This window comes from Lacticaseibacillus zhaodongensis, assembly GCF_009687905.1.
In the GTDB taxonomy this organism is placed as follows: Bacteria; Bacillota; Bacilli; order Lactobacillales; family Lactobacillaceae; genus Lacticaseibacillus; species Lacticaseibacillus zhaodongensis.
Window position 1 is genome coordinate 1 of record NZ_BLBG01000011.1, and the last position, 57,671, is coordinate 57,671.

At 52.6% G+C, this 57,671-nt stretch carries 51 protein-coding genes; 6 read left to right on the forward strand and 45 right to left on the reverse strand.

Annotated features, from left to right (window positions below):
• Positions 1 to 428 precede the first annotated feature (428 nt).
• From GN107_RS08100 to GN107_RS08125, 6 genes are all read right to left on the reverse strand, one after another.
• The gene (locus GN107_RS08100; RefSeq protein WP_155287305.1) at positions 429 to 1,979 is read right to left on the reverse strand and encodes an ABC-F family ATP-binding cassette domain-containing protein; all 1,551 of its coding nucleotides are present in this window, start codon (positions 1,977 to 1,979) and stop codon (positions 429 to 431) included.
• A gap of 175 nt (positions 1,980 to 2,154) precedes the next feature.
• Entirely contained in the window at positions 2,155 to 2,490 is a 336-nt protein-coding gene (locus GN107_RS08105; RefSeq protein ID WP_155287306.1) for a hypothetical protein, read from the reverse strand.
• A 398-nt stretch (positions 2,491 to 2,888) separates the two neighbouring features.
• Entirely contained in the window at positions 2,889 to 4,196 is a 1,308-nt protein-coding gene (gene dsdA, locus GN107_RS08110) for a D-serine ammonia-lyase (protein WP_155287307.1), read from the reverse strand.
• 127 nt (positions 4,197 to 4,323) lie between these two features.
• Positions 4,324 to 5,163, reverse strand: coding sequence for a DUF975 family protein (locus GN107_RS08115; protein WP_196246292.1), 840 nt, complete (start codon positions 5,161 to 5,163; stop codon positions 4,324 to 4,326).
• 16 nt (positions 5,164 to 5,179) lie between these two features.
• The gene (locus tag GN107_RS08120) at positions 5,180 to 5,902 is read right to left on the reverse strand and encodes a DUF975 family protein (RefSeq protein WP_155287309.1); all 723 of its coding nucleotides are present in this window, start codon (positions 5,900 to 5,902) and stop codon (positions 5,180 to 5,182) included.
• Between the two features lie 41 nt (positions 5,903 to 5,943).
• Positions 5,944 to 6,729: a glycosyltransferase family 2 protein gene (locus GN107_RS08125; RefSeq protein WP_196246293.1), complete on the reverse strand. Its 786-nt coding sequence runs from the start codon at positions 6,727 to 6,729 to the stop codon at positions 5,944 to 5,946.
• Positions 6,730 to 7,269: 540 nt separating this feature from the next.
• Here GN107_RS08125 and GN107_RS11385 point away from each other — a divergent pair.
• Positions 7,270 to 7,917: an RlpA-like double-psi beta-barrel domain-containing protein gene (locus GN107_RS11385; protein WP_371863484.1), complete on the forward strand. Its 648-nt coding sequence runs from the start codon at positions 7,270 to 7,272 to the stop codon at positions 7,915 to 7,917.
• Positions 7,918 to 8,831: 914 nt separating this feature from the next.
• Here GN107_RS11385 and GN107_RS08135 read toward each other — a convergent pair.
• A complete protein-coding gene (locus GN107_RS08135) occupies positions 8,832 to 9,791 on the reverse strand; it encodes an LCP family protein (protein ID WP_230678588.1) in 960 nt (319 codons plus the stop codon).
• Between the two features lie 418 nt (positions 9,792 to 10,209).
• On the opposite strand from GN107_RS08135, the gene pepF reads away from it, so the two are divergent.
• Positions 10,210 to 12,018: an oligoendopeptidase F gene (pepF, locus tag GN107_RS08140; RefSeq protein WP_155287312.1), complete on the forward strand. Its 1,809-nt coding sequence runs from the start codon at positions 10,210 to 10,212 to the stop codon at positions 12,016 to 12,018.
• A gap of 92 nt (positions 12,019 to 12,110) precedes the next feature.
• Positions 12,111 to 12,992: an NAD(P)-dependent oxidoreductase gene (locus GN107_RS08145; protein ID WP_155287313.1), complete on the forward strand. Its 882-nt coding sequence runs from the start codon at positions 12,111 to 12,113 to the stop codon at positions 12,990 to 12,992.
• 124 nt (positions 12,993 to 13,116) lie between these two features.
• On the opposite strand, the gene GN107_RS08150 is transcribed toward GN107_RS08145, so the two are convergent.
• The 6 genes from GN107_RS08150 to GN107_RS08175 form a co-directional block, all read right to left on the reverse strand.
• Positions 13,117 to 15,138, reverse strand: a complete 2,022-nt coding sequence (locus GN107_RS08150; RefSeq protein ID WP_155287314.1) for a hypothetical protein — start codon at positions 15,136 to 15,138, stop codon at positions 13,117 to 13,119.
• 167 nt (positions 15,139 to 15,305) lie between these two features.
• Complete coding sequence (locus GN107_RS08155) at positions 15,306 to 16,100, reverse strand: metal ABC transporter permease (protein ID WP_155287315.1); 795 nt, start codon at positions 16,098 to 16,100, stop codon at positions 15,306 to 15,308.
• On the reverse strand, positions 16,100 to 16,816 hold the full coding sequence (locus tag GN107_RS08160; RefSeq protein ID WP_155287316.1) for a metal ABC transporter ATP-binding protein: 717 nt from the start codon (positions 16,814 to 16,816) through the stop codon (positions 16,100 to 16,102). Before GN107_RS08160 ends, GN107_RS08155 begins: the two co-directional genes overlap by 1 nt.
• Positions 16,817 to 16,883: 67 nt before the next feature.
• Positions 16,884 to 17,231 (reverse strand): hypothetical protein, encoded by a 348-nt coding sequence (locus GN107_RS08165; RefSeq protein ID WP_155287317.1) that lies wholly within the window; start codon positions 17,229 to 17,231, stop codon positions 16,884 to 16,886.
• 705 nt (positions 17,232 to 17,936) lie between these two features.
• Positions 17,937 to 18,797: an aldo/keto reductase gene (locus tag GN107_RS08170; RefSeq protein ID WP_155287318.1), complete on the reverse strand. Its 861-nt coding sequence runs from the start codon at positions 18,795 to 18,797 to the stop codon at positions 17,937 to 17,939.
• 268 nt (positions 18,798 to 19,065) lie between these two features.
• The gene (locus tag GN107_RS08175) at positions 19,066 to 19,572 is read right to left on the reverse strand and encodes a transcription repressor NadR (RefSeq protein WP_155287367.1); all 507 of its coding nucleotides are present in this window, start codon (positions 19,570 to 19,572) and stop codon (positions 19,066 to 19,068) included.
• A 152-nt stretch (positions 19,573 to 19,724) separates the two neighbouring features.
• On the opposite strand from GN107_RS08175, the gene GN107_RS08180 reads away from it, so the two are divergent.
• The gene (locus GN107_RS08180; RefSeq protein WP_155287319.1) at positions 19,725 to 21,152 is read left to right on the forward strand and encodes a nicotinate phosphoribosyltransferase; all 1,428 of its coding nucleotides are present in this window, start codon (positions 19,725 to 19,727) and stop codon (positions 21,150 to 21,152) included.
• A gap of 110 nt (positions 21,153 to 21,262) precedes the next feature.
• On the opposite strand, the gene nagA is transcribed toward GN107_RS08180, so the two are convergent.
• From nagA to GN107_RS08235, 11 genes are all read right to left on the reverse strand, one after another.
• Positions 21,263 to 22,420 carry an N-acetylglucosamine-6-phosphate deacetylase gene (gene nagA / locus GN107_RS08185; RefSeq protein WP_155287320.1) on the reverse strand — a complete coding sequence of 386 codons (1,158 nt, stop codon included), beginning with the start codon at positions 22,418 to 22,420 and terminating at the stop codon, positions 21,263 to 21,265.
• A gap of 366 nt (positions 22,421 to 22,786) precedes the next feature.
• Positions 22,787 to 23,170 carry a PTS sugar transporter subunit IIA gene (locus GN107_RS08190; protein WP_155287321.1) on the reverse strand — a complete coding sequence of 128 codons (384 nt, stop codon included), beginning with the start codon at positions 23,168 to 23,170 and terminating at the stop codon, positions 22,787 to 22,789.
• Between the two features lie 262 nt (positions 23,171 to 23,432).
• Positions 23,433 to 24,257 carry a PTS system mannose/fructose/sorbose family transporter subunit IID gene (locus GN107_RS08195; protein WP_155287322.1) on the reverse strand — a complete coding sequence of 275 codons (825 nt, stop codon included), beginning with the start codon at positions 24,255 to 24,257 and terminating at the stop codon, positions 23,433 to 23,435.
• Positions 24,244 to 25,143, reverse strand: a complete 900-nt coding sequence (locus tag GN107_RS08200; protein ID WP_155287323.1) for a PTS mannose/fructose/sorbose/N-acetylgalactosamine transporter subunit IIC — start codon at positions 25,141 to 25,143, stop codon at positions 24,244 to 24,246. The genes GN107_RS08195 and GN107_RS08200 overlap by 14 nt, the downstream gene beginning before the upstream one ends.
• 20 nt (positions 25,144 to 25,163) lie before the next feature.
• Complete coding sequence (locus tag GN107_RS08205; protein WP_155287324.1) at positions 25,164 to 25,646, reverse strand: PTS sugar transporter subunit IIB; 483 nt, start codon at positions 25,644 to 25,646, stop codon at positions 25,164 to 25,166.
• Positions 25,647 to 25,808: 162 nt separating this feature from the next.
• Positions 25,809 to 26,984, reverse strand: a complete 1,176-nt coding sequence (locus tag GN107_RS08210; protein WP_155287325.1) for an SIS domain-containing protein — start codon at positions 26,982 to 26,984, stop codon at positions 25,809 to 25,811.
• Between the two features lie 74 nt (positions 26,985 to 27,058).
• Positions 27,059 to 27,799, reverse strand: coding sequence for a GntR family transcriptional regulator (locus tag GN107_RS08215; RefSeq protein ID WP_155287326.1), 741 nt, complete (start codon positions 27,797 to 27,799; stop codon positions 27,059 to 27,061).
• Positions 27,800 to 28,499: 700 nt separating this feature from the next.
• Positions 28,500 to 29,258, reverse strand: a complete 759-nt coding sequence (locus tag GN107_RS08220; RefSeq protein WP_155287327.1) for an aspartate/glutamate racemase family protein — start codon at positions 29,256 to 29,258, stop codon at positions 28,500 to 28,502.
• Between the two features lie 122 nt (positions 29,259 to 29,380).
• Positions 29,381 to 30,940, reverse strand: a complete 1,560-nt coding sequence (locus GN107_RS08225; protein WP_155287328.1) for a UDP-N-acetylmuramoyl-L-alanyl-D-glutamate--2,6-diaminopimelate ligase — start codon at positions 30,938 to 30,940, stop codon at positions 29,381 to 29,383.
• 76 nt (positions 30,941 to 31,016) lie between these two features.
• Positions 31,017 to 31,493, reverse strand: a complete 477-nt coding sequence (locus GN107_RS08230; RefSeq protein WP_196246296.1) for a GreA/GreB family elongation factor — start codon at positions 31,491 to 31,493, stop codon at positions 31,017 to 31,019.
• Between the two features lie 170 nt (positions 31,494 to 31,663).
• The gene (locus tag GN107_RS08235) at positions 31,664 to 32,050 is read right to left on the reverse strand and encodes a winged helix-turn-helix transcriptional regulator (RefSeq protein ID WP_155287330.1); all 387 of its coding nucleotides are present in this window, start codon (positions 32,048 to 32,050) and stop codon (positions 31,664 to 31,666) included.
• 259 nt (positions 32,051 to 32,309) lie between these two features.
• Between GN107_RS08235 and GN107_RS08240 the strand changes: the two genes are divergently transcribed.
• Positions 32,310 to 32,816, forward strand: a complete 507-nt coding sequence (locus GN107_RS08240; RefSeq protein ID WP_155287331.1) for a type 1 glutamine amidotransferase domain-containing protein — start codon at positions 32,310 to 32,312, stop codon at positions 32,814 to 32,816.
• Between the two features lie 91 nt (positions 32,817 to 32,907).
• Here GN107_RS08240 and GN107_RS08245 read toward each other — a convergent pair whose 3' ends face one another.
• On the reverse strand, positions 32,908 to 34,218 hold the full coding sequence (locus GN107_RS08245) for a serine hydrolase (protein ID WP_155287332.1): 1,311 nt from the start codon (positions 34,216 to 34,218) through the stop codon (positions 32,908 to 32,910).
• Here GN107_RS08245 and GN107_RS08250 point away from each other — a divergent pair.
• Positions 34,217 to 34,429, forward strand: a complete 213-nt coding sequence (locus tag GN107_RS08250; protein WP_155287333.1) for a hypothetical protein — start codon at positions 34,217 to 34,219, stop codon at positions 34,427 to 34,429. The genes GN107_RS08245 and GN107_RS08250 overlap by 2 nt on opposite strands.
• Here the strand turns inward: GN107_RS08250 and GN107_RS08255 are convergent, their stop codons facing one another.
• From GN107_RS08255 to GN107_RS08350, 20 genes are all read right to left on the reverse strand, one after another.
• Entirely contained in the window at positions 34,430 to 35,383 is a 954-nt protein-coding gene (locus GN107_RS08255; protein ID WP_155287334.1) for an alcohol dehydrogenase catalytic domain-containing protein, read from the reverse strand.
• Positions 35,384 to 35,627: 244 nt separating this feature from the next.
• Entirely contained in the window at positions 35,628 to 36,791 is a 1,164-nt protein-coding gene (locus GN107_RS08260; RefSeq protein ID WP_503826423.1) for a sensor histidine kinase, read from the reverse strand.
• Between the two features lie 18 nt (positions 36,792 to 36,809).
• Positions 36,810 to 37,496: a response regulator transcription factor CroR gene (croR, locus tag GN107_RS08265; RefSeq protein ID WP_155287336.1), complete on the reverse strand. Its 687-nt coding sequence runs from the start codon at positions 37,494 to 37,496 to the stop codon at positions 36,810 to 36,812.
• Positions 37,497 to 38,503: 1,007 nt separating this feature from the next.
• On the reverse strand, positions 38,504 to 39,112 hold the full coding sequence (locus GN107_RS08270) for a TetR/AcrR family transcriptional regulator (RefSeq protein ID WP_155287337.1): 609 nt from the start codon (positions 39,110 to 39,112) through the stop codon (positions 38,504 to 38,506).
• Between the two features lie 110 nt (positions 39,113 to 39,222).
• Positions 39,223 to 40,590, reverse strand: a complete 1,368-nt coding sequence (locus GN107_RS08275; protein WP_155287338.1) for an Nramp family divalent metal transporter — start codon at positions 40,588 to 40,590, stop codon at positions 39,223 to 39,225.
• 536 nt (positions 40,591 to 41,126) lie between these two features.
• Positions 41,127 to 42,611, reverse strand: a complete 1,485-nt coding sequence (gene guaB / locus GN107_RS08280; protein WP_155287339.1) for an IMP dehydrogenase — start codon at positions 42,609 to 42,611, stop codon at positions 41,127 to 41,129.
• A gap of 215 nt (positions 42,612 to 42,826) precedes the next feature.
• On the reverse strand, positions 42,827 to 44,632 hold the full coding sequence (locus GN107_RS08285; protein ID WP_155287340.1) for an oligopeptide ABC transporter substrate-binding protein: 1,806 nt from the start codon (positions 44,630 to 44,632) through the stop codon (positions 42,827 to 42,829).
• Positions 44,633 to 44,744: 112 nt separating this feature from the next.
• On the reverse strand, positions 44,745 to 45,698 hold the full coding sequence (locus GN107_RS08290) for an ABC transporter permease (protein WP_155287341.1): 954 nt from the start codon (positions 45,696 to 45,698) through the stop codon (positions 44,745 to 44,747).
• A 14-nt stretch (positions 45,699 to 45,712) separates the two neighbouring features.
• A complete protein-coding gene (locus GN107_RS08295) occupies positions 45,713 to 46,672 on the reverse strand; it encodes an ABC transporter permease (protein ID WP_155287342.1) in 960 nt (319 codons plus the stop codon).
• 5 nt (positions 46,673 to 46,677) lie between these two features.
• Positions 46,678 to 47,637 carry an ABC transporter ATP-binding protein gene (locus GN107_RS08300; protein WP_155287343.1) on the reverse strand — a complete coding sequence of 320 codons (960 nt, stop codon included), beginning with the start codon at positions 47,635 to 47,637 and terminating at the stop codon, positions 46,678 to 46,680.
• Positions 47,634 to 48,647: an ABC transporter ATP-binding protein gene (locus tag GN107_RS08305; protein ID WP_155287344.1), complete on the reverse strand. Its 1,014-nt coding sequence runs from the start codon at positions 48,645 to 48,647 to the stop codon at positions 47,634 to 47,636. Before GN107_RS08305 ends, GN107_RS08300 begins: the two co-directional genes overlap by 4 nt.
• A gap of 858 nt (positions 48,648 to 49,505) precedes the next feature.
• Positions 49,506 to 50,204 carry a DUF1129 domain-containing protein gene (locus tag GN107_RS08310; protein ID WP_155287345.1) on the reverse strand — a complete coding sequence of 233 codons (699 nt, stop codon included), beginning with the start codon at positions 50,202 to 50,204 and terminating at the stop codon, positions 49,506 to 49,508.
• A gap of 75 nt (positions 50,205 to 50,279) precedes the next feature.
• Positions 50,280 to 51,380 carry a redox-regulated ATPase YchF gene (gene ychF / locus GN107_RS08315; RefSeq protein WP_155287346.1) on the reverse strand — a complete coding sequence of 367 codons (1,101 nt, stop codon included), beginning with the start codon at positions 51,378 to 51,380 and terminating at the stop codon, positions 50,280 to 50,282.
• A 65-nt stretch (positions 51,381 to 51,445) separates the two neighbouring features.
• Positions 51,446 to 51,655 carry a DUF951 domain-containing protein gene (locus tag GN107_RS08320; protein WP_155287347.1) on the reverse strand — a complete coding sequence of 70 codons (210 nt, stop codon included), beginning with the start codon at positions 51,653 to 51,655 and terminating at the stop codon, positions 51,446 to 51,448.
• A gap of 24 nt (positions 51,656 to 51,679) precedes the next feature.
• Complete coding sequence (locus GN107_RS08325; protein ID WP_155287348.1) at positions 51,680 to 52,552, reverse strand: ParB/RepB/Spo0J family partition protein; 873 nt, start codon at positions 52,550 to 52,552, stop codon at positions 51,680 to 51,682.
• On the reverse strand, positions 52,542 to 53,309 hold the full coding sequence (locus GN107_RS08330; protein ID WP_155287349.1) for a ParA family protein: 768 nt from the start codon (positions 53,307 to 53,309) through the stop codon (positions 52,542 to 52,544). The genes GN107_RS08325 and GN107_RS08330 overlap by 11 nt, the downstream gene beginning before the upstream one ends.
• Before the next feature lie 38 nt (positions 53,310 to 53,347).
• Positions 53,348 to 54,265 (reverse strand): ParB/RepB/Spo0J family partition protein, encoded by a 918-nt coding sequence (locus tag GN107_RS08335; protein ID WP_155287350.1) that lies wholly within the window; start codon positions 54,263 to 54,265, stop codon positions 53,348 to 53,350.
• Positions 54,266 to 54,268: 3 nt separating this feature from the next.
• Positions 54,269 to 54,997, reverse strand: coding sequence for a 16S rRNA (guanine(527)-N(7))-methyltransferase RsmG (gene rsmG, locus GN107_RS08340; RefSeq protein WP_155287351.1), 729 nt, complete (start codon positions 54,995 to 54,997; stop codon positions 54,269 to 54,271).
• 1,380 nt (positions 54,998 to 56,377) lie between these two features.
• Entirely contained in the window at positions 56,378 to 57,055 is a 678-nt protein-coding gene (locus GN107_RS08345) for a type 1 glutamine amidotransferase (RefSeq protein ID WP_155287352.1), read from the reverse strand.
• A gap of 51 nt (positions 57,056 to 57,106) precedes the next feature.
• Positions 57,107 to 57,508 (reverse strand): pyridoxamine 5'-phosphate oxidase family protein, encoded by a 402-nt coding sequence (locus GN107_RS08350; RefSeq protein ID WP_155287353.1) that lies wholly within the window; start codon positions 57,506 to 57,508, stop codon positions 57,107 to 57,109.
• Positions 57,509 to 57,671 lie beyond the last annotated feature (163 nt).

Sequence of the window (57,671 nt, forward strand, 5' to 3'; positions counted from 1 at the left end):
GTTTAATGTTTTAATTCTTCCTTCAGCAAAATGCTGAAGAACCTACATTTATACGAAACTTTGTTCAGTTTTCAAAGGACTACTTTGTCGCTTGTCATTGCCTCGCGACAACAATATATACTATACATTGTTGTGTGCCGCTTGTCAACAACTTTTTTTAATTAATTATCAGTGAGCGCCGGTCCAACGGGCTTTTCAAGAACTCGTGAACGCCTTGCTCAATTGACAACTTTAGTATCTTACCAGCTAAAGCAAGCTGCTGTCAAACGCTATTTTCAAAAACATTATGGCTTTTCTGAAAAAGGTGACTGCATAAACCTGCACATCGTAAAACTTGCGCATCGGCACGTTAATAAGCTGGCCGTATATACAAAAACCGGTCCCCACATGAATGTGCAGACCGGTTTAGAAGTGTATTTGCTGAAATTTTAGTCCTTATCGCTACGTAGATCGGCGACGTTAATGTAAGTGTCGACCCAACTGTCATCGTAGAAACCCTCTTCATGGGAAACGAGAACTACGGCGCCAGGGAAGTCCTGGAGTGATTTACGCAGGGCGTTCTTGGTGTCATCATCCAAATGGTTCGTCGGTTCATCCATGATCAGGATGTTCGATGGGTGCATCATGAGATCGGCCAACTTGACCTTACTCTGCTCACCACCAGAAAGCAGGCTTAACGGTTTGTCAGCCTCTTCCTTGGTCAGTGCGGTCCGGCTAAGTACCTGGCGCAAGGTACGCTGGGTGCTGCCAGGGTATTCTTCCATCATGTACTGCAGTGGGGTCTGCTTAGGGACACGCCACTGCAGTTCTTGTTCGAAGTAACCAAAGACCACGTTCTGGGCGATTTCAATGGTGCCGCCCAGTGCGGGCTGCAGGCCAAGAAGTGTCTTCAGCAAGGTGGACTTCCCCACCCCGTTGAAGCCTTCAAGGACCATGACCTCATCTTCACTAATAGTAAAGTTAAGGGGGCTAAGCAGTGGCTTGTCATAACCAACTAAGAGGTCATTAACGTCCACGAGCACGTGACTGTTTTGTTCAATGAATGGGAACGCAATGTGTGCGTGCGCCCGGTTACCAGGTGGCGTGAGGCGATCAACCCGCGCAAGCTGCTTCTCCCGACTTTTGGCGGACTTACTACGGGTCCCGGCCTTGAACTTTCTGATATAGGCTTCGGTCTTCTTGATGGTCTCCTGCTGTTTATGGAAGGCCTTGAGGTAAGTCTCGGCGTTAGCTTCCTTCTGGCGCATGGCCTGTTTCAAGTTCCCGGTGTACTTCGTGATGGTCGCAAACTCAACGTCAAGAATGGCGTTGGTCACCAGCTGCAGGAAGTCATAGTCATGAGAAATAACGATGAAGGCACCCTCAAAATCCTGGAGCCAATCAGCCAGCCAGTCGATATGCGCCTTATCCAGATAGTTGGTTGGTTCATCCAGTAACAACATGTCTGGTTCTTGCAAAAGGAGTTTGGCCAAAATGATTTTGGACCGCTGCCCACCAGAAAGCTGATCAACTGGGTGGTCGAGGCCAATCTGCAGGAGCCCGAGCCCACTCGCAACGGTTTCAATGCGGGTGTCGAGGTCATAGAAGTCCTTGGCTTCGAGTTCTTGCTGGAGTTCGCCAGCCTTTTCAAGCAGCTCGTCGTCCGCGTTAGTGGCGTAATCTTCATATATCTTGTTGATCTTCGCTTCCTTAGCGTACAAGTCCGCAAAGGCGGTCTTCAGGAAGTCGCCAATCGTTTGGCCCGCTTCAAGCTTAGCGTACTGGTCGAGGTAGCCAACGTGCAGGTGCTTCTGCCACACAATTTTGCCTTCGTCGGGCGTGAGCTGACCGGTCAGAATCTTGATCAGGGTACTTTTACCAGCACCATTTTGGCCGACCACGCCCAGGTGGTCTTCCTTATTAACTTGAAAGCTGGCGTCTTGGTAAAGCTGTTTATCAACAAAACGCTGGCTAAGACCCGTAACGGTCAGAATACTCATTGCTATCTCCTCATATAATCCCAACGCACGCAAAAGCCGCACGACATTTTCTGCAAACTCCTCAACAACGCTATCACAGCCCATGCCCGCTTGCAAATAATGTCAGCATTATTAACGATGTAAGAAGGGCCCCAATCCCGGAAACAGGATTCGAGCCCCAGCTTAATGGCACGCCTTAAAACTTAATCTTACCGTTATCGATCTGGTCGCGAATGGCAAGCTCGATTCCGTGCACAACTGCCGCGCCGTCCTTCTTGAAGGCAGCAACATAGCTGGTATCAGGCACGCTCAGGGTTGTGACTTCCTTACCCATAACGTCGGTGATGTGAATCTGGTTCCCGTCAACCTTAGGCGTGAAGTAGCTGCCTTCAAAGCCTTCATCAAGTAACTCCTTAGCCCAATCCTGCAAGCTAGATACAATCACCTGGTCCGTCGTGTAATCGTGGCCGTTCTTCTTGGCCGTCTCAACCAACTTTTCAATGTCTGCCATGCTCGTTGCTATACCGTTCATCTTACTGCCTCCGTATTCCTGTTCGCGTATTATTACTTACGGGTTCATCTTACTATTAGTAAGCTGGAAAGTCACTAGTTTTAGCTGCAAAAATGCAGATGTGCGGCGATATTTTGCCTGTTACCGCGTGGGCAAAACAATTACTGCAAAACAAGGTCCCGGGATTTGTCTTCCGGGACCTTGCTTTGGTTAAAGATTAACACGTGCAGTTATTAATATACCGTGTCTAGTCGAGCTGCGCGGGGAGCCTCTAGAACTTTTGCAGCTTGCTGCCATTAGTTCCAAGGACAACGAAGTGAAGCTTGCGCTTAACCTGCTCCTGAATAAATGCCTAAAAACCAGGCATTTCTTCAGGAGCCTGTTAATGCTCAGCTTCTAAACGCCTCACTCCGCTCTGTTTACTTTTGCTGATCGAGCAACTGCTTACCAATCTTGTAGTTCCGCTGGTGCTCACTTTCAGGAACCAGCATGCCGCCAGTTGCCCAAACGATGTGCGTTGCGTTTTGCACGTTGTACTGCTTGGCAAGGTATGGCTGCGCCTGCCGCAATGCGGCGAAGCCAGCAGTCGCGGATGGTTCGAGCTTGATGTCCTGCGTATCCATCATCTCGGCCGTGTACTCCATCACGCGACTATCATCGAAGGTCCCGATTCCGAAGAGCAGGGTCTTCATGACCTTACCGGCAAGTCTAGATGGGCGGCCAACCGCCAGGCCATCAGCTTCGGTCAAGCCGTCCAGACCAATGTCGTAAACGGAAATCTTGGCGTTAAGCCCGGTCGCCATCCCCAAAACAACGGATGGGACGTGGGTTGGTTCGGCAAAGACGGCGTGGACATTGTCGCCAAAAATAGTCTTCAGACCGAAAGTCGTGCCACCCGGTGAGCCGCCGACACCAGCCGGCAGGTAAACAAACAGTGGGTGATCTTCATCTACAGGAATGTTCATGTCGCGCAGCTGCTTTTGCAGGCGAATCGCGGCGACCCCATAGCCTAAGAACAGGTCCTTACTGCCTTCATCATCAATGAAGAAAACGGATGGGTCTTGGGCCGCAAGCTTGCGGCCGGTCGTGATGGCTTCGGTGAAACTGCCGTCATACTCAACGACGTTCACGCCCTTACTGCGGAGCGTGTCCTTCTTCCACTGCTTAGCGTCCATTGACATGTGGACGGTCGTGTTGAAGCCGAGCTTAGCGGCAACGATCCCAATCGACAGACCCAAGTTACCGGTTGAGCCGACCGCGATGCCATAGTGACTGAACAAGTCGTGGAATTCAGGCTCGTTCAGTTTGCTGTAATCGTCGCGGTAAACCAGCATGTGCTTGTCGATCGCAATCTTTTCAGCAATTTTGAGCACTTCGTAAATGCCACCCCGGGACTTGATGGAACCCGAAATCGGCAATTCATTATCCGCCTTCAGGTAGAGGTCCCCAGGAAAATCATAGTGTTCCCGTCCCGTGATCTCGGCCTTCATTGCGTCGAGTTTGTGCAGTGGGGACTCAAGGATACCCTTACTAGCCGCAGTTTCCGGAAAGGCCGCAACCATGTATGGTGCGAAGCGGTCGAACCGGGCGGAGGCGTCAAAAAGATCTGCCTGGGTCAGGCCGACGTCTTCCTTCTTCCCGTAATCTGGGTTAAGCCAGAAGGTTTCCTTCTCAGCGGCAAGATCTTTGACAATTGGGTACTTTGCGCTAAATTCCGCAAGGTCCATAATAGCTGTTCCTCCTAGTGTTTAATCAATCGGTTTTTATGATAGCCCAATTACTTAACGACCGCCACTAGCCATGAGAATTGCAGTCAAAAAAAGCGTTGGGACCGCTCCCAGCGCTCAATTACTTCTAATTTAGCTCACCTTGTTGCGTGACCTGACTACGCACCTGATCATATTGCAGCAGATTTTCATAAAAAGCCGCACACAACAGCTTTACGTACGGGCTGATAAACAGCGCCGCAATTCCCAGGGAAAGAAGCTCCAGAAGAATCCAGCCGCACAGCGACCAATATAGTAGAAACAGGTCGGTGCAAAAACCCCGCATCAATTTATGGGAATCTCTGAACAGACCCGTCACGGTCCAGCTGCTGCCAGACTCAATGGCGTCCTTCATGATGAAGCGGGTTTGTGACCAGAGCAGGCCAACGAAAATCGTGAAAGTAGTGGCGACAATCACGATGAGCAAAATGGTCAGTGCTACCAGCGGATTACGTGCAAAAAGCAGCAGGCTGATAATCGCAAAAATGATTTCAACAACCGTCAATAACCCGAGCACAACGTTCTTCAAGACATCCGTGGCTAAGAACCCCAAAACGTAACGCCAGCTGAGGTAGTGCTGCAAGCTTTCGCCAACCGTGAAGTGCGCCTTTTTGTTCCGAATCAAATCCAATGCTACATAATCAACGATCACGGCCACCAGACTGCTAACCAGACTGTTCACCACGATCCACAAGAAACGGTCGCTAAAGGCCTGTCCCAACTTGTAGGTTTGCTCTAAGTGGTGCTGACTAAAACCGAGTGCAAGGCCACTGACCGCAGTCAAAATCCCAAAAATCACGTTAACCGCCATTGGCAACAGGTCGAGCACGATCATTTTGCCGTAAACGCCCTTAACGTGCAGCCGGGCCCACGCGGTCTTCTTGAGTTCCCGCCTAGTTTTGAAGGTGCCGTCGGTTACGTCGCTCATCGCCTTGCCTCCGTGCTTATTCCTGTGTCTGTTGCGCCTGGTAACGCAGCCGCACCTGTTCATAGAACGCTGCATAAGTCAGTTGCATGTAGGGCATGACCCAAATGTTCGCGAGTCCAGCCGTCATGTAAATCAACAGGTTCCAGCCGATAAAACTCAGGTCGAGGACAAAGAGGTCAAACTTGTGACCCCGCATCATCCGGTAAGAATCAGCCATGATGTGGAAGAGGTCCCGGTTGTCACCGTGTTCACGCGCATCATACAGCACAAAGTTGACCTGCCGCATACCGTAAGAAATGAAAAAGTAAGGAACAATCAGCAAAATCATCCCCACACTGCTGGCCAACTCCACCATAATGGCCAAAAACAGCACCGACCAGAAATAACGGCCGTTAAAAAGCCGCAGCAGCGTGCCACCAGTTGTGAATTCCGTATCCGGATTACGAATCAAGTCCAAGGCGGTAAATGACAAACCGGTGATGAAGTAAATCGTCAGAAAGTTCTGCAGTTCAGCACGCATGCTACTTTCTTGCAGCTCTCTGGTCAAGTCGGCCACTGACGCACCAGTCGCTCCTGGCTGCATGTAATTATAGAAGGTGAACACCATCATGATCACCGCCGGTACCAACGCAACAAGCATGAGCTTGCTGCGAACACTGGATTGGCGCAAGCGATTCTTGGCCACCTGTTTCAATTCGGGGCGACTCATATAGAACAAATCATCTTCGTGCTTTTGCATTGACTTCTCCTTCTGTGCTTTGCAGTTCCGCCGCGATCAGTTTAGGCTTCCGTTTCACCCTCAGCCTCGGATTCACCGTGATCGATTGCGGCAATGATCCGGTTGACCCGGTGCAGCGACAACAACTGCTGCGGCAACATCTTCACCGGTGACTCCGTGGTCGCGGAACCTGCGTGGGTAACGTAGTGGTAATCTGCGCAGCCACCATAATAGAAGCTTTGCACGCGCACGGCGTATTCAACCGTGAACAGTTCGTCTTCCATCATGCTGACTTCAGTGTCGAAGCGCAGGCGGTAACTGTTGATGATGTCCATCCGGTAAATTTTGTTCCATAGATATCCCCGTACCTGCCCGATGGGACTGCGCACTCCGTCCAAAAATTGGCGGCGGGTCAGCTCTCGTGGCGCCAGCTTCCGGTCACTCGGCACGCGGGCATTATCCTTGTCACTAAATATACGGGAACTATCCCGCTCAGTAATGTAGGGATTGACGACTAAATCGTAGCCCCCATCAATCATGGCGGTCACAAAATGCTCAACGTAACTGTCTTCGAGCCAATCATCCCCGTCCACAAACAGGGCGTACTTCCCCCGCGCCACAGCGAGCGCGGTGTTGCGCGCGGCCGAGACCCCGCGATTGCGGTCGTGACTAATAGCGTGGAACCGCCTGTCGATGCGTTCAAAGGCATCCATCGCGATCTGGGACTCATCACTGGACCCGTCATTAACCATGATCACTTCGATATTCCGATAAGTCTGCCGGGCAACACTGGCCAGACAACGTGGTAAGTATTCCATCTGATTGTAAATTGGAATAATTACACTCACGAGCGCTTGCATAGCCTCCACCTTTCCACAAAACCGTCCATCCCAATTTTAGCATAGCCGGCAGGATTAGCGAGCGGGCCTAACTATCCCAGCATATTTAATTGAAACAAACGGTGGGCAAAATCCGCCCTTTGCGAGTCATTATAGCGACTATTGACTCATAATACAGGGCACTTTAGACCGATTATCGCCGAATTAGGTCAAAACAATTTGAGAATGAGACCCATTTTCATCGTTTTTTTTCGTAATTTGTGGGGGATATGGCAAAGTTAACCCCCTTTTTTCACCGTCCGTCCCAAAGAAAGCGCATTTTTATGTAATATATTGAAATATACAGTGTAAATATTACGCGAGCATTACAACGTGACGAAACACCACTTTTTTGTAATCACGCTGCTATTGCGGTGACATAAGTCGCCGTTATACTTCTTCTTGTTGCAAAACGACTTACAAAAATTCACTTGGGAGTGAAACATTATCAAAGTAGCGCATATAAAATGGATGATTGCTTTGCTGTTCGGGATTATCCCTTCAGCAATGATGTCAAACAACCTCACTGTTAACGCAAAAGATGTTGCCAAGAGCAGCACCAACCAAGTCCAGGCCGCAGAAGAAGTAAACAAAGATGCTGCGCCCCTCGAGCAGACCGCAAAGAAACACCACATCAAATTACACAAACTAGTTCTCGCCAGTGGTAACACCCTTGAAAAGAAACAAACCGTCAAGATCACCCCTGGCACTAACGAATACAATCAGGCTCAGCACCAGCTCGATGCTGAAGCCAAAGCTAAGGCTGAAGCAGCTGCTAAAGCTGAAGCAGACGCGGCTGCAAAGGCTAAGGCCGCTGCAGCTGCAAAAGCCAAGGCAGCAGCCGCTGCTAAAGCCAGCACAACCACCAGCTCTAGCACCACGACTAGCGGTAAGAGCTACGGTACCTTCAAGCTGACGTTCTACGACCCAGCCGTTCTCGGCTCCAACATGGGTTACAGCGGTGTCGCCGCCAACCTCTCCGTCTTTCCTAAGGGGACGCACCTGAAGATCACCCTTTCCGATGGGACGGTTTGGTACCGCGTGGTTAACGATACTGGTACCTTCGCTGCCTCAAACAGCCAACAGCTCGATGTTGCAATGCCAAACAGCCAGGTTCCTTCAGCTGGGGTATTGTCCGCAACGGTCGAAGTTGTTTAAAAACTGAATATGAATCGCCGCTGCCCCGTGATTGGCTATTGCTGATCATGGGGCAGTTTTTGGCTTCCACTGCTGAGAAGTTAACTGCCGGGCGGGGCCCGCATCTTCCCCTCCGCAGCGTTGCTGCTCCGGTGTCGATTGTACTAATGGCGGCAGAGCCGCAAAAGTACAGTCGCTCCATTGCGCCGCCGGGAGTGACAGCAGGCATGCTGGGGCCGGGTTCAAGCCTCGCAAAAGGGGCGAGTCTTGAACCTGAACTAAGAGCCCGCTGTGTTGTCGTACATAGCCACGATAATCTTTTAGTTTCAGCTTTTATCATATTGGCGGTCTCTGCGTTCTCCCCGATAATCAGCAGCCAAACCCAGGCTACTGATTATCGTTTCAGCATGGTCACTCCCGGCGGCTTGTTCCGGAAGAGGCGGCCCCCACCCTACGTTATAGATGTTAGTCACTAGATACCTATAGGCTCACAGCCCACAGATGGTACATGCATCTGAACTAATGCCTAACTAACAGGACGTTACAAAAACAGTTGTGGCGCCCTCTTCATGAAGTGAAATTTACCGCTATTTTGTACGAATCGAAGCCGGTGGAGGGCGGTGGAGCCAGATACGGAGCGGAGGCACGGGGCTGCTCCATGCCATCGCAATAATCGTCTGCTAGACTGCGGGTTGTGCAGGCTTGCCGACGATTATTGGGGGAAGCGCACGGACAACAATGCGACCGCAGGGAGCGTTGGCCGCAGCTTAGCGTCAAGACTTGACACGGTTTTCGTCAAGGCTTGAACGCGACCCTGCGCATGGAGCAGCCCCGTGACGCAGCGGGAGTAGCTGACTCCACCGCCCGGCAGTACCCGCCCCAACCAGATACAAAAAGGCCGGGCAGCCTTTGCGGGCCGTCCGGTCAGTGTGCACTTACTGCACCACGTTGTTGTTATAGTCGTAGATATTGAAGGTGGGGTTATTCCCCGAACCCCAATCAAAGTTAGGATTGAGGTTGTTTTGCCGCACGTTCTCATTGTTTAGTGGTTTCTTTGCCTCGCCCATCTCGCCGCGAATAATATCGCTGATCCGCTGCAATTCCTTGGTTGACGGAATCTGGTAGGAAGCCTGGCCGATCCACGCACCCGTTTCCTTGATTTGCAAACGCCGAACATCCTTTGCTGAGCTCCGGTAGCTGTCGGCGATTGCGACTAGGTCATCGAAGGTCAGGTTCATCTCCAAGTTACCTTTAAGTGACTTGAGAACAGATTCGTAGTTCATCAGGGACTTGGTCGACAGAATCGACTTCACAATTGCCATGATGACTTCTTGCTGCCGCCGCTGACGGCCATTGTCACCATCCGGATCTTGATAGCGCATGCGGGCAAACTGCAGCGCGCGGGTCCCGTTCAGGTGGGTTTTACCCTTCTTGAAGGTCCCCCCATCGTGACTCGGATCGCTCCAGGAGAAGGGTACTTTGACGTCTACCCCACCGACCGCATCAACAATTTTGGCTAAACCACCCATGTTGACGGTTACGTAATAATCAAGCTTGATGCCGAGCAGCTTCTCAACCGTTTTGACCGTACAGTCGGAACCGCCAGCAAGGAAGGAGGAGTTGATTTTCTGGATGTCATTCTTGTTGCCGTCCTGAATCTGGGCCATCGTGTCCCGCGGAATGCTGACGATAGTGGTCCGCTTCTTCTTCGGATTAATGGTGACCACCATCATGGTGTCGGAATTACCAAGCTTTTCCTTCCGGCCGAGCGCCCCCGTGTCGGTCCCAATCAGCAGGAAGGACAGGGGCTTGGTTGCCTTGATTTTGGTTGATGCTTTGCGCCCCTTGATTTGAACAAAACTATTGTTGACCGTTGTCCGCGTGTCGCTATACATCCGGAACCCGTATGCAAGGACAATAAATAAAGCTGCGCATAACCCCAGCAATGACATTACTAACGCCGGATGCTTTAATTTATTCCGTTCCGGTTTTCTTTTTCGTGAACCTACGTGCATTTCTCTACCCTCGTCCTCAAGCCGGCTTTTGCCCGCATCATAATTAAGGCGCAACATGCCACCCCTAACTCTACGTCTGAGTTTAGCAAAAAGTCGGGTGTTTAGTGTATGTTATTTTCGTAAAGTTTACCGCTTATGCTATTATTAATCCAAAATGTAAGTGCTAACCTACATTAATTAAGGGCCACAACGTCCATGTTCCAAAACAATCTGCACTGATGCTGCAGCATAATCGCATGCATCCGGCAATGTTGCTGCAATGACGTGATCCGGCTCATCCCCTAAAGGAGGAGAAAACATGGCAGAAGAATTACCAACTCGGGCCGAGGTGCCAACTGAACTCACTTGGGACCTCAGCAGTATTTTCGCAGACGATGCCGCCTGGGAAAAGGCTTATGAAGCAAGTACGCAGGCCATCGCCGCGTTAACATCACTGCAGGGGCAACTGGGCAAAAGTGCCGGCGGCCTGCTTAACGTCTTGAAGAGCGCCTTGGCAGCGCAGCGCCAGTTGGAGAAGCTCTACGTGTACTCCAGCATGCGGGCCAATCAGGATACCGCCAACAGCCACTACCAGGGCCTGTTCGCCCGCGCCAGCAAGCTCGCCACGGATTTTGCAACGAACACCGCGTACGTGCAGCCAGAGCTGTTAGCAATTCCGGAAGCAACACTGAACGAGTGGTACGCCGCAAACACCGAACTGCGCGCATACCAGCATTACATTGATGACCTGACCAGCAGCCGCGGCCACGTGCTGACAGCAGAGAAGGAAGAACTGATCTCCGCAGCCAGTGACGCCATGGACGCCAGTGCGCAGACCTTCAACGTGCTCAACAACTCGGACATCGAGTTCGGGATGATCGAGGATGAGGATGGCAATTTCGTCCAGCTGAGCAGCGGGATTTACGGCGAACTCATTCGCAGCGCCGACCCCGAAGTCCGGCAAAATGCCTTCGAAACGCTCTACGCGGCGTACGGTCAGCTGGAAAATACTTTTGCCAGCACCCTCGCCGGGAACGTGAAGGCACACAACTTCACGGCCAAGGCCCACAAGTACGCGTCTGCGCGCGAAGCCGCGATGGCGGCCCACCACATCCCCGAAACGGTCTACACGACCCTCGTCGACAGCGTGAACGCCCACTTGCCGCTGCTGCACCGTTACGTGGCCCTGCGCAAAAAGTTGCTCGGGCTGGACGAACTGCACAGCTACGACCTCTACACCCCAATCACCGGGGCCGCACCACTCAGCTACACGATCGACGAAGCCAAGGTAGAGGGCAAAAAGGCGCTGGCAATCCTCGGCGACGACTATCTCAGTCACGTTGACCACATCTTCAACGACCGGGTCATCGATTTTGTCGAGAACAAAAACAAGCGCAGTGGTGCCTACTCCGGTGGCTCCTACGACACCGAGCCCTTCATTTTGCACAACTGGCACGACTCGCTCGAGGCGCTGTACACCCTCGTCCACGAAACCGGCCATTCCGTTCACTCCTGGTACACCCGGCACAACCAGCCTTACCAGTACGGTGACTATTCCATTTTCGTCGCCGAAATCGCGTCCACAAGCAATGAAGCGCTGCTGACGGACTACCTGCTCAAAACACAGACCGACCCCAAAGTACGCGCGTTCGTGCTCAACCACTACCTGGACGGCTTCAAGGGGACCGTCTTCCGCCAGACCCAGTTTGCTGAATTCGAAGACTGGCTGCACAAACAGGACCAGGCCGGCCAGCCGCTCACCGCAGCAACCAACTCTGCCTTCTACGGCGACCTGAACGCCCGCTACTACGGCCCCGCCCTAGAACCGGACGAGGACATCAGCCTCGAGTGGGCCCGGATCCCACACTTCTACTACAACTATTACGTTTACCAGTACGCGACCGGCTTCGCGGCGGCCAACGCCCTCACCAGCCACATTATTGCTGGCGAACCCGGTGCCCGCGACAAGTACATCAACTACCTCAAGACCGGTAGTTCCAAGTTCCCAATCGACACCATGAAGGCTGCTGGCGTCGACATGACCAAAGGCGACTACCTCGAGACCGCGTTCAACGTTTTCGAAACGCGACTCGATGAATTTGAGCAGTTAGCAGATCAATTGAAGTAAAGCTTTTTGGGGGCCGGCAAAATGCTCCATCATTTTGCCGGCCCCCTTTTGATGTACAATTAGAGCAATTGGAACAGGAAAGGTGAACGCACATGCAAAGAATTGGATTCGTCGGTACCGGGGTCATGGGTACAGGCATGATCAAGAACCTGCTCAAGGCCGGATACGAGGTCACGGTGTTCAACCGCACCCGGGCCCACGCACAGCCCGTCATTGACGCCGGTGCACGCTGGGCAAGCAGCCCGGCCAAAGTTGCCGCTGACGCCCCCATCACTTTATCCATGGTCGGCTTCCCGCAGGATGTCCACGACATCTACTTCGGTGATGACGGCATTCTCGCCGGCGCCGAACCCGGTAGCCTCGTTGTCGACATGACGACCAGCACCCCAACGCTCGCCCGGGAAATTACCCAGGCCGCAGCTGAAAAAGGTATCGTAGCCTTAGACGCGCCTGTTTCTGGTGGCGATATCGGCGCCAAGAAGGGCACCCTGACCATTATGGTTGGCGGCGAACAAGCGGCAATGCCGCAGCTACAACCACTTTTTGACGTCATGGGCAGTGCTACCCACCGCTTCGGCGATGCCGGCAGTGGCCAGCACGCTAAGATGGCAAACCAGATCATGATTGCCGGCACGATGACCGGCCTCAGCGAAATGTTGGTTTACGCCCAGGCGGCCGGTTTGGACCTGAACGACATTCTTGCCACTGTCGGTGCGGGTTCAGCCGCTAACTGGTCTTTGACCAACTATGGCCCCCGCGTCCTCGCGGGTGATTACACCCCGGGCTTCTTCGCCAAGCACTTCCTGAAGGATTTACGGATTGCCCTGGACGAAGCTGATAAAATGCAGCTCGACCTCCCCGCGACCAAGACGGCCAAGCAGCTCTACGAACAGCTGGTTGCTGCCGGGCACGGTAACGACGGCACTCAGGCACTGGTCAAGCTGTACAAGAGTTGGACTGATTTGGCAAAATAAGAGATTAGTTGTTTTATGCAACTAGTTATTTAGCTTCAAACAGACTGTAGCCGGCGGATTTGTCTTTTACACAAATCGGCCGGCTACTTTTTTACATATTTTTGTTGCAAGTCTTGCTTGGCCTTTAATCCAGCACGATTTGCATGACTGCCATGCCGCACAATTCAACTGGAATCAGCAAGTAGTTGTCATTTTCAATTAATTCGATATCTTGCTGCCTGCAGGCGTCACCACGCCGGGTGTAAACCCGCGCCCGCAATGACTGTGGCTGTTTAGCCGGGTGCCAACGCAATTGCGGGTAATCGTCCAAGGTGAAATTGGCAATGGTCAGGACCGTCTCGGCGTGTGTATCTACGACCAATTTCACATTTGGTGTGCCAATTAAATAATCCAGTGGTGCGTCCGCCAACATCTGTTGATACAGACTCTGCCTGAAGCCGATGTACTGTGATTCCCAACCGTACTTCGGATCAGTTCCCATCGGCATCACGATGATGTGGCCATCAATTCGCACCAGATTATTTCCCAGGCAATCATGCTGCGCACTGTAGGCATGACTCCACACGTCAACGTTACTGTCCACGGCGTATTCCAACTGCAGGTAATCACCCGTGTGCTGCAGCATCGTGATGCGCGGCGCCAGCACGCCCTCGGCACTATGGCCATCTGCGGCTTCGTACGACTGGTAGCCGGTCCGCACCCCATGCCATTGACTAGCGGTAATGTGGATCAGGTCGCCCAGCCCCTGGTCTAGCAGCACCTGCACCGCCTGCCCGTCTAGGAAAACAGTGTTGTTCTTAATTAGCTCGGTAATACTGGTAGTAGCCAAGTTACGCAAAAGCTGCCCACTAATGGCAATAAATTCGCCAGTCAGCGCGGTAGACACCGGCCAAGGCGTGATGGTCGTGCTGAAGCCAAACGTACTCAGCAACTCGGCCCAATTCGTCTCCTGCGGCAGCAACTCAACTGGATCCTGACCATGAGCTGTATGCAGCGTGTAGCTGGAATCCTGATCAACCAGTACCTTGATTCCTCGTGTCTGGGCCATGCGCACCCGATGTGTGCTGATTTGCTGCAAGAAAGGTTTACTGCCCGCAAGCATCTGCACGTAGCCGTAACTTTCGTCGATCCCGTTGCCGGCCATATCAAAGAGGTTGAGCAAAATTCCCCGCGCTCCCACCAAACTAGCGGTCTCCAGTTGAAACTGCGTGAAACGCTTGGACTTCACAAAGGGTGAATACATATAACTTTCCAGTTCCGGCATTAGTTCCGCGTTGTCACCAAGATACGCGGCCGTGGTCCGCGTGTAGCGTTCAAACACCCGCGCATACTTCAGCGGTGCAATCTCGTTATAAGCTGGTAGGTGCGGGCGGGCAACCCACGTCTGTTGACTACCGCTCAGGGCGGTAAACAGACCCGGCCAGTCGCGCCCCTCAACGGCGTGCCAATCTGGAAATGAAGTCATTAACGCAAGGTGCGTTTGCGGCGCAACGGCGTGGACGGCACGTTCAATTTGCGCGGCGACCCGCTTCATTTCTGCTCGCGCAACGTCCAAGTAAACCTTGCGTGCCGCTGTGGGTGTCCCCGGAGCAAGTAGCTCCTGCACAAACTCTGCGCGGCTCACTTCTCGGCCCAATTTTGCGCAATACTGGGCCATGTGCCGCGGACAAAAGCAGCCCAGCTTCAGGGGCGTGTGGTTATAGTGGCGGAAGTCATCCTCGAGCCAGAGTTCTTCCGGCTGCAGGCTGGCGTACTGTGCATACCGGGCGGCGATGTAATCCTGCCACCCCGGGTCACCCGGACAAGCAATAGTTTCGGCTTGGCGCCCATTAATATCGACCATGGTGCTGAAGCCCAGCGCCGGATTCAGCTTTTGCCCGCGATCCGAATGCATGACGGTCGTCCAGGGGTTTAAACTTGTTGTAACGCCAATTGACCGCAACTGTTCCTGCACCGGCTTGATGGCGTCCAGCCACACCTGCGTCTGGGCCGCGTCCAGGTGCCCGCAGTTCAGCTCTTCCGGATTGATGAAGAAAGTCACGTTATCGATCTGGGCCCGCTGGCAAAAGTGGAGCAGGCGGGTATTTTGCTCAGCAGTGTTGGTCTGGGGGTCTAACGTGTAACGCAGTGAATATTGAAAGCTCATCGTCGCGTCTCCTTAATGGGCGGTGCACCGCCCTTTTCCGACTGATCAGGTTTGATGTTACCGCTTCCAGAATAGCATACTTTTTTGCCGCTTAGTGCGCCCTAAGCCGAACAAAAAGCTAACCATCCGCAGATAGTTAGCTTCAATAATGATCATATTAATTTGGTCTAGCTGCGTTCCCGTTGATGGTAAAACAGTGCACCGAGGTAGAACGCACATTCCAGCACGGCGATGAAGAAGGTCACTGGCCAGTTGGTATAATACGCAAGCACCAAGCCGAGCCAAACGCCGATTAACGCGGCCCCAACCGAGATGGCCAGCATCTGCGGCAAGGTCCGACCCAAATACTTAGCGGCGGCACTCGGCAGCGTCAGCAGAATGAATACCAGCAAACTCCCCACGATTTGCGCCCCAGTTGAGACGGCGATGGCCAGGATCACTAGGAAGTAAATCGAGATGAGGTTGGTCTTCAAACCGTGTGCCCGCGCCCCGATTGCGTCGAAGCTGTCAAAAGCGAGCCAGCGGTAGCTGAGCAGGACCGTCAGCAGGACGAAGCCAGCCAGAATGACTAGCTGCCAGACCTCAGCCCGCGAGATGCCCACGATACTGCCGAACAAAATCGAAGTAGCGTAACTCGAACTGGCACTGGACAGCGACAGAAACAGAATCCCGGCCCCAACGAACAGGCTGGAAACTGCAGACGTCGAAGCCTCCCGCCGCGACGCCTTGCCGGACATCCGGCCCACGGTCACCGCGGAGGCAATCGTAAACAGCAACATCCCTGCCAGCGGCTGAATCCCGATGAACACGGCAAAGGCCGCACCGGCAAAACCAATTTCACTGAGCGTGTGGGCTAAGAAGGACGTCCCGCGGGCGGTGACGAACACGCCCACGATGCCGGAAGCAATTGCAATGAAGGTGCTGGCCAAGAAGGCATTTTGCATAAAGGCGTAATGTAGCATTAGTCCTCCTCCTTGGTTTCGAGAATCCCGCGCAGGTCATCCGGCATGTTCTCCGGCTCCATGTTCGCGATCGGCTCCATTTTGCCACCGTCTGGGCCCAGCATCAGGTACTCATCCGTGTAATCCTTCGCCAGCTTCATGTCGTGCGTAACGAAGAGCACGGTGAGCCCCATCTTTTGGTTGACCTCACGCACCAGATCCATGAGCTCGACCTTGGTGTTGATATCCAGGCTAGCCGTGGATTCATCCAAAATCAGGAAGTTCGGCCGATCAATAAGCGCCTGCGCCAAGTACGCCTTTTGCTTCTCACCACCGCTGGCCATCCCGAGCCGCTGCTGTTGCAGCTTTTCAAGGTGCGTCTGCGCTAGCACCTCGTCCAGCCGGGCGTTTTCCTGCGCCCGGTGCCATGGCCACGGGCTCCCCAACTGACTTAGTTGCACGAAGGAACGAATCGTCAGCGGGTACTCATCATCGAGGTTACGAAACTGCGGTACGTAACCAATCTTCACGGCTGGATCATGCCGCCAGTCAATCTCCCCAGCTGTCGGGCTTAGCTGGCCCATCAGCAGGCGAATCAAGGTGGTTTTGCCCACCCCGTTTGGCCCGATAATACTGGTCATGCTGCCGGCATGGAGCGTGAAATTGAGGTCGTTAAATAGCTGCCGGTCCCGAAAACCGAACTGCAGATGCTTAACCTCAAGAATTGATTGTGCCATTGACTAGCTTCCTCCGTGAAATTGTTCGCGCTGAATTAACTTCTAAAAAGTAAGTTTACCGCAAACCCTAGAGATTACGCAAATCATCTGGCAAATCATTCGCCGCGGAGAAGTCGATGGAGATGGTCTTAGGGCGATCTTTAACGATCAAAATGTACGCGTGGCCGAGGAATGGCTTGTCACCCTTGTAGGCAATCGGAAATTCCTGTGCTGGTGCGGCAGTCCCCTGAATCATCATGCCGTAGCACTCATCGTCGGTGTAATCATCGGAGAACACGATGGCCACTGGGGACACGACAATCTGCTTAGCCTTCGTCATCACAGTGACCACGTCCCAAATCTGCTTCAAAACTTCCTTGGGGAAAACAGCGGTGACCGCAGCACTAACACGGCGCTTCTTGGTAATCTCGTACATAATATCCTCCATTAGTCGGGCTACTAGGCCCAGATTTACTTTCTTATTAGCAAAATAGTTACGCTTTGTAGTTTAACATACCAGGCGAAATGAGCGAATCGCGGCGGTGCTGCTAGTCGTGGCCAATACTAGCTACAGCTCGTAGAAGCTTGTTCTTTACATACTTTGCACCAAATACTCAGCCTAGATGCGCGGGCTTGCGCTCCGTGTACCAAAAAAGGCACGCACCCCTGTACGTACCTTGATGGCCGCAAGCACGCATAATTGAATGCATTGCGTGCCGCGGTGATTAGTTTTCGATGTTCGGGGACCCCGATTCTTTTTGAAGGAAGTCACGGTAGTACCTGTCCCCCCACACTTATTTAAGGCGGCCTAGTTTCTGCGCGAACTGCAGCTTGCTAGTTTCAAAATGCCCGTATCACAAGCGCCGTCCGGACATAATGCCACTGCACAGCTGCCGCTCGCTACGTCCCTACGCCGACCCACTGTTAGTATAGCGGCTAAAACGTCGGGCACCGATGCAGTTCAGATATCTGGCAATTAACAAATTAGGCTGTGTTTGTTCATTTAAAGAGGTTGAAAGTATCACCTGACCGCAACAGCCACTTTTAAAAGTCAAAAATTCGGCGGCCGCATTAGCGACAGCAAGCGGCCGTGCCAGATCTGCACGACCGCTTGCTAAGGTAATTATCAACTTGTGAAATTTTAGAACTTTGATTCGTCTGGGTTGTCCGCGAGTCCGGCAACACCATGGAATCCGTCAATCAGTTCCATATCGTGGTGGCTGAGTTCGAAGTCAAAGAGTTGCGCGTTCTCAATGATCCGCTGCTTGTGCACTGACTTTGGCAGTGGCAGGAAGTCGTGTTGCAGGCTCCAGCGCAGAACCACCTGGGCAACCGTCTTGTTGTAGCGCGCCGCAATCTTCTTGAGACCGTCAATCTCAAAAATCCGGCCGGTTCCCAGCGGACTGTAAGCTTCGTTGAGCATGCCATTCTTAGTACAGAACTCGGTCAGATCTTTTTGCATGTCGCTTGGGTTCAAGAATGACTGGTTGACCATTGGCTTGACGCTCGCCGTCTTGAACAGTGCTTCAAGGTGGTGCTGGCGGAAGTTAGAAATCCCAATCGCCCGGGCCTTACCCGACTTCAAAATGTCCTCCATCGCCCGCCAGGTGTCGGCGTTTGCCTCTTCCCAGTGGTCACGGTATTTGATTGGGTTACCCCAGTGGATCAGGTAAAGGTCAACATAATCCGTCCCGAGTTTCTGCAGGGACGTGTCGATGGCGGCCATTGCCTTCTTATATTCGTGGGAATCGTTCCACAGCTTCGTGGTCAAGAACAGGTCGTGACGGTTGATGCCACTAGCCTTAATGCCCGCACCGACACTTTCTTCGTTGCCATAAATTGCCGCTGTGTCAATGTGCCGGTAACCTGCTGCAATCGCGTCTTCTACCGACTGCTTGGCAACTTCACCACTCGGTGTTTGCCAAGTACCGAAACCAACGATGGGAATTTCGACACCATTGCTTAAAGTGTAAGTGTCAGTCAATTTGGTCAAATGAGCCATACCTTTGCCTCCTATGCGTAATGTTAACGATTACATTCATTCTAACACAACGCGCGCTGCTCCCGTGAGAAACTACTTCTAGTTAAGTGCTGACCATCGCTGCCGGCCGACTCCTGACCGTTCTGAATTATGGTGAGGAGTCGGCCTGTAAACGTGGTCTACAATGCAGCTCCTTCCGCTTAGCCCAAAAACCGTCAACTCCCAAGACCCGGGAATTGACGGTTTTCATGCTAATGCTCAGGAGCTAACCGCATTGTGGGCCACTCTATTATTCGTACAGAATGTGGGCCGCTCGCAACGACTGCTTGATGGCCTCAAGTTGTTCCGGGCGCTCGAACGCGATTGTGTGGGAGTGGACACCACCAGTCAATTCAGAAAGCAGGTGCGACTGCTGCTGCCGCATCCGCGCCATAAACATCCGAATATCGGTCGTCGTCGCAATCTGCAATTCACCACGCAGTTGCCCATACAGTGGGTGGTCAACAATGACGTCCTTAATTGCCCCGCCGTTATCAATAATCCGCTGCATTTCTTCTTCCGTATCAACAGGTAAATGTTTGCACACAATAATCGCGGTCATTTTGCTAGGTAATTCGTACATGTATCCCCGTGGTGTGGCAATAATTTTTTCACCACGCGCACGTAATAGCGCAACGTCCCCAACAATCGTCTGCCGACTAACGCCAAAACGCTTGGCAAACATGCTGGCACTCAGCGGTTCATCACTGCTGGATAATTCAGCTGTAATCCGGGCTTGTCTTTCGCCACTCGTAATCATGCTCATCACCTCACCTAGAATTTTAACCCTTTCTGCGCCGCCGCGCCGGACATTTTGCAGTTTCGACAAGGCAAAATTGTGCTACAATGGCAACAATTATCCCTAATGTCAAGACACGTAACGACACTAGAGCCTAAACGGAGGAAATTATGGAACGCAATTTATCATTACTTACCGATTTGTACGAATTCACCATGGCCAACGGTTTCAAACAGGAACTTGGCGACGACCGGGCGACATTCGACATCTTTTTCCGCAACGTTCCCGATGACGGTAGTTTTGTAGTCACGGCCGGATTAGCCCAAGCGGTGGCGGCCCTCAAGAACTTTCACTTCGATGATTCCGACGTTGAATATTTCCGCAGCCTGCACCTCTTCAGCGACGATTTCCTGAATTACTTGCACGACTTCAAACTCGACTGCAGTGTTACCGCGATTCCGGAAGGCACACCGGTCTTCCCCCGCGAACCATTACTGACAATCAGCGGGCCACTCGTCCAAACACAGTTATTGGAAACCCTGCTCCTGAACATCATTAACCACCAGAGCCTGATTGCCACCAAGGCCCGCCGTATCACCTACGCCGCAGCCGGCCGGCCCGTCATGGAATTCGGTGCTCGCCGTGCCCAGGGTCCTGACAGCGCCACTTACGGTAGCCGGGCGGCCGTCATCGGTGGCTGTGCTAGCACCTCAAACGTTGCTGCGGCCAAGGAGTTCGGCATCCCCGCCGCGGGCACAATGGCCCACAGCTGGATCGAATCCTTCCCAAGTGAGCTCGCGTCATTCCGTGCTTGGGCCAAAATCTACCCTGACAACTGTGCCCTGCTCGTCGATACTTATGATGTCCTGCGCTCAGGTGTACCAAACGCCATCCTGGTCTTCAAAGAACTCAAGAAGAGCGGCCACAAACCGGTCGGCATTCGTATCGACTCCGGGGACATCACGGTACTAGCCCGCAAAGCCCGCAAAATGATGGACGAAGCTGGCTTCAAGGATGCCAAAATCACCGCCAGCAACGCCCTTGATGAAAGTGTCATCACCTCACTCCAGGCCGACAACGCCCCCATCGACAACTATGGAATCGGTGAGAAGCTGATTACCAGTTCATCATCACCAGTCCTAAGCGGTGTTTACAAGCTCGCCGCAACTGAGCATAACGGCAAAATCACTCCTAAAATCAAGGTGAGTGCCACCCGCAGCAAGACGACCCTGCCTGGCATCAAGAAGGTCTACCGCCTCTACCACAACGGTCACCACCACGCTTTTGCCGATATTATCGCGCTCGCGGACGAGGAAATCGTTTCGGGTCAGCGCGCTTACAATAGCAATCCACTAGCAACCAGCAAGGAAACCGTTCTTGACGATTTTCGGGCGGTCCCACTGCAGCAGACCGTTGACCTGAGCAAAACTGAGCCGGTAACCACCGACGTTTTCGGCATTCAGGCTTACAGCAAGCAGCGTCTCGCTGAACTGCCACACGCAACCAAGCGTCTGATCAATCCTGACACTTACACCGTGTACATCACTAAGAACCTGTACGACCTGCAGCAAAAGCTGGAAGCAGAGGAGCTGCGGTAGGCACACGGAACTCAGACTAATTCGCAAAATTAATTTTCCACGCAAAAGGACGGCCACAAAAATGTGACCGCCCTTTTCTAGTTGCGACTAATTCGAATTAGAGTTATTAACTAGGCCTCGTAGCGACTCTCGCCCTTCAGGTAGGTCGCTGCCAAATTCATGTCAGGCTTGAGCACGATGAAGTCCGCACTGCGCCCAGGCAGGATGCTGCCGCACTTGTCAGCGATCCGGCAAGACTTAGCAGGTACGTAAGAAGCCATCCGGACGGCCTCTTCAGGAGTGTTACCGTTCCAGTCGACAACGTTCTTGATGGCGTCGTTGAGCTTCAAGATGGAACCGGCAAGACTGTGGGCACCGTCCTTGAGCTTAGCCATGCCGTCCTTAACGACGACTGGGAATTCACCCAGTACGTAATCACCGTCAGGCATGAGGCCCGCGCGCATGCAGTCAGTAATCAGCGCAATGTGCTCTGGCGTCTTCTCACGGATCAGGGCGGCGGCAACTTCTGGACGAACGTGGTGCCCGTCGCAAATCAGTTCATCGTCTACGACCTGGGTAAACATCGCCGCACCAACCATGCCGGGTGCCCGGTGGTTGAGACCACTCATGCCGTTAAAGGTGTGGGTGAAGACAGTCGCGCCGGCTTCGATGCAGGCCTTAGCCTCTTCAAAGGTCGCGCTGGAGTGACCCAGAGCAACAACCTTACCTGATTGGCTAACGTGTTTGGTAAACTCAACGGCACCCTTGCGTTCTGGCGCAATCGCGATTTTCTGCAGCAAACCCTTAGCACTCTTTTGCCACTCATCGAATTCTTTGGTGGAAGGATCCTTGAAGTACTTCGGGTTCTGGGCGCCCTTGTGCTCTTCGGTGAAGTAAGGGCCTTCGAAATAGATACCCTGAATCGTTGCCCCGGTCTCTTCGCCGGCGTGGGCACCAATGGTCTTGCAGACGGCGTTCAACTGGTCAAAAGACCCAGTGAGCGTTGTTGGCAGCCATGAAGTAACTCCGCACTTGAGCAGGCCTTCAGACATCTCCGAAATCGCATCCCAATCGTTGTCCATGACATCATGGCCCAGCAGACCATGAATATGGGTGTCAACCAATCCGGGTGCGATCCATTTGTTGCCGAATTCCCGAATTTCACCCTCTGGCTTCTGACCAGCTGGAAGGTAGTCGCCAAACTTGCCGTCATCAGTAACTTCGAGGTAACCCCCATTTTCGGTGACGTTCTTCAGAAAGAACTTAGCGGCATGAATGTAATAGCTCATTATTAAAAGTCTCCAATCTTGAAATTCAAATCTTGATAGTTAACTGCGTGCTAAAGCACAGCGCTTTCACGGGTCCATTTTAGCACATTGGTCTAGACATGTGCAGCGGCAGGCCGGAACGAAACAGGCCGGATCACCTGTGGGGAATCCGGCCTGATTTTGTGGTCGAGTTATACCGCCGATAAGCTACATCGCACGCAACGTAGTTAACTCGCGTTGCATTGATACGATGCCAACTTTCGGTGTCTAGTCGAGCTGCTGCCCGCATAAGGTTGCGGCTAACCTGCTCTGGTCCAAATGCCTAAGTGCGGGCATTTTGCCCAGAGCCTGTTAGTCCTCACCTTATGACCGCGGGCCTCCGCTCTGTTACTTTGGCAGCACGTCGTTCACGTGGACGACGCCGGCTTTGGTTTCGCCAACGATGTCTGCATCAGTTCCGACCATCGCTGCGTTGATGTAACTGATGACCATTGGCAAGTTCATTCCTGCATAGAGGTCAAACTTTGCTGCACCCTCCATCAGGATCCGTGCCGCAACATTACATGGCGTACCGCCCATTAAATCAGCGAAGACGATGTAGTCACTGAGCTCGGATGTGACCTTTTCAAACTTCGCGCGGAAGTCCTCGGGGCTTTCGTTGGGCTCCAGTCCGACCGTGTGGATGCTATCCTGCGGTCCCATAATCATCTCTGCGCTCTTCTTCAATTCACTGCAAAAGTGGCCGTGACTAATCATTACTAATTCGCTCATTTATTATCCCTCGTTTACTTTGTATCATTCATTGTTTGTTGTGCTGGGGTGGAAAAGTGTGGTGCTAAATTGACCAAACTGTGGTGCTTGCCGGAAACTCGCATTACTGAACGCAAAGCCTTCTAGCAGCAGGTGTCTAGTCGAGCTGCGCAGAACTGAAGCTTCCGCTTAACACACTCTGGTCCAAATGCCAAAGTGCAGGCATTTTGACCAGAGTCCGTTAATGCTCAGCTTCAAACCGTTCTGCTCCGCTCTGTATTTTCTAACCCTTCGTAATTACGCCCAATGCTGCCAAGGCGATGGAGACGAAGAGGACGATGAAGATGGCCTTGGTGGAGGTCATGTGCTTCTTACCAAGAAGCCAGTAGATGGCACCAACAATCAGTGCTGGCAGGAGCTTTGGCAGAATCATGTCCAAGTTGTTCTGGATGTTCAGTGGTACAGAGCCAATGGTTGGCGCCCATGCAAACTTAACGTTGATCATGGTTGCAACCAGGGCACCGACCATGAAGACACCCATCATGGTAGCCGCGTCAGTCAAGGCTGACAGCTGGCTCTGCATGTTGGTAACCAGAGAAACCCCCTGCTTGTATGCAGGCTTCAATTGGCTCCAACGGAAGACGTTAACCGCCATCTGCGCAATGATCCAGATGACAATACCGATTGGGTTGCCCTGGTGCGCCATGGTTGCCGCGATGGCCCCGAAAATTGCGGGAATCAAGGAAGCGAAAATCGAGTCCCCGATAGCGGCAAAGGAACCCATCAGGCCGGCTTTCATACCGGTGACAGTATCTTCACCATTAATGCCTTCCTTCTCTTCAACGGCCAGGTCGATCCCGGTAATAATCGTGTTGAAGAAGTTGGAGGTGTTGAAGAACTGGGTGTGCGTCTTCATCATCTTTTTCAGTTCTGGCGTGTCATCCCCGTAGATTTTGCGCAGCTGCGGCAGAATCGTGTAGAGGTAACCTGAACCTTGCATCCGTTCGTAGTTCCAGCCCAGCTGGAAACCGAAGAGGCTGCGCCGGTTGATTTGGTTGAAGTCCTTGTTCGTCAGTTTGTACTTAGGTTCTGTATTAGAGTTCGTCATCTTCAATTTCCCCCTCTTCTTCAGAGTCACTGCTTGAACTTGGTGCGGCAGCCTTAGCCTTTGGCGTTGCAATCGTCCGCTGGTATGCCATTGCGGCAAGCGCGAAACCGATCATGGCGATAGCAAGCATTGAGATACCGTTGAATGATGTGGTGAAAGCCTTGGATGCTGCACTGAGGCCGGCACCGATTGTCTGCACACTGGTGAACAGCGTGGAGAATAGCATTGTAATCACAAAACCAAGAATCAGGTATGGGTAGTGCTTCTTAACTGGCAGGTAACGGAGCAGGATTGCAAAACCAACGGCTGGGAGAACAGCACCGGCTGTGGTCAGACCATCGCCGAGCCACTTCCAAGGGCCATTCAGTTCCTTAACGATCATGTTGATGAAACCACCGCCAAGGGTCAGGCCCAGGCATACAGGAATCATCCGGGAAAGTGCCCATGGAAGTGCACCAGCTAAGAAGTAACGCTCGATGCTCTTGTAGTTCATCTTCTCAACCTGCGCATCGATCCGGTGTGCGAAGAAGGTGTTAGTGAAACGAGCGAGAATATCCAGGTAAATCATCAGACTGGCAACTGGAACCGCAACTGCCGCAATCGCGGCCTGGGCGTTCATGTTCGCACCAATTGAGAATGCTGCGGCAACAACGGTCCCGGTGTTAGCGTCGATACGGGACGCACCACCAAAGGTCCCAACACCCAGAACCATGAGTTGCATCCCGGCACCGATTAACAGGCCGGATTTAATGTCGCCCATAACCAGGCCAACGAAGAATCCCGCGAAGACTGGTGAACTCAGTGAAGAGTAGATTTGCAGTTCATCGAGGATTTGATAGCCGGCATAGAGCGTAATAAGTGCAATCTGCCACCATGCAATGTGCATTGTTTTTTCCTCCTTTTGCCTTACTTCTTGTGCAACAGCGTCATGAAGTCTGTTGAATCATCAGACGGAACCATTTGGGCCGTGAGTTTTACGCCCAGCTTGTTTAGTTCCTCAAACGCCGCAACGTCTTCATCAACAATGTTAATTGACTTGGTCAGGGACCGTGTCTCCTCAGTCTGGGACATGTTGCCGACGTTGATTTCCTTGATTGGAACACCCAGCTTGACCAGTTCAAGTAGCGTCTCCGGCTTCTTCGCAACGATGAACATGCGCTGGGAGTCGTACTTGTGGGCAAGAATGTGATTTGCGGCGGTCTTAACGGGGAGCACTGACAGCTTCACCGATGCCGGCGCGGCCATCCGTAGCCCGCTCTTTTCGATCGCGCTTTGGGAAACCTTATCGTCGACAACCATGATCCGCGATGCCTGAAGCTTAGTCGTCCACAGGTTTGCAACCTGGCCGTGAACGAGGCGTCCGTCAATACGTGTAGCGATAATTGCCATAACCATTCCTCCTATGGTTGAGCCGGCCTAGTTAGTGTGCCGGACTCTATTCCAGTCGGACCACTGCGCAACAACGCGGGGGCCCTAAATAACGAATATCAATAATGGCTTGGTACCAAAAATATTTATTTCGCCCCGCCGCTGCCAGCTTTGGGGACGTTGTTACCCTTTGTAGTCGTGCAAAATGACACCCTTAACGACCCGGTTGACGGTGCCAGTTGGTGATGGCGTGTCGGGCAGGTTGCCAACCTTGATGGAACTGAGGAGTGCCAGCGTCTGGGCAAACATGACGTCTGGTAATGCTTGGTAACCCTCAGGAAGAGTCTTGCTACCAGTCTTGAAGGCAAAATTCTCACCGGAGAAGTCGTTTCCCTGGTCCGTGCCGACTGCCACGATGCGCTTGGCGATGCCATCACCCTTGATTTCCTCCATCACGTCCACATCGTACTGGCGGGTGTAAGGATCATTGCTGAGAAAATCGAAGACCAGGGTTTTACCGTTGACGAATGATTTTGGCCCGTGCCGGAAGCCCATTGAGGTGTCGAAAATCGTGGCCAGCTGGCCGGCAGTTAGTTCCAGGATTTTGAGCTGCGCCTCTCTGGTCAGTCCACCCAGGCTGCCGCTACCCAGGTAGGTGATGCGGTTGAAGTCATCGTTGGCCAAGTCTTGAATCTCGCTCTCCCGGGCGATGACTTCGTGGCCCATCTTGACGATGGTTGCGACATAATCCGCTTTAGCTGCCGTGTCCGCCTGATCGAAGACGAGCATTGCGGTCAGTGCCATGCAGGAGAAGCTACCGGTCATTGCAAAACCCTTGTCGTTAGACCCAGCTGGCTGCAAGAGCAGCAGGTTCGTGTCCTCCCCCTCAGTGTGCTTAGCAAGCTTGCCCTCTGGTGCGCAGGTGATTGTCAGCTGGTGCAAATTGGTGATCACCTGCTCCGCTAGCTCGACCGCCTTCACAGATTCTGGTGAATTACCACTGCGAGCGAAGGAAACCAAGATTGTTGGTGTTTCCGGCTCCAAGAAATCGTAGGGTGCGGAAACAATGTCCGTCGTCGCAATTGATTCAAAGTTGAAGTGGCTGCGGTCACCGTGCTTGTTCAGGTAAGGAGTAACGGTGTCGCCAGTGTAAGCACTGGTACCGGCACCGGTGAAAATGACCCGGACCTTTTTGCCTGCCGCCGCTGCAATAACGCCATTAAGAAAAGAACTAATGCTTGCCGCTTGGGTTTGATAGTTCGCAAATGCTTCTTCCCACAATTCTGGCTGCTGCTTGATTTCCTTGGTGGTGATCTGTGCACCAAGCTTAGTTAATTCATCAACTGTCTTTTCAAACATATTTTTCCTCCTCAAAGGCGGGATCCCCGTCCGTTTTTGCAAAAAATGAAATGCTTTTTAACGCTATGTGCCGCTCAATAAGTGGTGGTGCCATCCTGAACGTGGTGCTGGACTCGGTAAACGAACTGGTCGGCGCGGGTCACGCTCAAGGTGAATTCAACGATTTCACCGTTTAAACCGGTGCTCGTCCGCTGCACGTTCAGGCTCGGTGATCCTTTTGGCACCCGCAGCAGTTCCGCATCCTTATCGGGCATCAGGCTGGCGAAGAATGCCTCGCGTGCGTTCACGATCGGTGAATCATATTCCGCATTCATGAGCGCGTAAAGCCCAGTATCTTCAACATCCTGGGCGCGAAGTTTCGGAAAGCGGTCCGCCGGCAGGAAGGTGCGCTCGACCATCAGCGGAATGCCATCCGCGCTCCGCAAGCGTTTGAGCTTGTACGTGGGAGTGCCAATGGGGATATTTAGCTGCTCACCAATGTACTTGGTTGCCGGCGCGGTTTGCAGGTAGAGCACCTTGGAAAACGGCTCGCGGCCCTGACCGAGCATCTGGTCGGTAAAACTGTAGGTGTCAGAGAGATTGGTCGGCTGGGCCAGCGGGTTCGCAACAAAAGTACCCCGACCGCGCCGCCGGTAAATAATTCCGAGCATTTCGAGCCGGGCTAATGCTGACCGGACCGTGTTGCGGCTCACCCCGTATTGCTTGGCAAGCTCCCGCTCCGGGGGCATCTGACTGTGGGGGGCCATGTTCGTCCTGATCTGCTCCCGCAGCTGGCTCACTAATTGTTCATGTAGTGGTTGCTCCGACTTGTCCACTTTGATTACCTCCCGATTGGTACCAACCAAAGTCAGTGTAAACGCATACTATTCCAAGGTCAACTACACCAATCTCAAAAAACAACACTTTCAGTGGCAGCTTTCATTATTGGTATATGCGTAAATAAGCGGGCTACAAATGCGGCTTGCCTCTAGATATTTCCTGGATTAATGCGGTTTGTCATCACATGGTGCTAGTATGCGAGCATGTTTTATGCTTGTAAATACTTTTTGGTATATAAGCTGACAAAAATATCTCAACTATTTTTGTAAGCGCTATTTCTATCATTGGCGCTTTTGCAAGTAAATGTTGCTACTGCAACCTTTGTGGACAATGAAAATATGATAATTAAAAGCTATAAAAAAGGTACCAATTGCTCACAAACGCCTTTAAATCAGGCTTTATGCAATGGTACCACGATGATAATATTTATGGGTACCATTTTCGTGACGCATCTAAGTGTCACAGTGGGTACCAATCAAAGATGGTTAAATCCCCTAATGGCGGTGTTGCGGGGCTTGCAGCGGTTGGTATAGACAATTTGCGATGGTACCAATCAGCCCCTGTAATTGAAAATTATGAAAGCAGAATGCTTGTTATTGTTCATGTTTATAATTACTTATATGTATAAATTAATAGCCCCGCTGATTTTGATTGTAAAATCAGCGGGGCTACTTTTGTTCATTTTGTTTATTTGGTTTATTTACGACCAGCAATCACGTCGGCCAGCAAATGCTTACCAGCCGCCACACTATCACGAAATGCTTGACCCAGCATCAAGGTCTTGTCGACAATAATACTTTGCGGATCAACCAACTCGTAATCCGGCTGGGGAGCCATTTCGTTAGCAAGGGACAATTCGGTGCAGCCGAGAACGATAGCTTCGGCGCCGAAATCATCCCGCATAATGCGCAAAATTTCCGCAAACAATTTACCATCGACCTGGCCCTTTTCCTTGATGTCATCGTAAATGAGTTCCATCACCATGTCGCGCACGTGCTGGTCACCCAGTGTCACCTCGCGCCCGGCAGCTTCGATCTCGTCTTCGTAAATATGGTCCGCAATGGTTCCCTTCGTCGCAATCAAGCCGATCCGTTTTGCCTGCGGATAGCGGCGACACATCTCCATGACGGCGATGTGGGGCATGTGAAGCAGCGGCACGTCCGTCAGCGCGTTCAACTCATTGTAGAAGTAATGCGCGGTGTTGCAGACCATGACCATGAAGTCCGGACGTAGCTCGCTCTGCTGCAGCACGTCTTCGCGCAGTGCGGGGTAGAAGCTGGGTTGCCCGTGGTCAAGAATGTAAGTCGTCCGGTCCGGCACGGTGGCGTGGTTGACCAAGAGATAATCCATGTAATCCTGGTCCTTTTGAGCCGCCGTCCGCTGCGTCAGCAGGCGCACGTAGGAATTAGTTGCGGCAGTACCCATACCGCCAATAACGGTGAAGAAACGTTGCATTACAAAATCCTCCAGTCCTCGCGATGCATCATCCCCAAGCGGAACGACCACATTTCGAGGCAAACCAAAGGGGGCGTGACCAAGGTCACGCCCCCTCCCGACAATTAATGACGCGGCATTTGCTATTTTTGCTCGGCTTTAAGCTCCGCTGCAACCTCACGGACAACATTCATATCCTTAGGCCATGGGGTGTCAACGCCGCGAACCTTCTGGTAAGGGTCAGCACCCTTACCGGCAACAACGACGATGTCTTCGGGATGGCTCTCACTGATTGCAGTCTTAATGGCTTCGCGCCGGTCGAGAACCTTCTGGACCTTGACCCGCTTGTCATCAATGCCTTCTGCAATCTGGTCAGCAATATCGTCCGGGCTCTCAAAACCAGGATCATCGGTGGTCAGGTAGGCATCATCGGCGTATTCGTTCAGGACCTTAGCAAAATCGGCTCGCCGCGAAACACCCTTGTCGCCAGGGGCACCAATCACAACGCGAATACGCGGATTGTTGTACTCAGCGTTCAGAAAGCTGAGGAGCGCCTTCATGCTAGCGTAGTTGTGCGCGTAGTCAACGTAAACGTGCCCGTGGCCGGGAACCGTTTCGGATTCCATCCGGCCGGGAATTTTGACGTCGCGAATGCCCGTTGCCGCCGTGGTTGCGTCAACGCCGGACAAGCCGGCACCGATAATCGCTGCGGTAGCGTTGCTTTCGTTGTAATCACCAATCAGTTCCAGTGTGTACTGACCGCCGATGTTAAGTTCAACGGCTTTGTCCGTAATTGGAATCAGCGTGAACTTGCTGGTTGCCAAGTCGGCCTCGGAACTGTCAAAACGGAAATCAATTGGCAGAGTCGGGTCTTTGGGCTGGAAACCAGCAGACGCAAAGAGGTAGATACTGTCCGGGTAGGTCGTGGTGCGCGCGGCGGCGTAAACTTCATCGAAGTGCTCCGTCTCGGCATTAATGACGACCTTCCGCGAGTTAACTAGCAGCTGCAGCTTGTTGTGCAGGTAGTTGGCAAAAGTTGGGTGCTCATTTGGCCCGATATGATCCGGCGTGATGTTTAGGAAGAAGCCGACATCGTACGTCAGGCCAAACACCCGGTTGCGCAGGTAAGCCTGGCTGGAGACCTCCATCACGAGGTGGGTCATGCCATTGTCGACCGCAGCCCGCATGTCGTGGAACAAGTCCATGCTTTCTGGTGTCGTCAGGTCAGACTTGAAGCGCTGGTCCGGGTTCGGGCCCACGATCCGGTCAATCGTGGAAAACAGAGCAACATGCTTCGGGTGGGCAGCTTCAAGAATCCCGCGCGTGAAGTATGCGGAAGTTGTCTTGCCCTTGGTCCCCGTGAACGCGATGACGTGCAGATCATCTTGCGGAAATTCGTAAAATGCCGCACTCAAAATGGACATCGCTTTAGTAATGTTGCTGACAATCAGCGCGTTGAGGCCGTTGCCTTCAACATAAGGCTTCTCGGCAACGTAAGTCGTTGCCCCCTTATCTTTAGCCATCGACAGATAGATCGGACGAAACTTGGTCCCCTTGCAGAAGAAGAGGGTTGGGCCCTCAACCTTGCGGGAATCATATGCTATCCCGGTCATCAGCTCCGCAGATTCGCTCTGAACGGCGCTGCTCTTGAGCAAATGGTGCTCTTTGAGTAACAAAATGCATGCAGTTAGTGAAATTGCCATGGGTGTGTCTCCTCTATCCAGCTTTGCTTAGACATTCTTGTTAATTATAGCACAGCTGCCCAGGACACTCTGCCCTCTATTCCGTCACATGTACGTCCTTGATCGTGACGTCATAACTACCAGCTGGTGCCTGCACCTGCACCGTATCACCGGCACGGTGCTGTAGCAGTGCGGCGCCAAGTGGTGAGACACTAGTCAGATTATTTGCCTCAGTTTCAGCTTCCGCCGGGCCAACAATATGGTAAGTCTCCGTGTCCTCAGGGTCGTCGCCTTCAAAATTGATCTGCACCGTTTTGCCCAGATCAACCACGCCGTCATCCTGTACCTTGACCACCTGACCGTAGCGAATCTGTTTGTCCAAAAAGCGCATGCGGCTTTCTAGGTGCCGCAAATCCCGTTTGGACTCGGTGTACTCGGTGTTTTCGGAACGGTCGCCTAACGCAGCGGCCGCTGCTACCCGCTTAATGTACTCCGGATGCTTTTCGTGGCAAGCGGCTAGTTCCTTCTTCAACGCCGCCAGTCCCCGCGGCGTAATGTCAAAATAATCCAAAATATAGTTCCCCCTTCAGTACTAATACGGTGGATTGTGAACTATTGTTGGGCGCTTTGCAAGCGGCTGCATTTTGGCTTAGCAAATCCTTTAGTGCTTTACAAATCCTGTGTTAGCGCCCATTAAATATCTAATTTGGATGCGAAGCCGTACAGGCGTGGAATCCCGGAGGTTTACGTCAATCTGAAGTCCGTTTGTAGTTGTAGAACCGCCAAGCGGTCCTTGCCCCAGCTAAACATTGCCTCGACGATCGGCATTAGGCTTTGGCCGGTCGCGGTCAAATCATAGTACACCGCCTGCCGGTTATTGATAACTTCAACCCGCCGTGTGACCAATCCGTCCTCGACCAATTCCTTCAGCTGCTGCGCGACCACTTTGTGGGTCGCATCATCAAGTAGGCGCTGAATTGCGTTAAAGCGTAGCGTGCCGTCATGAGCCAAATGGTAGATGATCACGATTTTGTACTTCCCCGAAAACATTGACAGGGTGTATTCTTTGGCACAATCAAAATTCTTACGCTGAATTTTTGCACGGGCGTAACTTCTAATGGTATCAGTCATCTTGATCCCCCTCATGTATTAACGGCCGACGTTTGTTACTTTGTAAGCCAAAATAATAACTTAGTGACGCCAAACTGGCAAGCAGGTCGGCCAGACTTTAGAAGTAATTAACCGGCATGTCGGACTCAGTCGGAGCTCCGTAACTCTATATGGTTTTAGTCCGGCCCTTCACACAATTTATAAGGCACAAAAAAGTGCGTTATTGTTTCATTGCCGTCCGCACGTAATAATGGGCCTACAAACAAAGGAGGAATTACTAATGCAGAAAATTGCAGTTGTTGTTACTGACCTGGTCGAAGACGTTGAATTCGTCAATCCGGTACAGGCACTGCGGGACGCTGGCCATGATGTTACCGTGATTGGTTTTGCCCAAACTCCCGTCACTGGTAAGCACGGCACAACTATCAAGATTGACCGCGCAATTACCGATGTCACCCCAGAAGACTTTGACGTCCTCTTCATCCCCGGCGGTTTCTCGCCCGACCAACTGCGCGCTGATCAGCGCTTCGTTGATTTCACCAGGCACTTCCTGCTGGGCAACAAGCTCACCGCGGCACCTTGCCACGGCCCGCAATTGATGATTCAAACCGGCTTGGTCCACGGCCGCACCATGACCGCCTACCTCACCGTCCAGCCCGACCTTTACTATGCCGGCGCTCGTGTTGAAGACCGACCCGTGGTGATCGATGGCAACTTGATTACTAGCCGCGAGCCTAAGGACATCCCCGCTTTCAACAAAGCCTTCCTAACTGCGTTGGCAAAATAAGCTAGTCAGTTTCACGTGAAACTTCCCCGCACTCAAAAAAGGTCCTGATCACTGCTTAACGCAGCGGTCAGGGCCGTTTACTCGTGGCTATTTAAAATAAATTGCTGAAGAAGTCGCCAATCCCGCGGAAAATCAGCCGGAAGAAGCCGGCCTTCTCAACGGTCTGGGTCGTCTTAACTGGCACTTGGTCATATGCCTTGCCGTCAAGGTAACCGAGGTCATCCCCCTTGACGTGCACGTCGATGTTCCCAACCGTAGTGCCCTTTTGGCTTGGTGCATTGAGGCTCGTGCTCTTGGCCTTGTAGTTCAACTGCACATCACTCTTGCTCGTGCCGGCCGGAACCATTGTGGTGACGGTCTTGCTGGCAACCAGGGGTACGGTTTCTTGCTTGCCCTTATTAACGGCGATTGTTTTGTGGCCAGCAACAGTGCTCCCAGCCTTAATGACTGTCATCTTCTGCCAGTTGTTGAAGGTCCAGCGCATCAGCTTAGCGGTCTGCACGAACCGTTTCGTGGTGCCGGTGCCACCAGCGTGCAGAACAACGGTAATAATCCGCTCACCGTTTTCGGTCGCAGTCCCGGTGAAACAGTCACCAGCCGTGTCGGTCGTCCCCGTTTTGAGACCATCTACATTAAGGTCGGGCTGCGCTGCGACGAGGCCCTTGAGCATGAAGTTCCAGTTGGGCATCTTGGTTGCGTCTGATGTCCCAGCGCGGAAAGTCTTATTCGCGATGCTGGTCGTCTGCAGCACTTCCGGATAATCCTTGAGCAGGTGCTGGGCGACCGTTGCCATGTCGGCGGCCGTCATCACGTTTTCACCATTCTTACCACTACCTGGGTAGATGTAACTGCCGAGTGCGGAGTTGCTCAGGCCATTGGCGTTAACAATCGTGGCGTCGTTGATGCCCCACTTTTTGACTTGCGCGTTCATCATGTCGATAAACTTGTTCTCGTTGCCGGCCACAATGTCACCGAGCATCATTGCCGCAGCGTTTGCGGAGTAAATCAGTGTTGCCTGGTATAGTTCACGGACGGTGTAGGACTTGTCCTGCCGCAGCGGCACGTTGGAGAGACTACGGTCCTGACTGATCTTGTAGATTTCCTTGTCGGGAGTTACCCGGTCGGTCCACTTAACCTTACCCTGCTTGATTGCTTGGAGTAGCAGGTAAACCGTGATCAGCTTGGACATTGACGCAATCGGCAGCACCTGCTTAGCGTTCTTGGCGTAGAGCACCTTGCCACTATTGGCGTCAATGGCGATGGCAGCCTTGGCGTCCACGTCTAGGCTGTTGGTCACCGAACCAGTACTCGTGGCGGCATTGGCCGCAAAAGCCGGGCTAACGGTCGCTGCCATGGTCACGGCTGCAAGCGTGGCGATAATTGCGCGGAAGAATCTCTTCATGATGAAAATCCTCGATTTCAATTTATATTATGTAACAGACAACTTATATTATGCCGCACATGGCGCCGCGTTACCAGAAACCGCTCCCCATTGCATCCTTAAACTTTCACCAACATCATTAGCAAAATTAAGAACTAGTCACCAATCCGGAAAATTTTGGCAGCAAAAAGTCCCGCCGCAGCAGCAGTCGGGACTTCCATCAACAAATTAATTAGGGCAAAACGACGACCTTGCCGAAACTACCCGGCTGATCCAGTGCCGCCTGGGCATCTGCAGTGTGGGCCAGGTCAAAGGTCTTGGTCGGCTTAACATCAATGTGATGATCCTCGATCAATTGGAGCATGTCGTTAAACTTCGCTTCCGTGACCTCAAAGCCCGAACCGAAGCTCGTCAAGCTGCCCCCGGACGGGATGACAAAGGGGTCGAAATCTTTTATCGTCCACTCATCCCCCAAACCGCCAATTAGGCAGCAGTAACCCCGCGGCTGCAGGTGCTGCAGTGAATTCGTCAAAGTCTTGGCGCCAACCAGTTCAAGAATCGCGTCAAAATGCGCGGCCGTTTGCACTGCACCATCACTATCCACCACCGGCTCGTCGCAGCCAATCTGCTTCAGCTCTGCAAACTTAGCTTCTGAGCGCGTGCTCCCGGCGATTTTGACGGCGGGATTGATTGCCTTGGCTAACTTGATGGCCGCACTGCCGACCCCACTGGTTGCGCCGCGAACCAGCAGCGTCTTAGCAGTCTGGATGTGGGCGTTAAACAGGGAACCGTACGCCGTAAAGTAAGTTTCAGGAACCGCCGCGAGCTCGGCCCAGCTCAGCTTGGTTGTGACCGGGTAGATCTGTTTGTTGGGCAGCAGTGCATACTCGGCGTAGCCACCATCAAAGGCCCGACCCATGCCGCCCATGATGCTGACGACCTTCTGGCCAACTGGTAGGTGCGCGGCGTCCGTCGTGTCGGCAACCTCACCAACACATTCAATGCCTAGAATCCGCGGAAACTTAACCGTTGGTGACTCCCCGTTGCGGGTAAAAATCTCGGAGCGGTTAATGCCAAAACCCTTAACCTTAACCAAACTCCAGCCCGGCTTGACCTGGGGTGTGGGGACCTCCTTCAGCTGCAACGCTTCTGGACCGCCAGCGTGTTCAATTACAATTGCCTTCATAAGCTGCCTCCTTGATTTTAGTTATAATCACAACATTCACTGCAAGTATAGCATTTTTACCACGCGACACTACGAACCAATCTAACAAAAATTTGCTTAATGGAACCCGGTAAAACGCAACGTAGCGGGAATCAGGCAACCAATACCTAATTCCCGCTACGTTATTTATCAATTAATAGTTGCTCAGCAAAAGCGTTATTTTATTATCAACTTTTTAGAACTAACTTGTTTGCTAAACATCTTTTTAGTTAGCTGCTGGCTGTTTATCTGGTCGCTTTAAGGTCGTGCCCATCTTCACGGGTAGATGCATCACAAAACTGGTCAGCTCGGGGGTGGATTCAGCGTAAATGTAGCCCCCGTGCAACCGCACAATACTCTGGGCAATGGCCAAACCGAGTCCGGAACCACCGGTCGCTTTTGACCGGCTCTCCTCGACCCGATAAAAACGGTCAAAGAGCTGGCTTAAAGACTGGTTGGGAATCTGTTCCCCATCATTTGCGACGCGCACTTCGACCTCGTCGCCCTCTTGCTTAGCGGTCAGGTAGATGTGCTTGGCGCCATGCCCGTATTTAAAGGCGTTCACAATCAAGTTGTTGAAGACCCGGCCTAGCTTTTCAGTGTCGGCCTCCATCATCAGGGGGTTCGGGTTGGCTTGCACTTCAAACTCCAGCCCCTGCTTTTGACCTTCCAATTCAAAACTGGCGGCTAGTTGTTCCAGCATCGCAGCCATGTCGAACTTGTCGGTGGTCAGCTTCGTGGTCGTCGAGCGCACCTTGGTGTACTCAAACAGATCCTCAACCAGGACCTTCATCTGCTTAGCCTTGAGGAAGGCGGTATGCACGTACTTGCGCGCATCAGCCTCACTGCTGGCCTGATTGTCCTCGATCAGGCCTAAATAGCCAATGATGGAGGTTAATGGTGTCCGAATATCGTGGGAAACATTCGTGATCAGCTCGTCCTTACTAGATTCAATTTTGCGTTCCTCTTCCATGGAGCGCACGGTCGAATCAACCAGCGCGTTAATGCTGGTCACCACACGCTGCAGGTCGGGATTGACCGCGAGCTGAATCCGGTGGTTGAGATGTCCCTCGGCGATGTAGTGCAGCTCGCTGATAACGTGGCGCATCTGCATCTGCCGGTAGCGCCGGATGAGCCGCCAGTACACAACAATGGCGTCGGCAAAAATCATCAAGAAGATGAACAAGTGCTGCCAGCTCCACAGGTGGGAGCTATTCGGACCAAAAGTAATGGTCGTTTTAATGGTCCAGATGGCGCTTTGCCACTCACGGCTCGCCGCAATCATCTGGTTAATCATCACGACGATGGCAAAATTAAGCAGGAGCAGCAGGATGACCGTCACTATGCCCTCGATCAGGAGTTCCGACTTCTCCTTGGTGGTCAGGCGAATCTTCTCGCTGCCCATGAATTATGCCTCGACCTTGTAGCCAACACCCCAGACGGTCTCAATGACCTTCTCGCCGTCAGTTGCCTCTTCAATTTTATCGCGCAGGTGGGAGACGTGCACCATGACCGTCTTTGCGGACACGATGGACTCTTGCTGCCAAACGCGTTCAAAAATCTCGTCGGCAGAAAAGACTCGGTTCGGGTGGCTGGCCAGCAGGTACAAAATGCCAAATTCCAGCGCGGTCAACTGAATCTGCTTCCCAGTCAGAGTCACGACTTCGTGGCTGTCCTTAGTGATTTTGAGGGGGCCGACTTCCAGCACGTCGGGCGTGTCAGACTTGACCTGATTCTTACTCCGGCGCAAAAGGCTCTTCACGCGGGCCATGACCTCTAGTGGGTTGAACGGCTTGGTCACGTAGTCGTCGGCACCAGTGATGAGGCCCTGAATCTTATCCATGTCGCCGGTCTTGGCGGACACGATAATGATCGGGATCTGGCTGTCTTTGCGCACGGCCTTCACGACGTCGATACCGGACATATTCGGCATCATGATGTCCAAAATCATTAGGTCGATATCCGGGTTTGTAGCCAGCTTGGTCATGGCTTCCTTACCGGAGTACGCCGGGATGGGTTCGTAGCCCTCATTGGTGGCGTAAATGCTTAGCAATTCAACAATTTCTTTATCGTCATCTACAATTAGAATTTTCATTGTTTGCGTCCTCGCTGTTATCTGCATAGTGCGCAGTATTTATCCTTTAAGTGTATCAGACTAAGGTCGTGATGTGCATATTGGCAGTTAGTTTAGGAGAAGGTTAAGGTGTCATTCGCAATTTTGCAGCAAAATTGGGTGCTATGCTGCCGGCAACGGGCGCATTTACCGCCGCTATAAGAGCCCGGGTGGCAGGCGCATCTCCTTCCGTTACGCCGCTTGGAGGGACAAAGGTTTGCCGGGGCCGGGTTAAAGCCTTGCGAAAAGCGTGCAAGTCTTTCCCCTGATCTCCGAGCCCGCTTTATTTACGCACCAGCCACGGTAAACTTGCATAACTACTGTAATCGCACTGGCGGTCTCTCCGCTCTCCCCGATTGGTAGCGAAAACCACGCTACCAATCGCGACGGCAAAGTCCCTCCCAGCGGCTTCACTACAGGAGAGGCGCGTGCCACCCTACAGTAGCTGTACTAGTTTACAATCGATCTTTCGTCCCAGCCTGTGAAGATGTGATGATTATTCTTGCCGTTAATTTGCCGTCCATCGATAAAGCAATCATCCTGCCTAATCCTGGTTTAGATATTAGTTAAGCAGTATCCAACTAATGATAATCACTATTCAATCGACACCAAGTCGGCTTGTATTCATGCTGAAGTCCAGAAGCGCCAAGTAGGCAGCGGGGGCCTTTACCAGAGCGCAGCCGAGGGGAGTGACCGATCCGAAATGATAATTAGTAGTTGAGCCCCGGGTTTGGGCTCAGCTACTAATTATCAGGGAGAACGGAGAGACCGCTAAGGAGGATAGCGGCTCAACTGCAAGTTAACCGTGGCCGGACAGAAAACACGGCGGGCTCGTAGTTCAGCGTTGAAACTCGCGGGTTTGGCGAGGTCCAAACGCGGCCCCCGGCGGGCCTAGTCACTCCCAGCGGCGGAGCGGCGGTAAATGCGCCCGCTGCCGGTGCCCCACAGGAACAAAAAGGCAAGCACCTCAATAGATACTTGCCTCAGTACTACTTATTCAGTAAGAAGTGAATCTCGCCCTGCACCATCGTCCGCGTCGCCATGCTGACCTCCCGCTGGTTTTTGACCAGCAAGACATCATACAGCGTCCGCTGGAAAATCGACATGATGATGGCCGCCATCGTCATGACCTCGGTCTGATCACAATCCACGATGTCGGCTACGTCTTCCAGCGCGTGGCCGATATTATTTTGGATGTGCTCGGTGATGACGCTCAGCCAGCTCGACTCGTCGTCCGACAGCAACATCCGCTCGCGAATCGTGATGATGAATGATTCGTAATTATCATCACTGGAAAACAGGCGCCAGATGCGGTCGAAGAAGTCCATCAACTGCAGTTCCAGTTCCCCGACGCTCTGTGCATCCGCGAAATTGATCTGGATGTCGTTGACCCGCTCGGCGATGCCCTGGTGCACGATGGTATCAAGGATTTCCTGCTTACCGTGCGGGAAGTAGTAGTAAAGCAGCCCGTCGGCAATCCCTAGTTCCTTGTTTATTTCCCGGGTGGTAGTTGCTTCAAAACCCTTGGCGGCAAACATGTTCCGCGCAACGTCTAGTATGCTGTCGCGTTGATGTTCGCTTCGTTCCGTGTTTTTCATTTTGAATCTTGCCTCCGTTAGCGGCACCTAATTAATAGCCATTTTGCAAAAATTGACTGTGGCGTGCGCCGCAGTCAACTTCCGCTTGCTCAATATTATCCGCGTCTAGTTTACTGCAAAATTCCGATCGTCTGCAAAATCAGGTAGACGTTCAAGATGACCAGCACGACCGTGGCAGTCCATGAGCAGATTTTGACCCACATCTTGTTGGCAAACTCACCCATCAGCTTCTTACTGCTGGTGAAGATAACCAGCGGCACGACCGCAAACGGCAGCGCAACACTCAGGAACACCTGGGAGAAGGTCAGTAAGTTTTCAATTTTGGCTTCATTACCGTGGTAAATGATGGCAAAAGCCAGAACTGGTGATACGGACAGTAGCCGCGTGATCAGGCGCTGCAACCACAGTGGGGCCTTGATCCGGACGAATCCTTCCATAACGATTTGCCCAGCCAGGGTACCAGTGATGGTGGAACTCTGCCCTGATGACAGCAGCGCGATGGCGAAAAGCATACTCAGCATTGGGCTGGCAATTGCGCCGACAATTGCTGGGTTGTTGAGGGAATTGAACAGTTCCTCGAACCGGCCCAGTGAAGTCGTCTTGCCGTAAAAGAGTGCAGCACCCAGAATCAGCAGCAGACTGTTAACGATGAAGGCAATGAACAACTGCAGGTTGGAGTCAATGGTCGAGAAGCGAACGGCCTGGGCCAGTTCCTTGCGGTTCTTCCGGTTGACCTGCCGGGTTTGGGAAATTGATGACCCCAAGTACAAATCATGGGGCATAACCGTCGCCCCAACGATCCCGAGGGTCAGGTACAGCATGCCGTGGTTAGTAACGATGCTACTAGACGGAATGTAACCATTCAAAATGCCGGTAATGCTTGGCTCAGCGAGGAAAACTTCGTAAGCAAAGACAATCAGAATGACCGCAACCAGGGTGGCAACAATTGCTTCGATTTTGCGGAAGCCGAGCTTCATGAGCAGCAGCAAGAGCAAAACGTCCAACGCCGTGATGACGATCCCGACAATGATGGGAATTCCGAACAGTAACTTGATCGCGATCGCGGAACCAATGATTTCAGCGATATCGGTCGCCATGATTGCTAGTTCGGCAACAATCCAGAGCAGGAACCCACCGACCTTACCGGTGTGGGTCCGGGTCAGTTGGGCAAGGTCTTGCCCAGTGACGATGCCCAATTTGGCCGCCATTGACTGCAATAACATCGCAATCAGGCTTGAAATCAGGACAACTGCCAGCAGCTGGTAACGGTACTGCGCACCACCGGCGATGGAGGTGATCCAGTTACCTGGATCCATGTACCCAACGGCAATCAGCACCCCAGGGCCCATGAAGGCTTTGAACGTCCGCCAGAACCCAGCGTTCTTTGGTACTTCGATGGAACCGTTGACTTCATCAAGACTAGTCCCGGCCCCTGTATCCGTTGCGGTGATTGCTTTCTTCTTCGTTTCATCAGACATGATGAATACCTCTTTCCTATTGGCTTAGAAATTCGGTGACCGTGCAGGCGTGCGCACAAGTTTGAACCGTGATTTAACCGCAGCGGCCAATCACAACTTGAACTAACTTCAACCCCGAGGGCTTCCTGGACAATCAGCTAATTAATCGCTTTTTAGTTGGGCGCTCGCTCAACTATTTCCAAAGACCACTATACTAGCATTTTTCAGAAAGGCAAGCACTTTTTGAGTGGGCGCTCAGTTTTATCCGTATTTTGTTGTGTTTACGCATCAACTAGGAGCCCTTTTGCCCACGGACGGGCATTTGTGTTCTTCAATTTAAGCAATTGGTGATATTCGGTATGGCTAACAATTGCTTAATCTGGCACTAATTTAGGCTGTAATTTAGTTTCACCAAACTGAATACAATTCCCGCTTATCTGTAAGCCACAATTGCTTTTGCAAAAACTGTTTGTGCTGTCCATTGCCGGAAAAACGCAAAAAAACTGGTCTCTGCAACCGCAGAAACCAGTTTGATAGTATCTAAATTGTCAATGAATTTACTTGACTGAGTAGTTAGGTGCTTCCTTGGTGATCTGAACGTCGTGCGGGTGACTTTCCCGCAGGCCGGCGCCAGAAATTTGCATGAACTGCGCATCGTTAGCAAGCGTCTGCAGATCAGGTGCGCCGACATAACCCATACCGGAACGCAGGCCGCCGACCATTTGGAAAATAACGTCGCCGACAGCGCCCTTGTAGGCAACCCGGCCTTCGATACCTTCAGGAACCAGCTTGTTAGCTTCGTTGACACCAGACTGGAAGTAACGATCTTTAGAACCGTGGGCCATTTCCATTGCGCCAAGACTACCCATGCCGCGGTAGGTCTTGTAACGGCGGCCGTTGAAGAATTCCATGCGACCAGGTGCTTCGTCAGTCCCGGCAAGCATGGAACCGAGCATTACGGCGTTCCCACCGGCAGCCAAAGCCTTGACGATGTCACCAGAGTACTTGATGCCGCCATCGGCAATGATGGTCTTACCGAGTTCACGGGCAACACTAGCCGCGTCGTAAACCGCGGTCAGCTGAGGCACACCGACACCGGCAACAATCCGCGTTGTGCAGATGGAGCCAGGGCCGATCCCGACTTTGACAACATCAACGCCGGCCTCGTACAGTGCCCGGGCGCCTTCAGCAGTCGCAACGTTCCCGGCAATCAGGGTTGCCTTTGGGAAGTGGGCGCGAATCTCGGCGATTTTGCGGAGCACCCCAGCGGAGTGACCATGCGCAGTGTCGATCACGATAGCGTCAGCACCCGCGTTGAGCAAACCAGCAGCACGGTCGAAGGTGTCACTGGTGACCCCAACGGCAGCGGCAACGAGCAGGCGGCCCTTGTCATCCTTAGCAGAGTTCGGGTACTTGTTGAGCTGTTCCAGATCCTTGATGGTGATGAGACCAGCGAGGCAGCCGTTCTTATCAACCAGTGGCAGCTTCTCGATCTTGTGCGCCTGGAACAACTTCTCAGCGGCTTCAAGTGTCGTGCCGAGTGGTGCACTGACAACCTCGTCGGTCATGGCGCTAGCAATGTCGACGGACATATCGCCAACGTAACGCAGGTCCCGGTTGGTGATGATCCCGACCAAATGCTTGTCGTCAGGACCAGCAACAATCGGCACACCGGAGATGTGTTCCGCGTCCATCAGGTCAGCCGCATCTTTAACGGTGCGGTCAGCGGTGAGGTAAACTGGATCGCCAATCACACCGTTAACGGCACGCTTGACCTTAGCAACTTCCTCAACCTGGGCCTCGATGGACATGTTCTTGTGAATGACACCAAGGCCGCCTTGACGGGCCATACTGATTGCCATTTTACTCTCAGTGACCGTATCCATCCCGGCACTGATAATTGGGACGTTTAATTTAATGTTTGGTGCAAGTTGCGTAGTCAGGTTCACCTCATTCGGTAAAACGTGGCTCTCCGCTGGAATAAGCAAAACATCATCAAATGTGAAACCGCGACGCGCGAACTTCGTATCCCAATTACTCACAAGTAGTCCTTCTTTCTTAAGTTTGTTTGCAAGTCTAACACGCCTGGCGTTTCACGACAAGGGCGCAGACACGAACGTTGCGAGATTCACCGGCTTTTGCCATCAGCGCAACATGCACACGTTACGGTACCTCTGTGCACACAAAAGGGCCCCCATTTCTGGGCGCCCTTTTGCGGAAATATCAATCTTTGTGTTACTCAGTTACGTGTTGGAAACTACTTCTGCTTAGCAGAGGTCAGAGATAGACCGCCCCAGAAGTTGTTGTTCTTGGCACTAGTATCGTAGCCCTTAACACGGTGGTTAACTGGTGTGTAGGACATGTAGAAGTTGTCAGGAGCGTATGCAGCCTGGTCGTTCATGTATTCCTGCCACTTGTAGAACTGGTTCTTACGGTACTTAGCATTCCAAGCCTTGCTGTTGTTCATGTTGTTCATGAGCTGAGTGTTACGCTTGGAAACAAAGTGACCCATGTTGTAAGGAGCAGTCTCGCCGTAAATCTGGGTTGGTGTAGGCTCAGAACTTGTGGACCATGCAGCGTTGAAGATGTCCATCTTGTTCTGCTTAGGAGCCTGCAGAGTTGAGTAGAAGCTGTTCATTTCCATTGGCTTGCCAGACGTCATTTTGACGTTCAGACCCAGCTTGTGCCACTGCTGCAGGTCGTTCTGGTAACGCGCTTCAGTAGCTGCGGAACTAGACATAGCACCGAAGTAGATAACGAGCTTCTTGCCCTTAGGATCGCTACGCCACTTGCTGCCGTTACGCTTCTTGTAGCCTGCGTCGTCCAGCAGTTTCTTAGCCTTGTTCATGTTGTAAGGGAAGCCCTTAGCCTTAGCATCGTTGTATTCCTTGAAGATTGGTGGAATCAGGGTGTTACCACGCCATGCAACCCCATTACCAAGCTTCTTGTAAACAGCGTCAAGGTTCAGAGCGTACATCATGGCCTGACGGAGGTTCTTGTTGCCCATCTTGGCGTTCTTGTCCATGACGTTCTTGCCGGTCTTGGTGTCGTAGTGCCCAAGGTTAAAGCCGAAGTAGCCGTATGCCATGGCTGGTAAACCAGTGATGGAGTAGGTCTTCAGTTTTTTAAGTGTTGGGTACTGACTTGATGGTGCACTACCAACAGTGAAGTCGTACTTCTTAGCCTTCAGAGCGGCCGTGATGTTGTTTGCTGATACGACCTGAATGGTGATGTGCTTAATGTTTGGCTTCTTGCCGTAGTAGTACTTGTTAGGTGACCAACTAGTACTTTCACCTTGAACAACCTTATCCAGCTTGTAAGGGCCAGTGAAGATTGGGTTCTTCCGAACCTGTGGTGCTGAAGCAAGCTTAGCGATTGGGACGTTCTTGATGTATTCGTATGGTTCAACGGTCGTCCAAATGAATGAGTTCCCAGAGAACTGCATAGCAGGCGTCATGTGGTCGAAGTGGATAACCACCTTGGAGCCGTTAGGGCCATCTGGGAAAGTGATCCCAGAAATGGTCTTGGCGGTGCCAGCGTGATATGCTGCCATCCCCTTGATGTTTTCATAGTCGGATGAGTATTGCTGGGAAACCGTGTCCTTGTTAGCAATGATTTCGTATGGGTACTCAACGTCCTTAGCGGTAACCTTGCTGCCGTTAGACCACTTAGCATTCTTACGCAGAGTGATGGTAGCAGTCTTGGCGCTGCGACTCAGCTTCAGGTTAGCCAGCCCACCATCGACAATCTTGTAGTTGTTGTCAACGTTGAACAGACTGCCTGAACCGCCTGGTGCGAAGACATCGGAATCTTCAGCGTTGGTAGCAATGGTTGGGGAAGTGATCCCTTCAAATGGGGCGTCGTTAACTTCGGCAACCTTCAGGGTACTGTTGTTACCAGCTTTAGTTGCCTTTGCGGTGTTCTTATAGGCTGGTGACATCTTGATTTTAGTAGCTGTGCTATTGGAACTGCTTGAACTGCTCTTGGAATTAGAGCAAGCGGCCAGAGACAGGACTGCAGCAACTGCAACTCCTGCGCTCAGCCATTTCTTTGTTTGACTCATAAACATTCTCCTCCGTCATAATGTATTGATATGTTTTTTCCGTGACGCCGTCTGTAACCCAGTAATAACGAGCATCACCCCCTCAAGTGCGTGCTTTATAATTGCAAAATAATTATTTTTCTTGCTTGCCCCGCCGCTGAGACGCGTTCAGCGTCCGCCGCAGAACTTGGCCAACGTAACTGATCGACAGGCAAAGGATGATAATCTCCAGCGCTGCCGGCAGCCATGTCCACCAGTAATGCGTGATGTTTTCCGGGTCGTTAGCGTTCGCAATCAACGTCCCCAGTGATGGGGTCCCCATTGGCAGGCCAAAGCCCAGGTATGAGAGCCCGGTTTCAACCCCCATGTTCTCAGCAAATGAGAGCGTGGTATCAACAATGATCAGTGAGGAAATGTTGGGCATTATTTCCCGGAAAATAATTTTGAGATTACTCGTACCGAAAGCCTTGGACGCCTGGACGTAATCCTTCTGCGTCTCGGCCAGCGTCCGCGAACGGATCAGTCGGGAAGTACCCATCCAGTAGAAGCAGGACAGAATCAGGGTCAAGGTGATGGCGTTGTAATTAGGAATGATGGTAACGATAACGATGATTGTCATCAGCATTGGGATGATCATCATGAAGTCGTACACACGTTGCATCACGAGGTCAGCGGTGCCACCGAAGTAGCCGGACACCATGCCCCAGCAAATCCCAAACGTGGATGAAATGACGGTCAGCCCGAGTGCAATCCCGATTGAATCCCGAGAACCAACAATCAACTGCTTAGCAATTGAGCGGCCCGCGGAATCTGCCCCGAGGAAGAAGTCCTTGGTAAAGGGCTCGTTGTAATAAGCCAAGATATTGGTTTCCATCATCTTGGGCACGTCGATGAAAAACGACGCAACTGTTACGAAAATGAAGAAGGCCAAAATGATGATCAACGCGATGAGCGCCGGCTTATCAGCGATAAACTCTCGCGCCATGATTGTGAAGCCAGAAGGTGCAGCCTCTTGTTCCGCTTCGGCACTCAGCCGTTTGAGATCCGCCGCGGAGATGGTGCTTTTTTTGTCAATTTTGTTTTCCATTCAAAAGCGCCTCCCTAAGATACGCGAATCCGTGGATCGACAATGCTCAGCACAATATCGGATAGCAGTGTGCCCAGCAGGTTCAGGAAGCCATACAGCAGAACCAGCGCGGTAATGACCGTGTAGTCACGGAAGTTGATCGCGTTTAGGAACAGCAGCCCCATGCCGGGATAGGAGAAGACCATTTCGGTAAAAATGGACCCACCGAGTAAACCGGTAATGGAGTAACCCGCAAAGGCCGCGATTGGCAGCAATGAGTTGCGGAAGATATGGTGTCTGTAAATGGACCCCATTGGCACACCTTTCGACCGCACCGTCTTGACATATTCGGAGTGCTTCGAATCGATGACTTCGGAACGTAGGTACTGGACGATATTAACCGTCCCGAACAACGCCCCGAGCATGCCCGGCAAGATGATGTGCCCTAATCGCGATATCAGCGTCGGTCCAAAACCATTTGCTTGCGCTGATACCGACCCGGTCGTTGGGAAAATGTCCAATCCGTAGCCGAAGATCCAGATGCCGACAACCAGAACAACGAAGTATGGAATCGCCATGGTGACGTAGGTGTAAATCTGAACGAGGGTATCCTGCAGCTTGCCTTCGTGCTTGCCGGCGTAAATCCCGAGGGGCAGGCCAATCGCGTAAGTCATGATCATGGTGAAGAATGCAAGCCAGAGGGTGTTGGCCCCACGCTGTTTGATCAAATCAATCACTGGTTCGTGGTACTCGTAGCTGGTCCCCAGATTGCCGTGGAAGAGGTGCACGACCCAGTTCCAGTACTGCTGGTACCAAGGGTCATACAAGCCGTTGATCCGCATTAGGTGGTGAATCTGTTCCTGACCCAGCCGCGGGTTGATGGAACCGGTGAACGGGTCACCAGGCATCATTTTGGCAAGCAGGAAGACCAGGACACTGAGAACGACAAGCTCGGGAATCATGATTAATACTCGCCGTAAAATTGTTTTCCACATGTCGTTCACCTCCCAGCCTTTTCTGCAGCAATCGTCTTCGGCGCCAAGGCAACCGAGTGCGTTGGCGATACAGCAACGAGTGGGAACGCGCCGCCGTCTTGGTCGTAATACAGTGACTGTTCTTCTTCGTACTGCCGCTCGATTTCCAAACGGTGCTTACGGTGTTCTTCACGGTGATCAACATTGGTCTCCGGAATCGCGGCGAGCAAGCGCTGCGTGTAAATGTGGAGCGGGTGGTTATAAATGTCATCCCGAGTCCCGATCTCAACAAGCCGGCCCCGGTGCATAATTGCAATTCTGGTACACATGTGCCGCACAACCCCGAGGTCATGGGAAATGAATAAGTAAGAAACGCCTAAGTCGCGCTGCACCTTTTTCATGAAATTAAGTACTTGTGCCTGCACGGACAAGTCCAGTGCTGACACTGGTTCGTCAGCAATGATCAGCTTCGGATCAGTTGCGACCGCCCGGGCCACACCGATTCGTTGCCGCTGCCCGCCAGAGAATTGATATGGATACTTGTAAAGTGCATCTGGCCCTAAACCAACGATGTCCAGTAGTTGCAGGACCCGCAGTTTCTCGTCTTCGGGGCTCAGCTGTTCAAAGTTCCGAAGCGGCTCCGCGATGATACTTTCAATCCGTTTGCGGGGGTTTAGGCTGGACAATGAGTCTTGGAAAATCATCTGAATATCGCGGTTGTATTGCATACGTCTGCGCACTGAACGTTTGGTAACATCCACGCCGTTGTAAAGGATGCTGCCGGAAGTGGCCGTCTCCAAACCAACGATGGACTTGCCAGTCGTCGACTTACCAGAACCAGATTCACCGACCAAGCCGAAAGTTTCCCCTGGCTCAATTGAGAAGCTGACCCCATCAACAGCCTTCACGGTATCAACGACCCGGTTCCAGAACCCGCCACGAATTGGGTAGTGGACTGTTAAGTCTTTAACTTCAATGATGCTCATTGGCCGCTACCTCCTTCGTCTGGAAATTTAAAGTCCTTGTAGCAGGTGCAGCGAACGAAATGGCCGGGATCGAGCTCGTGCATTTCAGGCTGCTCCTCATGGGCTGACGCTGGCACCCACGGAATCCGCGGTGCAAAGCGGTCGCCTTCTGTTGGCATGCGCTGCAGTGATGGCACCATGCCCTGGATAACGTACAGGTCATCGTTCTCACTCCCGCGCTGGGGCATTGCCCGAAGCAACGACCGGGTGTATGGGTGCTGGGGCCGGTTGAAAATCTGCTCCGCGGTGCCCAGTTCAACGATCTGCCCAGCGTACATAACTGCAACCCGGTCAGCCGTCTCCGCAACGACCCCTAAATCATGGGTGATGAGGATGATTCCGGCGTGGTTCTCCTTCTGAATGTCTCGTAATAAGTCCAGAATCTGTGCCTGAATCGTAACGTCCAGCGCGGTCGTTGGTTCATCGGCGATGATGAGTTCCGGCTTGCAGGCAACCGCAATCGCGATGATGACCCGCTGCCGCATCCCACCAGACAGCTCATGTGGAAACTGCTTGGCCGTCAGCTCTGGGTCTTCGATTCCAACCTGATTGAGCAGTTCCAGCACTCGCTTGTGCCGTTCCTCAGCAGTCATGTTGGTGTGGTAGACCAGTACCTCACCGATTTGCTCCTCAATGCGCTTTAATGGGTCCAAGGCAGACATCGGATCTTGGAAGATCATGCCGATTTTGGAACCACGCACTTTGTTGTAGCCAGCCTCGTCAAGTTTGAGTAAGTCCTGGCCTTCAAAATCAATCTCGCCACTGATTTTGGTGGCATCAGGTTCATGCAGGCCCATAATCGTGGTTGCCAGTGTACTTTTACCGCAGCCGGATTCCCCAACGATGGCAAGAATCTCATCTCTATGTACTTCTAGGTTTACATCCGTAACGGCGTCATAGAACTTGTCGTTAATCTTAAAGGCTGTGCTGACGTCGCGGATGTCTAAGAACTTATCAGTTTCTGCGCCCACTAGTCACACCCCTCTTTCTAATTTTTAAAAACCAATTGTTAAGTTAGCATGAGTTTCTGTGCCTTATTATGGGACTGAATTCATTAAAGCGCAATACATCTGTCCAAAAAAGTTCACATTTCGACCCAGAAACTTTACAACAATTGCTGGTAGTTAGGCATCATGAAGCGCTAACAATTTCGTCACAGGTTTATGAGACGTTTTGTCATCTTATGCTTTCAGTAACTCATTTTGAATGCAAATGTGCATAAAAATATCCGTAAGCAAGGGACCCAGGCACTGGTCTAACGCTTACGGGTATTATTAATAATAACTTTGGTTCGTTTATTAAGTAACTTTTGCTGCGCCAGTTGTTACATTTATGAGAGTGACCCACAATGCGGTCAGCTCCTGAGCATTAGCAAAAATGAGGTGTATTCCCGGACTTGGGGAATACACCTCATTTAGGCTAAGCGGAGCCACTTCCACTTGGGCGGTTTGTGCCCTTAGTGGAATGGACAGTGAAACGGCCGGCAGCGAAGATCGTCAGTCGCTTCGAAGCCACTCCTTGTGACTGAGCCCCTTTACTTTAATCCTCGGACTCTAACCGGGTTGCTCCGCTTTGTTTCCTAGTCCAGCTGCTCAACCCAGAGTCCTGCGGCTAGTCTAACTTCTGGGTAACACCCAAAAACCGGGTGTTTCCCAGAAGTTCCACTAATCCTCGGACTCTAACCGGGTTGCTCCGCTTTGTTTCTTAGTCCAGCTGCTCAACCCAGAGTCCTGCGGTTAACAAAATTTTGGGGCCCATGTCGAAAACCATGACATGAACCCCAAAATTACGTTAATCCTCAGACTCTAACCGGGTTGCTCCGCCTTGTTTTAATCCTTCGTTGCTGCCTGGAACAGGTTTGGCAGGTGGTAGATCCGCTTCAAGAAGAAGTGACCTGCGTAGGCTGCAGCGGCGACGATGAACTGGCCGATTGGTGGGAGTGGTGCGGTAACGATAGTGTTGACCGATGTGAGCCAAGTCGACACGATTGAAACCACAACAATGATCGCCATACCGGCAATGATGATCAGGAACAAGTTAGGCCGCTTCTCTTTGTCCATGAGCGTCCAGCGGTTGTAGTAGTTGAACACGAATGATGCAACAAAGGACATCAGTACCAGTGACAGCAGGCCACCAGAGCTCTCCTGGCTGGCGTTCTTAGCAAAGTAGTGCATCGCCCCGTAAATGACGGCGAAAATGGCTAGGAAGGACAAGCCGAGGTCCAGCGTCTCCAGCCAGAAGTTGTGGTGCTGCTTTGGCTTAGGCGCGTGTAACAAGTTGTTAGCCAGCACGCTTGGCGAACCGTAAACTTGATTAGCCGGCTTGCCGGACTTTTGCTCCTCAACGATTTTCGGCAGGAATTCACCAAGAATCTCCTGTTCCTTCTCGTCGTCAGCACCGTTATCCTTCAAAAACTTGCGTAACTTGAAGACGTAATCAGCGTTCTTCTTCGTGAGCTGACCCAGTAACTCGTTAACGTCGACTGGCTTTGGCTCTGGCGCTGCTTCTGCGTTCTTTTTCCGTGGCATTGCTTTCCTCCTAATGGTATGTATGATGCGGCCCGCAACGGGACCGACACCGAACAAAATTATTTTGCAGCTAGTTTAGACGTTGAAGCGGAATTCAATGATGTCCCCATCTTGAACTTCGTACTCCTTACCTTCAGCGCGCAGCCGGCCCGCCTCCCGGACAGCGGCAACACTACCGTACTTGTCGAGGTCAGTGAAGGACATGGTCTCGGCGCGAATGAAGCCGCGCTCGAAGTCAGAGTGAATGATTCCGGCAACTTGTGGGGCCTTCATGCCGCGCTTGAAGGTCCAAGCGCGCGTTTCCTTACCACCGGCAGTGAAGAAGGTGGCGAGGCCAAGCAGGTGGTAGCTGGCCCGGATCAGCTTGTCCAGACCGGACTCCTCAACGCCTTCAGCTTCGAGGAAGTCGGCCTTGTCGTTGTCGTCCAGTTCGGAGATTTCCTCTTCGGACTCGGCGCAAAGGGCAATGACCTCGGCGCCCTCCTTAGCGGCCTCTTCCTTGATCTGACCAACGTATGGGCAGTCGTCAGGGCTCGCCATGAACTCTTCAGCAATGTTAGCCACGTAGAGAACCGGCTTGCTGGTGAGCAGGAACAGCCCCTTCACAATTTTGGCTTCATCCTTGTTGAAGTCGATGCCGCGGACGGCCTTGCCTTCTTCGAGGACCGGCTTGATTTTGTTAAGGACTGCAAATTCAGCCTTAGCTTCCTTGTCACCGGAACGCGCAACCTTCTCCACCTTGTCGTAACGCTTGTTCACAGAATCAAGGTCGGCGATGGCGAGCTCCATGTTGATGGTTTCCATGTCTTCGATCGGGTCGATTTTGCCGGAAACGTGGGTGATGTTGTCATCATCAAAAGCACGGACAACATGCACGATGGCGTCAACCTGGCGAATATTCTCCAGGAACTTGTTCCCAAGACCTTCACCCTTGCTGGCACCCTTAACGATCCCGGCAATATCGGTGAATTCGAAGGTGGTGTGAATGACCTTCTTGGCGGGGATCAGTTCGTCGATCCGGGCCAGGCGGGCATCCGGCACTTCAACCATGCCGACGTTTGGGTCAATCGTTGCAAATGGGTAGTTCGCCATCTCGGCACCGGCCTTGGTGATGGCGTTAAACAAGGTGGACTTACCAACGTTTGGCAGTCCGACAATCCCAGCTGTTAAAGACATTTTAGTATTATTCCTTTCCTGCGCGGAGCAAGGGCCCCGCGGCTAGCGACAATTGTGATTTATGTTTATTCTGCATCGGTACCGGGTGTTTGCGGCGCAGCCTTCTCCAGCACCTTCTTGAGGCGCTTTTCAAAGTCGCGGCGGCTCATCATCACGATGTGCCCGCAACCGCTGCATTGAATCTTGATGTCGGCACCCATGCGGATGATTTGCCAGCGGTTGGTGCCGCACGCATGGGGCTTCTTCATTTGGACAAAATCATTTAGGTCGTACATAACTGTTCCCCGATTCCTTCTTACTTAGTCTATGTTGACGTCCAGCATGGCTAGGATCCGGTTCAGGTCCTCAGTGTTCGTGAAGCTGATCTCGATGTGACCCGTCCCCTTTTGGCTCTGGGCGATGTTGACCTTAGTACCGAAGCGGTCGACCAGCTGGTTCTCACTGGCGCGTAAGTACGGTGACTTCGGCTTGGCCTTGGTAGCTTTCTTCGGCTGCGCGCCGGCGTTTTCCTGCGCGATCAGCTTTTCGAGCTGGCGGACGGTCAGATTCTCGCTGACCGTCCGTTTGGCCAACGCAACGAGCTTATTCTTTTTCTTCAAGCTGAGCAAGGTCCGCGCTTGCCCCATCGACAATTCGCCGTTGTTTAACATCTGCTTGACCGCAGCCGGCAGGGACAACAGGCGCAGATAATTCGCGATATACGGCCGGCTCTTGCCCAGCCGTTCGGAAACCTGGACCTGCGTGAGGTTCAGCTTCTTAATGAGCATGTCGTAAGCCTGGGCCTCTTCGATCGGCGTCAGGTTCTCGCGCTGCAGGTTCTCCAGCACGGCGACTTCCATCATTGCGGCTTCATCAAAATCGCGCACGATGGCTGGAATGCTATCTTTACCGGCAATTTTGGACGCCCGGAAGCGCCGCTCGCCAGCAATGATCTCGTAGCCATTGACACTTTTGCGCACAATAATGGGCTGAAAAACGCCCGTCTTCTTGATGGACTGCGCTAAATCAGCTAGCGCCGCCTCATCAAAGGTCTGCCGTGGCTGGTACGGATTGGGCCGAATCTCGTCCAGACCGATCTCCTCCACGGCCTCGTCAGTCGCTGATTCCTTGTCGATTTCACCAAAAATCGCGTCAATTCCGCGACCAAGGCCTTTTCCCTTCTTATTCACCATGAGCAGCAAGCACCTCCTTTGCTAAATCATCGTAGACTTGAGCCGCCCGGGAGTGGGGGTCATAGTCCACGATTGGCTCACCATATGACGGTGCCTCCGCCAGCCGGGTCAGCCGCGGAATGACAGTCGTGTACACGTGGTCGCCGAAGTGTTCCCGCACTTCGTTAATAACCTGCGCGCCCAGGTTGGTCCGGGCGTCATACATGGTCAGCAGCACCCCTTCAATCGCCAGGTGCGGATTGAAGTGCTTTTGCACGAGCTTGATGGTGTTCAGCAACTGGCCCAAACCTTCCAGGGCGTAGAACTCGCTCTGCACCGGAATCATGATCGAGTTGCTGGCGGTAAATGCGTTGATTGACAGCTGGCCGAGTGACGGCGGGCAGTCGATCAGAATGTAATCGTACTGGTCCAAAATTGGTTCCAAACCCAGCTTCAGCCGCATTTCGCGGGCCATTTGGGCGGTGAGTTCAATTTCGGCCCCGGCCAGCTGAATGGTCGCCGGCACGATGTCCACACCCTTATGCGCGGTGTGCAGGATGGTCTCGGTGATTGCTTCCTCGTTCACCAGCACGTCATAGATATCCTTGTGCACCTGCGGCTTCTCGATGCCGACGCCGCTAGTTGCGTTACCCTGCGCATCGTCGTCCACGATCAAAACGCGTTTGCCGGCGTTAGCGAGGCAGGCGGCGAGGTTAACGGTGGTCGTCGTCTTACCGACCCCACCCTTTTGGTTTGCAATTGCAATTACGTGTGCCAATCGATTACCTCCTATCATGTGACCGCGTGGGCGGCCAGCTACTTGTTCTTAGGAATCTCGATGACGATCCGGTACACATCACCGTCGTCCTCTTCGTGACTCTTAAGTTCCATGCCGGAGTCCTTGACCATCTGCAGCGAATGCTTGATGGTGTTGACCGCGATCCGCGTGTCGTGCGTCAGGGCTGGACGCCGCTTGCGGGGCTTTGCGGCTTTCTTCTTGGCAGGAGCTGGCGTTTGTTCGTCCGCTAGTTCCGCGGTGACCCGCTGCGCGATGGCTTCGTTGGCTGAAGCTTCTTCAACAGCTTCCGGCGTATCATCGGGGTGCAAAATCTCCTGCACCACCTCGGCGGTTTCCTTAACAGTCAGATTGTTCTGTGCAATCTGTGTCAGCGCCTCCTGCTGCTGGGCGGGATCAAGCTTCAACAGTTCGCGGCCGTGGCGTTCGGTGATGGCCCCGTTCATGATGGCGGTCTGCGCGGCATCACTCAGCTTTAATAGCCGCAACTTGTTGGCGACAAAAGACTGACTTTTGCCGATTTGCCGGGCCAAAGTTGCCTGCGTCATCGAGTTAGCCTGCATCAATTCATCGTACGCGCGGGCCTCTTCTACGGGGGTCAGTTGGGCCCGCTGCAGGTTTTCAACGATCGCCATGGCGGCAGATTCATCATCCGCCATCTTCGTGATGATCGCGGGAACTTTTTGCCAACCGAGCTGCGTTGTTACCGCCCGAAACCGGCGCTCACCAGCAATGATTTCGTAATGGCCGTGTTCGTATTCGCGCACCACGATTGGCTGCAGCAATCCGTGATTCTTAATGGTCGCCGCCAGCTCCTTGATGGACTCCTCCTGGAAGACCTTCCGGGGCTGAAAACGGTTGGGCACGATGTCCGCCGTGGCAATATCCACCACTTCATTCGTGTTTTTCTTCTTCCGTCCAAAAAGATTCAGTGCCATAATCTAGCCTCCAATTGGCTGCTTGGCCGGGGTCCCCGGCTTCCGCGGATACTTCTTCGGGGTAACGGCAACCTTATCGATCACAAGGATGTGCCGCACCTCATCAGCAAGGGGCAAATGCAACAAGTAATCTTGGTCGAGCTTGCCGCCCAGCGTCGTGAGCGCCTGCGTGCTTGCGGCCAATTCGTTCGGCGCGTGGGTTGCCTTCAGCGCGACGAAGCGCCCGCCGACCTTAACCAGTGGCAAGCACAACTCTGCCAGAACGGGCAAAGCGGCCACGGCGCGCGCCGTCACCAAGTCAAAACGCTCGCGGTACGGTGATTTTTTCCCGCCAAAAGTCTCGGCGCGGTCGTGTACGAGCTCAACGCCCTCAAGGTGCAGCCGTTTGCAGAGCCGGTCCAGAAAATCGATCCGCTTTTGTAGCGAGTCAACAATGGTGACCCGCAGCTGCGGATTCAAAATTTTCATCGGCAGCGATGGAAAGCCGGCGCCAGCACCCACATCGCACAGCGTCAATGCATTCCCGCGCAGATCCTTAAGCGGCAGCAAGGGCATAATTGAGTCATAGAAATGCTTCAAGTAAACCTCGGGCGCAGCGGTAATCGCGGTGAGGTTCATCTTCTCGTTCTCACTGATCAGGTAGCGGTAATATTCCGCAAACTGATCGCGCTGCTCCGTGCTTAATTCAATTCCCTGGGCAGCTAGGGCTGCGGCGAATTCTTCGGGCGTCATGTATTTGCTCTCTTTCTGTGTTCCATGCCGCTGCATTAAGGTTTTCAGCGGCCACTTTGTGGAACAATACCAGTTTCACATTACTTCTAAGTTTAGCCCACGTGCCAGGCTTTAGCAACCGCCATCATTTTGAACACAGAGCGGAGGTTCGCGCTTAGAAGCTGAGCATTTACGTACTTTGGACCAGATGCCTGGGCTTGGCATTTGGTCCAAAGTGTGTAAAGCGCAAGCTTCTGCGAACCGCAGCTCGACTACGCACACAAAGCGGAGTGGGACGGTTAGAAGGTGAGGACTAGTGTGCTTTGGGACTAATACCCTGGGCCTTGGGTATTTGGCCCAAAGCGTACTAGCCGCAGCCTTCTGTCCCGCGCAGCTCGACTACGCCACAGAGCGGAGGTTCGCGCTTAAAAGGCATCCTGTTTCACGTGAAACAAAGTAGCTATCTGTCCGCCGGGAGGGGCGCAGCTGCTTCGTTACGTATATGCTTGTCGCGTGGAACAGCCCGGGGCCGGCTGCAGCCAAACTACGCGCTTTGCGCTCCGTGTGGCTTCCACCTAATTTTGGGGCCGCCCTCACTACGTTCAGTCGCGGTCCCAAAATCACCCCCAGTTGTTAAGCAGAAACCCGCTGCTTAACAACTGTTTGGGCTTTACGCGGCATATACTCCACTACGCAGCGGCGCTCCACCCGGCTACGTTTGTGTTCAAAAGCGTAATTTGCAGTATCACCGCACAACATTAGCTAACTTATCCCAACAAAATAGGCAGTGATATCTGTTCTGCCGTGAACACCTTGCACCTTTGTATCCATCGTTAACAATAAATCTGCTGGCAATTTACCTAATGCCTGCAGAGTTCGCAAAAGCACCCAAATTAATAATGTTGTAGCCAACATCATGTGGGATAAATTATGTTTAGCGTTCATGGCGAGGCGATTAGAACCGGCATGATGCTGTACAACATCACAAAACTAGGAACAGCCAACGTAGGGCGGCGGGCGCCTTTTCCGAGAACGGAGCTGGCGGGAGTGACCATGCTGAAACGAATATTGAAAGTAGTAGTCTTGCTGGGTTTGCAAGGCTACTACTTTCAATATTCGGGGATAGCGGAGAGACCGCCTATGATGATTAAAGCAATGCGCCAAGCTTACCATCGATGGTTGCGAAAACACGGGCGGGCTCGGAGCTAAGGCGGAAGATTTGACCCGGGCTTGGTCAAACCTGTAGCCGTGCCCCAGCATGTGTCGTCACTGCCGCCAGCGCAGTGGGAGGAAAATGCTCCCGCCACCCGACATCTTCAGCCACCACCGTGGAGTAAAAAATCGCAAAAAAATCTGGCCCCGCCGAAGTGGCAGAAACCAGATTTACAAAACTAATCTTACTTAAGCTTCAGCCACCGCCGCCGTGCGCTCCGCGTGCCGCTTCACGATCATGTCGGCAAAGGCGTTAGCGATGTTGTGGTTCTTCAGGATTGGCCCGTGTGAATAGCTGCCGAACGTGTTCTTGTAGCGCATCCCCTCGACACCATCTTCAGGGTTGTTGCCATAGCCTTCGACCATTTTGCCGAGGGGCTTTAACTTATCCTTGTCGTCGAAGTAGGTGCAGCCGCTGTGGTTCTCGAACGCGCGGACGGTCCCCCACTCGGTCTCGTACTCCGTGTCGCCGATCATCCGGGCTTCGGGCCGGAAGACCGTGTGCAGTGGCAGTAGGTTCAGGCAGTTGATTGACGTGCCATCGACCATCTTGTAGTAGGTGCCGAGGAATTGGTAGCCGCCACAGATGCAGAGCATCGGGTTACCCGCCTCGATGTACTTGTGCAGCGTGTCGTGTAGCCGGGGTACGTCCTTGGCCACCACGGTCTGCTCGTAATCCTGGCCGCCGCCGAAGAAGACAAAGTCGTAATCGTCAGCATCAAATGGGTGCCCCAAACTGATGTTATCCACCTTGACGGCGTAGCCCTGCTGGTTGAGCAGGTAGCGCAGAATTTTGACATCCCCGCTATCACCGTAAGTGTTCATCAAGTCTTCATACAGGTATGCGATGCGAATCGTTTCAGCCATTTTTGCTCTGTCCCCTTATCCTTAACTATCTGGGCGTAATTATAGCACAGACTACTCCGCAATCACCTCGCCGGCGTGGGGACCGGCATCCAGGCGCACGATCCGGTCAACACGGATCACAACCGCGGCGATTGCTGGTGGTAGGTGCCGCGCCTTGGCAAAAGCTTGGGCGTCCGCGAAAATCTGGTCGTCATCGTGGAACTCGGCCTGGCCTTCAAAGCGGAAACCCTTCATCTGCTTGTGGTCAACGGTCGCCACGGCGGCTTTGTGGTTGGTCTGCAGGTTATGCCAAGCATGATGGCCCGTTTCTTCGTTGTAAATCAGGTGTTCATCGTCGAATACCCGCATGGTGCCCTTTGGTCCAACCGCCGGATTGCCATTCTCATCAGCAGTCGCCAAGTAGTTGAGCTGGTCGCCAATCATCTGTTGCATTTCAGGAGTTAATTTAACCATTAGAATCACCTTTCTTTTACTTATCTTTTGTAAGCATTATACCGCGTCAGCCCGCAAAATACCAACACTTTCAGCACCCCGCGCAAGAAGCGGATTTTGCGGCCACTATACAGATATCTTAACTTTCCGTGCGCTATACCAATCGGGGTTTACAATCAAATTG

Excerpts from the sequence above, each read along its gene's own strand:
- nagA (WP_155287320.1), bottom strand. The coding sequence starts at position 22,420 with ATGAGCTATTACATTCATGCCGCTAAGTTCTTTCTGAAGAACGTCACC.
- dsdA (WP_155287307.1), bottom strand. The coding sequence starts at position 4,196 with ATGGACCTTGCGGAATTTAGCGCAAAGTACCCAATTGTCAAAGATCTT.
- GN107_RS08335 (WP_155287350.1), bottom strand. The coding sequence starts at position 54,265 with ATGGCACTGAATCTTTTTGGACGGAAGAAGAAAAACACGAATGAAGTG.
- GN107_RS08310 (WP_155287345.1), bottom strand. The coding sequence starts at position 50,204 with ATGCCACGGAAAAAGAACGCAGAAGCAGCGCCAGAGCCAAAGCCAGTC.
- GN107_RS08245 (WP_155287332.1), bottom strand. The coding sequence starts at position 34,218 with ATGAAGAGATTCTTCCGCGCAATTATCGCCACGCTTGCAGCCGTGACC.
- GN107_RS08345 (WP_155287352.1), bottom strand. The coding sequence starts at position 57,055 with ATGGCTGAAACGATTCGCATCGCATACCTGTATGAAGACTTGATGAAC.
- GN107_RS08150 (WP_155287314.1), bottom strand. The coding sequence starts at position 15,138 with ATGAGCTTTCAATATTCACTGCGTTACACGTTAGACCCCCAGACCAAC.
- GN107_RS08220 (WP_155287327.1), bottom strand. The coding sequence starts at position 29,258 with ATGCAACGTTTCTTCACCGTTATTGGCGGTATGGGTACTGCCGCAACT.
- GN107_RS08205 (WP_155287324.1), bottom strand. The coding sequence starts at position 25,646 with ATGGCAATTATCGCTACACGTATTGACGGACGCCTCGTTCACGGCCAG.
- pepF (WP_155287312.1), top strand. The coding sequence starts at position 10,210 with ATGGCAGAAGAATTACCAACTCGGGCCGAGGTGCCAACTGAACTCACT.
- GN107_RS08320 (WP_155287347.1), bottom strand. The coding sequence starts at position 51,655 with ATGTACGACCTAAATGATTTTGTCCAAATGAAGAAGCCCCATGCGTGC.
- GN107_RS08275 (WP_155287338.1), bottom strand. The coding sequence starts at position 40,590 with ATGTCTGATGAAACGAAGAAGAAAGCAATCACCGCAACGGATACAGGG.
- GN107_RS11385 (WP_371863484.1), top strand. The coding sequence starts at position 7,270 with ATGTCAAACAACCTCACTGTTAACGCAAAAGATGTTGCCAAGAGCAGC.
- GN107_RS08290 (WP_155287341.1), bottom strand. The coding sequence starts at position 45,698 with ATGGAAAACAAAATTGACAAAAAAAGCACCATCTCCGCGGCGGATCTC.
- GN107_RS08170 (WP_155287318.1), bottom strand. The coding sequence starts at position 18,797 with ATGGCTCATTTGACCAAATTGACTGACACTTACACTTTAAGCAATGGT.
- croR (WP_155287336.1), bottom strand. The coding sequence starts at position 37,496 with ATGAAAATTCTAATTGTAGATGACGATAAAGAAATTGTTGAATTGCTA.
- ychF (WP_155287346.1), bottom strand. The coding sequence starts at position 51,380 with ATGTCTTTAACAGCTGGGATTGTCGGACTGCCAAACGTTGGTAAGTCC.
- GN107_RS08165 (WP_155287317.1), bottom strand. The coding sequence starts at position 17,231 with ATGTACGAGATTACCAAGAAGCGCCGTGTTAGTGCTGCGGTCACCGCT.
- GN107_RS08250 (WP_155287333.1), top strand. The coding sequence starts at position 34,217 with ATGATGAAAATCCTCGATTTCAATTTATATTATGTAACAGACAACTTA.
- GN107_RS08155 (WP_155287315.1), bottom strand. The coding sequence starts at position 16,100 with ATGCTACATTACGCCTTTATGCAAAATGCCTTCTTGGCCAGCACCTTC.
- GN107_RS08100 (WP_155287305.1), bottom strand. The coding sequence starts at position 1,979 with ATGAGTATTCTGACCGTTACGGGTCTTAGCCAGCGTTTTGTTGATAAA.
- GN107_RS08145 (WP_155287313.1), top strand. The coding sequence starts at position 12,111 with ATGCAAAGAATTGGATTCGTCGGTACCGGGGTCATGGGTACAGGCATG.
- GN107_RS08190 (WP_155287321.1), bottom strand. The coding sequence starts at position 23,170 with ATGAGCGAATTAGTAATGATTAGTCACGGCCACTTTTGCAGTGAATTG.
- GN107_RS08295 (WP_155287342.1), bottom strand. The coding sequence starts at position 46,672 with ATGTGGAAAACAATTTTACGGCGAGTATTAATCATGATTCCCGAGCTT.
- GN107_RS08160 (WP_155287316.1), bottom strand. The coding sequence starts at position 16,816 with ATGGCACAATCAATTCTTGAGGTTAAGCATCTGCAGTTCGGTTTTCGG.
- GN107_RS08240 (WP_155287331.1), top strand. The coding sequence starts at position 32,310 with ATGCAGAAAATTGCAGTTGTTGTTACTGACCTGGTCGAAGACGTTGAA.
- GN107_RS08350 (WP_155287353.1), bottom strand. The coding sequence starts at position 57,508 with ATGGTTAAATTAACTCCTGAAATGCAACAGATGATTGGCGACCAGCTC.
- GN107_RS08135 (WP_230678588.1), bottom strand. The coding sequence starts at position 9,791 with ATGTATAGCGACACGCGGACAACGGTCAACAATAGTTTTGTTCAAATC.
- GN107_RS08235 (WP_155287330.1), bottom strand. The coding sequence starts at position 32,050 with ATGACTGATACCATTAGAAGTTACGCCCGTGCAAAAATTCAGCGTAAG.
- GN107_RS08225 (WP_155287328.1), bottom strand. The coding sequence starts at position 30,940 with ATGGCAATTTCACTAACTGCATGCATTTTGTTACTCAAAGAGCACCAT.
- GN107_RS08200 (WP_155287323.1), bottom strand. The coding sequence starts at position 25,143 with ATGCACATTGCATGGTGGCAGATTGCACTTATTACGCTCTATGCCGGC.
- GN107_RS08195 (WP_155287322.1), bottom strand. The coding sequence starts at position 24,257 with ATGACGAACTCTAATACAGAACCTAAGTACAAACTGACGAACAAGGAC.
- GN107_RS08210 (WP_155287325.1), bottom strand. The coding sequence starts at position 26,984 with ATGTTTGAAAAGACAGTTGATGAATTAACTAAGCTTGGTGCACAGATC.
- GN107_RS08115 (WP_196246292.1), bottom strand. The coding sequence starts at position 5,163 with ATGAGCGACGTAACCGACGGCACCTTCAAAACTAGGCGGGAACTCAAG.
- GN107_RS08120 (WP_155287309.1), bottom strand. The coding sequence starts at position 5,902 with ATGCAAAAGCACGAAGATGATTTGTTCTATATGAGTCGCCCCGAATTG.
- GN107_RS08285 (WP_155287340.1), bottom strand. The coding sequence starts at position 44,632 with ATGAGTCAAACAAAGAAATGGCTGAGCGCAGGAGTTGCAGTTGCTGCA.
- GN107_RS08105 (WP_155287306.1), bottom strand. The coding sequence starts at position 2,490 with ATGAACGGTATAGCAACGAGCATGGCAGACATTGAAAAGTTGGTTGAG.
- rsmG (WP_155287351.1), bottom strand. The coding sequence starts at position 54,997 with ATGACGCCCGAAGAATTCGCCGCAGCCCTAGCTGCCCAGGGAATTGAA.
- GN107_RS08270 (WP_155287337.1), bottom strand. The coding sequence starts at position 39,112 with ATGAAAAACACGGAACGAAGCGAACATCAACGCGACAGCATACTAGAC.
- GN107_RS08180 (WP_155287319.1), top strand. The coding sequence starts at position 19,725 with ATGGAACGCAATTTATCATTACTTACCGATTTGTACGAATTCACCATG.
- GN107_RS08325 (WP_155287348.1), bottom strand. The coding sequence starts at position 52,552 with ATGGTGAATAAGAAGGGAAAAGGCCTTGGTCGCGGAATTGACGCGATT.
- GN107_RS08255 (WP_155287334.1), bottom strand. The coding sequence starts at position 35,383 with ATGAAGGCAATTGTAATTGAACACGCTGGCGGTCCAGAAGCGTTGCAG.
- GN107_RS08300 (WP_155287343.1), bottom strand. The coding sequence starts at position 47,637 with ATGAGCATCATTGAAGTTAAAGACTTAACAGTCCACTACCCAATTCGT.